At 72.6% G+C, this 53,695-nt stretch carries 59 protein-coding genes and 1 riboswitch (1 of these 60 cut by a window edge); of the genes, 33 read left to right on the forward strand and 26 right to left on the reverse strand.

Translation table 11 applies throughout. From position 1 onward, the window contains the following. Window positions 1-18 precede the first annotated feature (18 nt). The gene (locus tag Asi02nite_RS23085; RefSeq protein WP_203715980.1) at window positions 19-546 is read left to right on the forward strand and encodes a hypothetical protein; all 528 of its coding nucleotides are present in this window, start codon (window positions 19-21) and stop codon (window positions 544-546) included. Here Asi02nite_RS23085 and Asi02nite_RS23090 read toward each other — a convergent pair. Together Asi02nite_RS23090 and Asi02nite_RS23095 are read right to left on the reverse strand one after the other, a co-directional pair. After that, on the reverse strand, window positions 523-804 hold the full coding sequence (locus Asi02nite_RS23090; protein WP_203715981.1) for a transcriptional regulator: 282 nt from the start codon (window positions 802-804) through the stop codon (window positions 523-525). The genes Asi02nite_RS23085 and Asi02nite_RS23090 overlap by 24 nt on opposite strands. Further along, on the reverse strand, window positions 801-1,232 hold the full coding sequence (locus Asi02nite_RS23095; RefSeq protein ID WP_203715982.1) for a hypothetical protein: 432 nt from the start codon (window positions 1,230-1,232) through the stop codon (window positions 801-803). The genes Asi02nite_RS23090 and Asi02nite_RS23095 overlap by 4 nt, the downstream gene beginning before the upstream one ends. Window positions 1,233-1,317: 85 nt before the next feature. On the opposite strand from Asi02nite_RS23095, the gene Asi02nite_RS23100 reads away from it, so the two are divergent. Further along, window positions 1,318-1,971 carry an alpha/beta hydrolase-fold protein gene (locus tag Asi02nite_RS23100; protein WP_203715983.1) on the forward strand — a complete coding sequence of 218 codons (654 nt, stop codon included), beginning with the start codon at window positions 1,318-1,320 and terminating at the stop codon, window positions 1,969-1,971. Here the strand turns inward: Asi02nite_RS23100 and Asi02nite_RS23105 are convergent. Together Asi02nite_RS23105 and Asi02nite_RS23110 are read right to left on the reverse strand one after the other, a co-directional pair. Beyond that, window positions 1,943-2,683: a copper homeostasis protein CutC gene (locus Asi02nite_RS23105; protein WP_203715984.1), complete on the reverse strand. Its 741-nt coding sequence runs from the start codon at window positions 2,681-2,683 to the stop codon at window positions 1,943-1,945. The two genes, Asi02nite_RS23100 and Asi02nite_RS23105, sit on opposite strands and share 29 nt — an antisense overlap. Window positions 2,684-2,714: 31 nt before the next feature. Continuing rightward, window positions 2,715-3,449: a phosphotransferase enzyme family protein gene (locus tag Asi02nite_RS23110; protein ID WP_203715985.1), complete on the reverse strand. Its 735-nt coding sequence runs from the start codon at window positions 3,447-3,449 to the stop codon at window positions 2,715-2,717. Window positions 3,450-3,530: 81 nt separating this feature from the next. On the opposite strand from Asi02nite_RS23110, the gene Asi02nite_RS23115 reads away from it, so the two are divergent. Further along, window positions 3,531-3,962, forward strand: a complete 432-nt coding sequence (locus Asi02nite_RS23115; RefSeq protein WP_203715986.1) for a nucleoside deaminase — start codon at window positions 3,531-3,533, stop codon at window positions 3,960-3,962. A 69-nt stretch (window positions 3,963-4,031) separates the two neighbouring features. Continuing rightward, on the forward strand, window positions 4,032-4,361 hold the full coding sequence (locus Asi02nite_RS23120; protein ID WP_203715987.1) for an HPF/RaiA family ribosome-associated protein: 330 nt from the start codon (window positions 4,032-4,034) through the stop codon (window positions 4,359-4,361). A gap of 54 nt (window positions 4,362-4,415) precedes the next feature. Here Asi02nite_RS23120 and Asi02nite_RS23125 read toward each other — a convergent pair whose 3' ends face one another. The 3 genes from Asi02nite_RS23125 to Asi02nite_RS23135 all read right to left on the reverse strand — a co-directional run bounded on the left by Asi02nite_RS23125 (window position 4,416) and on the right by Asi02nite_RS23135 (window position 8,669). Continuing rightward, a complete protein-coding gene (locus tag Asi02nite_RS23125) occupies window positions 4,416-6,860 on the reverse strand; it encodes a M14 family metallopeptidase (RefSeq protein WP_203715988.1) in 2,445 nt (814 codons plus the stop codon). 139 nt (window positions 6,861-6,999) lie between these two features. Further along, a complete protein-coding gene (locus Asi02nite_RS23130) occupies window positions 7,000-8,160 on the reverse strand; it encodes a CehA/McbA family metallohydrolase domain-containing protein (RefSeq protein WP_203715989.1) in 1,161 nt (386 codons plus the stop codon). 107 nt (window positions 8,161-8,267) lie between these two features. Beyond that, a complete protein-coding gene (locus tag Asi02nite_RS23135) occupies window positions 8,268-8,669 on the reverse strand; it encodes a RidA family protein (protein ID WP_239126971.1) in 402 nt (133 codons plus the stop codon). An 88-nt stretch (window positions 8,670-8,757) separates the two neighbouring features. On the opposite strand from Asi02nite_RS23135, the gene Asi02nite_RS23140 reads away from it, so the two are divergent. From Asi02nite_RS23140 to Asi02nite_RS23150, 3 genes are read left to right on the forward strand one after another with little or no spacing between them, the layout of a single operon-like run. Then, the gene (locus tag Asi02nite_RS23140; RefSeq protein WP_203715990.1) at window positions 8,758-9,729 is read left to right on the forward strand and encodes a helix-turn-helix transcriptional regulator; all 972 of its coding nucleotides are present in this window, start codon (window positions 8,758-8,760) and stop codon (window positions 9,727-9,729) included. Further along, entirely contained in the window at window positions 9,726-10,568 is an 843-nt protein-coding gene (locus Asi02nite_RS23145) for an EamA family transporter (protein ID WP_203715991.1), read from the forward strand. Before Asi02nite_RS23140 ends, Asi02nite_RS23145 begins: the two co-directional genes overlap by 4 nt. After that, the gene (locus Asi02nite_RS23150; protein WP_203715992.1) at window positions 10,565-11,449 is read left to right on the forward strand and encodes a fructosamine kinase family protein; all 885 of its coding nucleotides are present in this window, start codon (window positions 10,565-10,567) and stop codon (window positions 11,447-11,449) included. Before Asi02nite_RS23145 ends, Asi02nite_RS23150 begins: the two co-directional genes overlap by 4 nt. On the opposite strand, the gene Asi02nite_RS23155 is transcribed toward Asi02nite_RS23150, so the two are convergent. Then, on the reverse strand, window positions 11,450-13,051 hold the full coding sequence (locus tag Asi02nite_RS23155; RefSeq protein WP_203715993.1) for an MFS transporter: 1,602 nt from the start codon (window positions 13,049-13,051) through the stop codon (window positions 11,450-11,452). Window positions 13,052-13,147: 96 nt separating this feature from the next. Here Asi02nite_RS23155 and Asi02nite_RS23160 point away from each other — a divergent pair, with 96 nt between their 5' ends. Both Asi02nite_RS23160 and Asi02nite_RS23165 read left to right on the forward strand, forming a co-directional pair. Then, window positions 13,148-13,483, forward strand: a complete 336-nt coding sequence (locus Asi02nite_RS23160; RefSeq protein WP_373312318.1) for an ArsR/SmtB family transcription factor — start codon at window positions 13,148-13,150, stop codon at window positions 13,481-13,483. Then, a complete protein-coding gene (locus Asi02nite_RS23165) occupies window positions 13,480-13,758 on the forward strand; it encodes a hypothetical protein (RefSeq protein WP_203715995.1) in 279 nt (92 codons plus the stop codon). Before Asi02nite_RS23160 ends, Asi02nite_RS23165 begins: the two co-directional genes overlap by 4 nt. Before the next feature lie 7 nt (window positions 13,759-13,765). Here Asi02nite_RS23165 and Asi02nite_RS23170 read toward each other — a convergent pair whose 3' ends face one another. After that, window positions 13,766-14,194: a Rid family hydrolase gene (locus tag Asi02nite_RS23170; protein WP_203715996.1), complete on the reverse strand. Its 429-nt coding sequence runs from the start codon at window positions 14,192-14,194 to the stop codon at window positions 13,766-13,768. A gap of 94 nt (window positions 14,195-14,288) precedes the next feature. Between Asi02nite_RS23170 and Asi02nite_RS23175 the strand changes: the two genes are divergently transcribed. Beyond that, window positions 14,289-15,272 (forward strand): ArsR/SmtB family transcription factor, encoded by a 984-nt coding sequence (locus Asi02nite_RS23175; protein ID WP_203715997.1) that lies wholly within the window; start codon window positions 14,289-14,291, stop codon window positions 15,270-15,272. Here the strand turns inward: Asi02nite_RS23175 and Asi02nite_RS23180 are convergent. Together Asi02nite_RS23180 and Asi02nite_RS23185 are read right to left on the reverse strand one after the other, a co-directional pair. Then, the gene (locus Asi02nite_RS23180) at window positions 15,269-15,658 is read right to left on the reverse strand and encodes a RidA family protein (RefSeq protein ID WP_203715998.1); all 390 of its coding nucleotides are present in this window, start codon (window positions 15,656-15,658) and stop codon (window positions 15,269-15,271) included. The genes Asi02nite_RS23175 and Asi02nite_RS23180 overlap by 4 nt on opposite strands. Window positions 15,659-15,709: 51 nt before the next feature. Continuing rightward, window positions 15,710-16,660, reverse strand: a complete 951-nt coding sequence (locus Asi02nite_RS23185) for a nucleoside hydrolase (protein WP_239126974.1) — start codon at window positions 16,658-16,660, stop codon at window positions 15,710-15,712. Between the two features lie 152 nt (window positions 16,661-16,812). Here Asi02nite_RS23185 and Asi02nite_RS23190 point away from each other — a divergent pair, with 152 nt between their 5' ends. Further along, the gene (locus Asi02nite_RS23190; RefSeq protein WP_203715999.1) at window positions 16,813-17,715 is read left to right on the forward strand and encodes a serine hydrolase; all 903 of its coding nucleotides are present in this window, start codon (window positions 16,813-16,815) and stop codon (window positions 17,713-17,715) included. Here the strand turns inward: Asi02nite_RS23190 and Asi02nite_RS23195 are convergent. Further along, window positions 17,712-18,272: a DUF305 domain-containing protein gene (locus Asi02nite_RS23195; RefSeq protein ID WP_203716000.1), complete on the reverse strand. Its 561-nt coding sequence runs from the start codon at window positions 18,270-18,272 to the stop codon at window positions 17,712-17,714. The genes Asi02nite_RS23190 and Asi02nite_RS23195 overlap by 4 nt on opposite strands. Window positions 18,273-18,285: 13 nt before the next feature. Beyond that, window positions 18,286-19,509 (reverse strand): DUF1996 domain-containing protein, encoded by a 1,224-nt coding sequence (locus tag Asi02nite_RS23200; protein WP_203716001.1) that lies wholly within the window; start codon window positions 19,507-19,509, stop codon window positions 18,286-18,288. A 267-nt stretch (window positions 19,510-19,776) separates the two neighbouring features. Here Asi02nite_RS23200 and Asi02nite_RS23205 point away from each other — a divergent pair, with 267 nt between their 5' ends. The 4 genes from Asi02nite_RS23205 (at window position 19,777) to Asi02nite_RS23220 (ending at window position 23,942) form a co-directional block, all read left to right on the forward strand. Continuing rightward, entirely contained in the window at window positions 19,777-21,342 is a 1,566-nt protein-coding gene (locus tag Asi02nite_RS23205) for a DUF1996 domain-containing protein (RefSeq protein ID WP_203716002.1), read from the forward strand. A gap of 103 nt (window positions 21,343-21,445) precedes the next feature. After that, the gene (locus Asi02nite_RS23210) at window positions 21,446-22,045 is read left to right on the forward strand and encodes a carbohydrate-binding protein (protein ID WP_203716003.1); all 600 of its coding nucleotides are present in this window, start codon (window positions 21,446-21,448) and stop codon (window positions 22,043-22,045) included. A 74-nt stretch (window positions 22,046-22,119) separates the two neighbouring features. Beyond that, window positions 22,120-23,301, forward strand: coding sequence for a sensor histidine kinase (locus Asi02nite_RS23215; protein ID WP_203716004.1), 1,182 nt, complete (start codon window positions 22,120-22,122; stop codon window positions 23,299-23,301). After that, window positions 23,301-23,942, forward strand: coding sequence for a LuxR C-terminal-related transcriptional regulator (locus tag Asi02nite_RS23220; RefSeq protein WP_203716005.1), 642 nt, complete (start codon window positions 23,301-23,303; stop codon window positions 23,940-23,942). Before Asi02nite_RS23215 ends, Asi02nite_RS23220 begins: the two co-directional genes overlap by 1 nt. Here Asi02nite_RS23220 and Asi02nite_RS23225 read toward each other — a convergent pair. Beyond that, window positions 23,939-24,769: a helix-turn-helix transcriptional regulator gene (locus tag Asi02nite_RS23225; protein ID WP_203716006.1), complete on the reverse strand. Its 831-nt coding sequence runs from the start codon at window positions 24,767-24,769 to the stop codon at window positions 23,939-23,941. The genes Asi02nite_RS23220 and Asi02nite_RS23225 overlap by 4 nt on opposite strands. A 116-nt stretch (window positions 24,770-24,885) precedes the next feature. Between Asi02nite_RS23225 and Asi02nite_RS23230 the strand changes: the two genes are divergently transcribed. Next, window positions 24,886-25,701 (forward strand): SDR family NAD(P)-dependent oxidoreductase, encoded by an 816-nt coding sequence (locus Asi02nite_RS23230; RefSeq protein ID WP_203716007.1) that lies wholly within the window; start codon window positions 24,886-24,888, stop codon window positions 25,699-25,701. Window position 25,702: 1 nt separating this feature from the next. Here Asi02nite_RS23230 and Asi02nite_RS23235 read toward each other — a convergent pair whose 3' ends face one another. Next, window positions 25,703-26,557 carry a dihydrodipicolinate synthase family protein gene (locus Asi02nite_RS23235; protein ID WP_203716008.1) on the reverse strand — a complete coding sequence of 285 codons (855 nt, stop codon included), beginning with the start codon at window positions 26,555-26,557 and terminating at the stop codon, window positions 25,703-25,705. A gap of 72 nt (window positions 26,558-26,629) precedes the next feature. Here Asi02nite_RS23235 and Asi02nite_RS23240 point away from each other — a divergent pair, with 72 nt between their 5' ends. From Asi02nite_RS23240 to Asi02nite_RS23250, 3 genes are all read left to right on the forward strand, one after another. Continuing rightward, window positions 26,630-27,523, forward strand: coding sequence for a LysR family transcriptional regulator (locus Asi02nite_RS23240; protein ID WP_203716009.1), 894 nt, complete (start codon window positions 26,630-26,632; stop codon window positions 27,521-27,523). Window positions 27,524-27,632: 109 nt separating this feature from the next. Then, window positions 27,633-27,968, forward strand: a complete 336-nt coding sequence (locus tag Asi02nite_RS23245; RefSeq protein WP_203716010.1) for a hypothetical protein — start codon at window positions 27,633-27,635, stop codon at window positions 27,966-27,968. Between the two features lie 25 nt (window positions 27,969-27,993). Further along, window positions 27,994-28,710 carry a hypothetical protein gene (locus Asi02nite_RS23250; RefSeq protein ID WP_203716011.1) on the forward strand — a complete coding sequence of 239 codons (717 nt, stop codon included), beginning with the start codon at window positions 27,994-27,996 and terminating at the stop codon, window positions 28,708-28,710. Window positions 28,711-29,345: 635 nt separating this feature from the next. On the opposite strand, the gene Asi02nite_RS23255 is transcribed toward Asi02nite_RS23250, so the two are convergent. Together Asi02nite_RS23255 and Asi02nite_RS23260 are read right to left on the reverse strand one after the other, a co-directional pair. Then, window positions 29,346-31,712: an ATP-binding cassette domain-containing protein gene (locus Asi02nite_RS23255; protein ID WP_203716012.1), complete on the reverse strand. Its 2,367-nt coding sequence runs from the start codon at window positions 31,710-31,712 to the stop codon at window positions 29,346-29,348. 82 nt (window positions 31,713-31,794) lie between these two features. Beyond that, a complete protein-coding gene (locus tag Asi02nite_RS23260) occupies window positions 31,795-32,205 on the reverse strand; it encodes a VOC family protein (RefSeq protein WP_203716013.1) in 411 nt (136 codons plus the stop codon). An 87-nt stretch (window positions 32,206-32,292) separates the two neighbouring features. On the opposite strand from Asi02nite_RS23260, the gene Asi02nite_RS23265 reads away from it, so the two are divergent. After that, window positions 32,293-33,063 (forward strand): SAM-dependent methyltransferase, encoded by a 771-nt coding sequence (locus Asi02nite_RS23265; RefSeq protein WP_203716014.1) that lies wholly within the window; start codon window positions 32,293-32,295, stop codon window positions 33,061-33,063. Beyond that, complete coding sequence (locus Asi02nite_RS23270; protein ID WP_203716015.1) at window positions 33,060-33,578, forward strand: HIT family protein; 519 nt, start codon at window positions 33,060-33,062, stop codon at window positions 33,576-33,578. The genes Asi02nite_RS23265 and Asi02nite_RS23270 overlap by 4 nt, the downstream gene beginning before the upstream one ends. Before the next feature lie 87 nt (window positions 33,579-33,665). Here the strand turns inward: Asi02nite_RS23270 and Asi02nite_RS23275 are convergent, their stop codons facing one another. Further along, complete coding sequence (locus tag Asi02nite_RS23275; RefSeq protein ID WP_203716016.1) at window positions 33,666-34,220, reverse strand: DUF6529 family protein; 555 nt, start codon at window positions 34,218-34,220, stop codon at window positions 33,666-33,668. Window positions 34,221-34,289: 69 nt separating this feature from the next. Here Asi02nite_RS23275 and Asi02nite_RS23280 point away from each other — a divergent pair, with 69 nt between their 5' ends. The 3 genes from Asi02nite_RS23280 to Asi02nite_RS23290 all read left to right on the forward strand — a co-directional run bounded on the left by Asi02nite_RS23280 (window position 34,290) and on the right by Asi02nite_RS23290 (window position 35,890). Further along, window positions 34,290-34,676: a VOC family protein gene (locus Asi02nite_RS23280; RefSeq protein WP_203716017.1), complete on the forward strand. Its 387-nt coding sequence runs from the start codon at window positions 34,290-34,292 to the stop codon at window positions 34,674-34,676. Window positions 34,677-34,725: 49 nt separating this feature from the next. Continuing rightward, window positions 34,726-35,535 carry an NAD(P)H-binding protein gene (locus tag Asi02nite_RS23285; RefSeq protein ID WP_203716018.1) on the forward strand — a complete coding sequence of 270 codons (810 nt, stop codon included), beginning with the start codon at window positions 34,726-34,728 and terminating at the stop codon, window positions 35,533-35,535. A 76-nt stretch (window positions 35,536-35,611) separates the two neighbouring features. Beyond that, a complete protein-coding gene (locus Asi02nite_RS23290; RefSeq protein WP_203716019.1) occupies window positions 35,612-35,890 on the forward strand; it encodes a hypothetical protein in 279 nt (92 codons plus the stop codon). Between the two features lie 3 nt (window positions 35,891-35,893). Here Asi02nite_RS23290 and Asi02nite_RS23295 read toward each other — a convergent pair whose 3' ends face one another. Both Asi02nite_RS23295 and Asi02nite_RS23300 read right to left on the reverse strand, forming a co-directional pair. Further along, complete coding sequence (locus Asi02nite_RS23295) at window positions 35,894-36,895, reverse strand: AraC family transcriptional regulator (RefSeq protein WP_203716020.1); 1,002 nt, start codon at window positions 36,893-36,895, stop codon at window positions 35,894-35,896. Window positions 36,896-36,988: 93 nt separating this feature from the next. After that, window positions 36,989-37,432, reverse strand: a complete 444-nt coding sequence (locus Asi02nite_RS23300; protein ID WP_203716021.1) for a hypothetical protein — start codon at window positions 37,430-37,432, stop codon at window positions 36,989-36,991. Between the two features lie 410 nt (window positions 37,433-37,842). Here Asi02nite_RS23300 and Asi02nite_RS23305 point away from each other — a divergent pair, with 410 nt between their 5' ends. From Asi02nite_RS23305 to Asi02nite_RS23315, 3 genes are all read left to right on the forward strand, one after another. After that, window positions 37,843-38,196, forward strand: coding sequence for an STAS domain-containing protein (locus Asi02nite_RS23305; RefSeq protein ID WP_203716022.1), 354 nt, complete (start codon window positions 37,843-37,845; stop codon window positions 38,194-38,196). Window positions 38,197-38,303: 107 nt separating this feature from the next. Then, window positions 38,304-39,056 carry a serine/threonine-protein kinase gene (locus tag Asi02nite_RS23310; protein WP_203716023.1) on the forward strand — a complete coding sequence of 251 codons (753 nt, stop codon included), beginning with the start codon at window positions 38,304-38,306 and terminating at the stop codon, window positions 39,054-39,056. Window positions 39,057-39,066: 10 nt separating this feature from the next. After that, window positions 39,067-39,579: an SRPBCC family protein gene (locus Asi02nite_RS23315; RefSeq protein WP_203716024.1), complete on the forward strand. Its 513-nt coding sequence runs from the start codon at window positions 39,067-39,069 to the stop codon at window positions 39,577-39,579. On the opposite strand, the gene Asi02nite_RS23320 is transcribed toward Asi02nite_RS23315, so the two are convergent. Together Asi02nite_RS23320 and Asi02nite_RS23325 are read right to left on the reverse strand one after the other, a co-directional pair. Continuing rightward, a complete protein-coding gene (locus tag Asi02nite_RS23320; RefSeq protein WP_203716025.1) occupies window positions 39,573-40,643 on the reverse strand; it encodes a coiled-coil domain-containing protein in 1,071 nt (356 codons plus the stop codon). The two genes, Asi02nite_RS23315 and Asi02nite_RS23320, sit on opposite strands and share 7 nt — an antisense overlap. Before the next feature lie 8 nt (window positions 40,644-40,651). Beyond that, window positions 40,652-40,782: riboswitch (cyclic di-AMP (ydaO/yuaA leader) on the reverse strand. Between the two features lie 166 nt (window positions 40,783-40,948). Continuing rightward, complete coding sequence (locus tag Asi02nite_RS23325) at window positions 40,949-41,857, reverse strand: cation diffusion facilitator family transporter (RefSeq protein WP_203716026.1); 909 nt, start codon at window positions 41,855-41,857, stop codon at window positions 40,949-40,951. Window positions 41,858-42,028: 171 nt separating this feature from the next. Here Asi02nite_RS23325 and Asi02nite_RS23330 point away from each other — a divergent pair, with 171 nt between their 5' ends. Together Asi02nite_RS23330 and Asi02nite_RS23335 are read left to right on the forward strand one after the other, a co-directional pair. Continuing rightward, window positions 42,029-44,566: an ABC transporter permease gene (locus Asi02nite_RS23330; RefSeq protein ID WP_203716027.1), complete on the forward strand. Its 2,538-nt coding sequence runs from the start codon at window positions 42,029-42,031 to the stop codon at window positions 44,564-44,566. Window positions 44,567-44,658: 92 nt separating this feature from the next. Then, window positions 44,659-45,024 carry a YciI family protein gene (locus tag Asi02nite_RS23335; RefSeq protein ID WP_203716028.1) on the forward strand — a complete coding sequence of 122 codons (366 nt, stop codon included), beginning with the start codon at window positions 44,659-44,661 and terminating at the stop codon, window positions 45,022-45,024. 51 nt (window positions 45,025-45,075) lie between these two features. Here Asi02nite_RS23335 and Asi02nite_RS23340 read toward each other — a convergent pair whose 3' ends face one another. Together Asi02nite_RS23340 and Asi02nite_RS23345 are read right to left on the reverse strand one after the other, a co-directional pair. After that, complete coding sequence (locus Asi02nite_RS23340) at window positions 45,076-45,378, reverse strand: metal-sensitive transcriptional regulator (protein ID WP_203716029.1); 303 nt, start codon at window positions 45,376-45,378, stop codon at window positions 45,076-45,078. 14 nt (window positions 45,379-45,392) lie between these two features. Continuing rightward, entirely contained in the window at window positions 45,393-47,492 is a 2,100-nt protein-coding gene (locus Asi02nite_RS23345; RefSeq protein WP_203716030.1) for a copper-translocating P-type ATPase, read from the reverse strand. Between the two features lie 67 nt (window positions 47,493-47,559). On the opposite strand from Asi02nite_RS23345, the gene Asi02nite_RS23350 reads away from it, so the two are divergent. Together Asi02nite_RS23350 and Asi02nite_RS23355 are read left to right on the forward strand one after the other, a co-directional pair. Next, a complete protein-coding gene (locus tag Asi02nite_RS23350) occupies window positions 47,560-48,135 on the forward strand; it encodes a YdeI/OmpD-associated family protein (RefSeq protein WP_203716031.1) in 576 nt (191 codons plus the stop codon). A 66-nt stretch (window positions 48,136-48,201) separates the two neighbouring features. Beyond that, on the forward strand, window positions 48,202-49,140 hold the full coding sequence (locus Asi02nite_RS23355) for an SMP-30/gluconolactonase/LRE family protein (RefSeq protein WP_203716032.1): 939 nt from the start codon (window positions 48,202-48,204) through the stop codon (window positions 49,138-49,140). Here Asi02nite_RS23355 and Asi02nite_RS23360 read toward each other — a convergent pair. Beyond that, window positions 49,130-51,238: a HelD family protein gene (locus Asi02nite_RS23360; protein WP_203716033.1), complete on the reverse strand. Its 2,109-nt coding sequence runs from the start codon at window positions 51,236-51,238 to the stop codon at window positions 49,130-49,132. The two genes, Asi02nite_RS23355 and Asi02nite_RS23360, sit on opposite strands and share 11 nt — an antisense overlap. A gap of 153 nt (window positions 51,239-51,391) precedes the next feature. Between Asi02nite_RS23360 and Asi02nite_RS23365 the strand changes: the two genes are divergently transcribed. Next, window positions 51,392-52,444, forward strand: a complete 1,053-nt coding sequence (locus tag Asi02nite_RS23365) for a saccharopine dehydrogenase family protein (RefSeq protein ID WP_239126976.1) — start codon at window positions 51,392-51,394, stop codon at window positions 52,442-52,444. On the opposite strand, the gene Asi02nite_RS23370 is transcribed toward Asi02nite_RS23365, so the two are convergent. Beyond that, entirely contained in the window at window positions 52,434-53,408 is a 975-nt protein-coding gene (locus tag Asi02nite_RS23370) for an NAD(P)-dependent alcohol dehydrogenase (RefSeq protein WP_203716034.1), read from the reverse strand. The two genes, Asi02nite_RS23365 and Asi02nite_RS23370, sit on opposite strands and share 11 nt — an antisense overlap. An 82-nt stretch (window positions 53,409-53,490) precedes the next feature. Here Asi02nite_RS23370 and Asi02nite_RS23375 point away from each other — a divergent pair, with 82 nt between their 5' ends. After that, window positions 53,491-53,695 carry the beginning of a TetR/AcrR family transcriptional regulator gene (locus tag Asi02nite_RS23375; protein ID WP_203716035.1) on the forward strand. 506 nt of this gene lie beyond the right edge of the window, so 205 of the gene's 711 nt are visible here — the first part of the coding sequence; it begins with the start codon at window positions 53,491-53,493; its stop codon lies beyond the right edge, outside the window.

A 53,695-nucleotide genomic window follows, 5' to 3' on the forward strand; every position in this document is an offset into this window, starting at 1 on the left:
GAGATGTCTCATCGACAGGTGCGGGACGGCGGCGACTTTCTCGTTACCCGGTGGGGCCGGGCCGCGTTCGTCGTGGTCCTGCTTGCCTTTCTGACTGTCCTCGAGGCGGTCGTCGCGGGGCTGGCGGCTCTGGTCATGCTCGGCGCACTCGAGGTGGCGGCACCGGATCTGCTCCACGGACCCGGGCCGGCCACTGCGGCTTGGTGGATCGCGGCGGTCCTGGCGATCCTCGAGGTGGCCAACATCGCCGTCCTTGCCCCAGGCGTCTGGCGGCGAGGGCTCGGTGAGACGGTCATGGAAGGTCGCCTCGTGCCCTCCACCCCGCCGATGTCGACCGCCCTGACCGCCGTCTGGGCAGTCGTCGAACGGGCGGTCGCGGTGGGGATCGTCTTCGTCTGGCAGTTTCGGGGATCCGCGGTCGCCCTCGTGCTGGTGGTCGCCGGCACAACCGCCGCTCTCGTTGCGGCGAGAGCGTTGAGCCGTCGTTGGCTCCGGCTGCGCGAGCGACGACGCCAGGTTCGGTCACGTGCCGACGATTGCTCGTAGAGCCTCGACGTGACCGCGGTATGCCCGCTTTCCTTCTTTCGTCAGCGTCAGCCAGATGCGTCGACTGTCGACACTGGAGCGTTCCTGTGCGACGTAGCCCGCGTCGACGAGTGCGGCCACCTGCTTGCTCAGTGCGGAGGCGCTCAGGTCGACGGCGTCCTTGATGACGGACATCTCCACCGGGGTCCCGGCATCCAACATCGCGCAGATCTTCAGCCGGTGGGTGGGGTGGATGACCTGATCCAGTCGCGCCGTCATCGACGCGTGCTCCGGACGTGCACAGCCGCGCCCGCGGTGTAGCTGATCACCGCCCCGGCGGCACCCGCGAGGATGAGCCACCGCGGGCCGTCCGCTGGCACGAGCACCGAGACGATCACGAAGGCCGCGGACAGGGCGGCGAGCACGCGGAAGCCTCGACTCGACGGAATCGCGTACGGCGTGCCGATCGCCCGGCCCACCCGGTAGTTGACCGCCGCCAGCGAGCAGGCCAGGGCGAGCGCGACCAGCGCGGCCAACGCGGAGGACTCGATGAGTCCCGTCAGCGCCAGACCGCCCAGCAGCAGCGCATTGGCCGGATAAAGCCAGATCGGCCAGGGGCGGTTGCGGACTGCACGCTGGACATGGGCGATGGCGGCAAGGTCGTTCGCCGCCTCGTACCGGCTCGGACCCGGACCGTTAGTTTCCATGGCGGAAACTATAGTGGATAGTTTCCAATGCGGCAACTACCGGCGAGTTCGCACGCACCCCACCAGCGATGGGAGCCCATGCTCGATGCCGTTCATCACCGAGACATTGGCGTACGACGGCGGACGGCAGGTCACCGCGTACGTCCCGGCGGGTCCGGCAACGGCAGTCGTCTTCACCGGCGACGGGCAGTCGGTCGCCACGTGGGCAGAGGCTCTGGAGGCCGCCGCACTGCCGCCCACGATGATCATTGGCGCGCACCGCGTCGAGGATGAGACGGTGCGGCTGCACGAGTACTCCCCGGGCCCGAGCACAGCCCCATTCGATCCGCCGCGGTTCGCGGCCCACGAGACGTTCTTCGTCGAGGACGTCCGTCGGTGGGCGGCGACCCGCCTGGGTGTCAGCCTGCCAACCAGCCGCACCGCGGTGTTCGGTGTCTCGGCCGGCGGGGAACTCGCGCTGGCCATGGGGATGCGCCATCCCGACATCTACGGCGCGGTCTTCTGCGCCTCGCCCGGGGCCGGCTACCAGCCGCCCACCGTGCTCCCCGTCCGGCTTCCCCGGACCTACCTCGTCGCCGGCACCGAGGAACCGTTCTTCCTCGCCAACGCCACCCGGTGGGCCGACGCTCTCCGCGCGGCGGATGCGGACGTCGTCATGGCCGAACGGGCCGGCGCCCACGGCGGCGCCTTCTGGAAGCACGAGTTTCCGCTCATGGTCGCGTGGGCGTTCGGCCACTGACCGCGCGACCCTCCGCGCAGAGCGCGGCCACCTCGTCGGGGTCCGTCTCCAAGCGGTCGTAGCCGGGCGGGACGCCGACGCCGGCGTAGGACAGGTCGCCGGCTCGGGCGGTGCCCACGGGCCTGCGGGGCGCCGCGTGCAGGTCCTCGACGCCGGTCGCGGCGACGACCAGCGCGGCGTTGGCGGCCCGCACCCCGCCGCACGCCATCACGGTCACTCCCGTCCGGGTGGCCAGTTCCTTGATCAAAGGCGCACCATCGAGTACGGACCGGCGCCGGCCCGAGGTCAGTACCCGCGTGAAACCCAGGTCCGCCAACCGGTCCAGGGCCTGACGGGAGTCCGCGCTGACGTCGATGGCGCGGTGGAAGGTCGTCTCCAGCCCTTCGGCCGCGTCGACGAACCGGGCACACTCGGCCGCGACCGTGCCGTCCCCGGCCAGCGCGCCGACGACCACGCCCGCCGCGCCGTGCCGCCGTGCGACGGCGATGTCCCGGACGACGAGATCCACCTCGTCGCGCGAGTAGTGGAAGTCGCCGGGGCGCGGCCGCACGAGGACGTGCACCTCGGCCAGCTCGGCGGCGGCCTCGATGAGCGCCACGCTCGGGGTGAGCCCGCCGTCGGACAGGCCGGCGCACAGCTCGACGCGCGCGGCCCCGGCCCGGGCGGCGATCCGCACGCCGTCGAGCGACTCGACACTGATCTCGACGCGCACGACGTCCGTCCTTCCAGGAGAGTCCGCGCGCTCAGACCGCGCGGACCTCGGCGAGGCGCCGCACCGAGTAGTCGTCGTCCCAGCAGACCGCCGCTTCCCAGGCCGCGGACGCCTGCGACGCGACGTCGTACGCCGCGTCGTCGAGGTCCGCGGCGTTGTCCGGCAGCACCAGGTCCAGATCCGGTACGTCGACGTGCGACTCGTCCCAGTCGATCAGCCCGACGCGATCCGCCGTCATGCGGACGTTGCCCAGGTTGTCGGGGTCGCCGTGCACCACGCAGGTCCGGCGGCCGGCCAGCCGCGCCCAGGCCGCCCGGCAGCGGGCCACGCCTTCCGCGGGCATCGCGCCCAGGTCGACCTTCGTCCCGGTCTCGACGTGCAGGAGGTCGGTCGACGATCGCCAGCCCGGGCGTTGCGGCCAGCCCCGCGTCAACCGGTGCACCTCGCGGAGCGTCTCGGCCACGCGACCCCAGTCGGCCCGCGTCTCGGGCGGGACGCCCGCCACGTAGGTCATCACCACGAGACCGTCGGCGAACAGGCGGCCGTCGTCGGTCGGGATCGGCACCGGCACGGTCAGGCCCGCGCGGTCGAGATGGGCGAGGAGCGACGTCTCCCAGGCGAGATCGGCGTCGCTTCTGGTGCCGAGACGGCCGACCGCGCGGCGTCCGCGGACGCGTACGCTCCACACGTCGTTGGCCACCCCGCCTGACAGCGGTGCGACCGCCGCGGCGTCGTCACCCCACCGCGCGAGCACGTCCCACCCCATCGGTCACAGCGTAACGGCTGCTGCCGGCGAGACCCGACGACGGATGGACTGCGGCTGATGGGGCAGGGGAGGATCGGGATCGTGGATCAACGAGATGAGCAGTATCTGCGCCGGGCTGTCGCGCTGGCGGCCGCGGCGCCGGCGGTCGGTGGCCGGCCTTTCGGGTCGCTGCTGGTGGGGCCGGACGGCGCGGTCCTCGCCGAGGACCACAACACCGTGCCCGGTGACGGCGACATCACCGCCCATCCCGAGCTCAAGCTCGCCCGATGGGCGGCCCGTGAGCTCGACGCGGCGACGGCCGCCGGGACCACCATGTACACCAGCTGCGAACCCTGCGACATGTGTGCGTACGCCATCGACCGCTCCGGGTTGGGTCGGGTGGTCTTCGCCCTGTCGAGCGCGCAGTTCCAGGAGCTGTCGGGGGTCGCCGCGCCGAAACGGGTCGAGCGTGCCGGTCCGGCACTGTTCGACGAGGCACGCGTACCGATCGACGACTTCTTCGGTCAACCCTGACCTGTTTTACGGCCGCCCCCTCCCGGGTACACGATCTTCAGTCGTCTGTTGCCGATCCGAGGAGATCAGATGAGTGGCGTCGCCAACCCGGCCACGGTCGAGCAGTGCCTGCGCATGGGGGCCGGCTTCACCGAGGGTGACCGGACCTGGATCGCCGAGCAGTTCGGCCCGCTCGACACGCGCCTCGCGTCCTTCGACGCCGACGCGACCGAGCTGGAGATCTCGGTCAAGGACCGGCAGTCGCCGGGCCAGAAGGTCACTCTGGAGTGCTGGACCCGCGACCTCGACAAGATCGTCACGACCTCGACGGAGGACGACCTGCACGCCGCGGTCATGGACGTCCGCGACGACCTGCGCCGCCGCCTGACCGACGCCAAGGGCCGCCGCAGCCCGAGATGACGCACGGAAAAGACCGCCGCCGGGACCAGAAACTGGTCCCGGCGGCGGAGTGCGTTACGGGCGGATCGTGATCGTCGCCGTGCGGTAGTTCTTGCGGTTCTTCTCGGGGTCGTAGTTGTTCTCGACGTTGCCGGCGGCGTCCACCGAGAACCAGTTGAACGTCGTCGTCCGCGTCACGTGGAAGACCTGGCCCGGCTCGCGGAACTCCGTCGCCTCGTAGCGGGGCGAGTCGAGCGTCGGCCGGCTGCCGTCGGTCGTGTAGTAGATCGTCGCCGGCTCGTTCGTCTCGAACCGCACGTCGACCGGACGCGTGAACCTGCCGCTGCCGGGGACGAGGTCGGACTTCGGGTCCTTCTTGTCCTTGCCCCACTCCGCGGCGATCCGGAACATCTCCATGATGCCGTTGGCGTACTCCATCGTCTCGGAGTGGCCGCTGACCAGGTCCGGCACGCCCTCCCACGGAGGCTGGAACGAGCCGCCCTGCCAGTTGCCGGTGGCCGGGTTGTAGACCGAGCCGCCGACCTCCCAACCGAAGGCGTAGATGCCGTAGGTGTGGTAGAGGTCCTCACGCACGTTGCCGGCCGACGAGTAGAGCACGTCCGACGAGCCGCCGACGTTCTCCGGCGTCACGACCGTCTCCCGGTAGTTCTTGACCTGCGAGAGGATCCGACCGGCCGACTGCCAGTAGAACGCCTCGTCGCCGAGCGGCGGGCGCGGCGTGGTGATCCGGCCGTCCGCGATGTAGGCGCCGGGCTGCCAGAACAGCTGGCCGCCGTTGGAGTGCACCGACATCATGAACTTGATGTTCTGGTACTTCTCGACCAGCCAGATGATGTTCTTCGACTCCGGCTCCGACAGTTCCGCCGGACCCTGGTAGTTGCCGCTGGTGCAACTGGTCGACGCGCCGTCGTACCCGTCGAAGCCGGAACCCACCCGGTAGTTGCGGTTCAGGTCGACGCCCCAGGAGTCGCGGCGGCCCGGGTCGGCGTTGGCGTCCTCGCAGTGGTTGGTCATGTTCTTCCGCTGCGAGGCGAAGTTGTAGAAGCTGTAGTTCGCCCCGTCGGGGTTGTTGGAGAGGATGAAGAAGACGTCGGTGTCGTTGACGATCTTCTTCGTCTCCTTGTCGGTCCTGTAGTTGTGCACCAGCCGCTCGGCCGCTTCCAGCGAGGTCGTCGCCGGCACCCACTCGCGGGCGTGGTCCTGCGCCTGGATCAGGACGCCGGGCTTGCTCATGTCGCGGTGCTTGCCGATCCGCAGCACCGGGATCGTCTTCGGCCCGCGGGGCACCTCACCCTCGGGCGCGCCGACGCGCTTCTGGTCGAGGGAGTCGGTCAGCGCGACCGGTGCGGTCGTCGCGGCGACGACGCCGGTGCCCGTGTTGGTCCGGTACGGGTGGGCCCGGTCGACCAGCCCCTGCGACTGGGTCTCCAGCGCCGCCGACACCTGCGCGGCGGTGCTGGCCAGCGCGCCGCCGGCGTCCTTGGCGAGCAGGACGCGGATGGCCTTGCCGGTCACCTCGACGCCGAGCGGCAGGTCGGCGCCCGGCCGGTCGACGAACTCGACGGTGATGTCGTTGCCGCCCTGGTGGCCCCACGCCGCCGAGCTGACGACGACCGCGGACTCACCGGTGCCGCCGATCGTGGCCTGCGCCTTGCGCTGGTAGCCGTTCGTCCGGTTGGGCAGGTAGATGATCTCGGCGATGTCCGGGTACTGGGCGGCGATCTGCTCCGCCCGCGTGTACAGCTGCTGCGGGTGCTTGTAGCCGTCGATGAAGTTGGACTTGTAGCCCGGGTTCTCCGTCAGCGGCGGGGGAGCGTCCTCGAGCCAGTCGGAGACCGTGCCGATCGCGACGCCGCCGGTCGAGCTGGTGACCCTGATCTCGTGCGGGCGGGCGTCCAGCTTGAACAGGTTCCGGTGGAACATGTACTCCCCGGAGTCGACGAAGCGGCTCATCGAGCGGGCGAAGCCCCACGGGGTGCCCCGGCCCGAGTCGTTCTCGAGCTGCATGCCGACGATCGGGTCGGCCTGGGCGCCTTCGGTGGTCCGGGCCTCGACGTAGAGGAAGCCCTGGCCCTTGGTGGTGAACCAGTCCGCGCGGACGACCCGCACGGTCTCCTCGTGGGTGAGCGGCACGGCGGACCGCGCGGCGGTGCCGGCGAGGCCGCCGTCCGCCACCTCGGGCCACGCGAAGCCCGCGCCGTCGGCGAGGATCTTGACGCCCAGCGCCTTCAGCTCGGCGATCTCCGCGTCGGTCGCCACCGCCTCGCCCTCGATGCCGTTCGGCACCCGCGTGAGGCCGTGCTCGATGTCGAAGCCGGCGTCGTTCACCTTCTCGAGCATCGCGGCGCCGCTCAGCTCGATCCGGACGGAGCGCGCTCCCTCCGGGGTGGACGGCGCGGCCGCGGGGTCCGCGCCCGCGGACGGAGTTGCCATCAGGACGCTGCTGGCCACCACGGCTGGCAGCGCCAGAAGTGCGATCCGCAGTCGTCTGCGTCGCATGCTTCCTCCTAGGTCTCAAGCGCTTCGGGTACGACGAGTCGCCGGGCCACAAAGGACCGCGCTGGCCGCGAGCGAACTGGGTGCGGTCAGCGTATTTGCATCTGTCGTTCCCGCAGCCGGAAGCAGCGGATCTTGAGTATTACTTGAGCTGCTGGAACCGGCGCGCCTTCGGCACCTCGACCGCCGCGTCGTCCGGCAGCAACCACAGCGGGTTGCCGAAGCCGAGCGGCCCACCGTCGGCGCCGGACACCTCGACCCGCAGATAGCGCCCGCCGGCCCGGTCGAGCCGGAACGGCAGCGGCCCGGCGGCGAAGGCGGTGGCGGGGAAGGTGTGCCGGGCGATGCTCGGGGTGGTCGCCCCCGTGCGGTCGCAGACGCCGACCACGACGTCGACGGACGCGCCGCCGGGCAGGTCCGAAGCCACGATCCCGACCGACGCGTACGCCTGGTCGGTCCTGATGACCTGGCCCATCGCCGGTCGTCCGTCGACGGTCAGGTCGAGCGTGCCGGTCGGCCACAGCCGCTGGTGGTTGAGGAAGACCTGGCCGGCCGCCAGACCGGCGAGCAGGTCCTTCGCCCGGCGCGACCGGGACCAGACCGAGGTGTGGAAGAGGTGCTGCTGGGGCCAGTCCCGGCCGCCGTGGTCGTCGTTCTGGCTGGTCGCGGTCAGGAAGATCGCGTTGCGGGCGGCGACGTCGAACAGCGCGAACCGCTGGTCGGTGACGGTGAAGTCGCCCTCCGAGTCGACGGTCTCCATCAGGTCGCAGTCGAGCGCCCGGGCGGCGACCAGCTCCGCCGGGTCGATCGGCGGGTGGTTGTACTGCACGAGCGCGCCGCGCCGGTGGTACCAACGCACCATCTCCCGTGCCGCCGCCACGCTGTTGTCCTTCACCGGCGCCGTGCCACGGTCCGGGTACGGGAACAGCGCGAAGTGCTCCATGAAGACGTTCATGTGCCGCACCATCGACACCTCGGGGCCGAGCAACTGGGTGATGTCCGGGTACTGCCGGCCGAGCCGCCGCATCAGGTCCCGCTGCTCCCGGACGGCCCAGCGGACCTGGTCGCGGGTCCGCCTGATCCGCAGGTGGTCGAACACGCCCTGCCCGGTGGCGCCGTTGCGGGCCCGCACGCCGAACCGCAGGCGGGCCAGGGCCGAATCCTCGGCGACCAGGTCCGCCCAGAACCGCCTGATGTCCCGCAGCGGCCGGATCCGCAGGGTCTGCCGGTCGCCGGCACGGTGACGACACCGGTCAACCCGCCCTCCACCGTCCGGGACGCCGGGCCGCCGAGCACGTAGCAACCCGCGGGCCGGCCGGCCAGGGCGGGCCGGTACGACGTCTCGATCTGGAACACGACCTGAGCATGCGTCGTCCCCTTTCCGCCCGGTGAGTAACGAGCGCGCCGCGGTCACGCGACGGCGGTGCCCTCGAGTTCGACCGCGAGGTCGGGGAGGGCCAGCCGGGTCACGCCGAGCACCGTGGTGGCCGGCGCCACCCCGGCCGCGCCCAACCGCGCCGCCAGGACGCCGTAGTGCCGGAACAGCGCGTCGACGTCGGTCGTGTAGACGATGAGCCGCACCAGGTGCGCGAGCGTCATGTCGGCCTCGTCGAGCACCGCCGACAGGTTGTCGAGGCTCAGCGCCACCTGCGCCGCGAGATCGCCGGCGTGCCGCGGCCGGCCTTCGCCGTCGACCGCCGTCTGGCCCGCGCAGTAGAGGGTCCGGGTGTGCCCGGAGACGAGCTCACCCTGGTGGTATCCGAGCGTCGCCGACCACGCCCACGGGTTGACCGCCGTTCGCCGCATCGCCATCTCAGGTCCCTTCGTCGAGAGTGTGGGCCCGAGCCTCGCAGCCGATACACGACAACCTCTGTCGTATATCCCTGGCAGAATCCCGCGGATGCGGGCCGACCGGTTGGTCTCCCTGGTGCTGCTGCTGCGCCAGCGCGGTCGGCTGTCCGCGGCCACCCTCGCCCGCGAGCTCGAGGTGTCCACCCGCACCGTGCTGCGCGACGTCGAGGCGCTGTCCGCCGCCGGTGTCCCCGTCTACGCGGAACGCGGCCGGCACGGCGGTTTCGGGCTGCTGCCCGGCTTCCGGACCGAGCTCACCGGCCTCACCGAGGACGAGGCGCTGGCCCTGCTGGTCGCCGGTTCGCGGCGCGGGGCGCAGGCCTTCGGTCTCGGCTCGGCGCTGGCGTCGGCCATGCTCAAGGTGGTCGACGCGCTGCCCGACAGCCAGCGGGACGCCGCGACCGGTGTCGCGCAGCGGCTGCTCGTCGATCCGGACACCGACCTGCTCGCGCGCCGCGTGGCCGCCGCGGAGGAGATTCCCGAGACGATCCTGACCGAGGTACGGCGCGCGGTGCTCGCCGGACACAAGCTGCGCATCCGGTACGCGGCCGTGGGCGGGAGCCCGGAATGGCGCACGGTGGACCCGGTCGGGCTGGTCACCGTGCGCGAGCAGGGCTACCTGCTGGCCACGCGGTCCGGCGCGGACCGCACGTACCGGCTCTCCCGGATCCTGGCCGCCGAGGAGCTCACCGAGCCCGCGCACCGACCGGACACGGTGGACCTGGACCGGGCCTGGCGCGAGCGCGGCACCCGGTTCCGGGCCGGCGGCGACCTGGTCACCGTGCTGCTACGGGTGGCACCGCGGCGCCGCGACGACGTGGTGGGCACCGCGCTGGCCGTCCACACCGAACAGTCCGACCCGGACGGCCGGCTGCGACTGGAAGTCACCTTCCAGGACGCCCGGCACGCGCAGTGGGCGCTCTGGCAACTCGCCGCGGACGCGGAAGCCCTGACACCGCAGTGGTTGCGCGACTCCCTGCACGAGCGGGCCGCCACGATCGCCGCCGCGTACGCGCCATGAACGCGACACCGACGCTGCTCGTGCTGCTGTCGGTCTGCTGCGCGCAGGCCGGCGGGGCCGTCGCGCGTACCCTGTTCGACGATCTCGGACCGCCCGGTGTGCTGCTGCTCCGCCTGTCCATCGCGGCCGTGGTCTTCGCCGTCGCCACCCGCCCGCGGCTGCGATCCTGGTCGGCGGAGGCGTGGCGGTCCGTGGCCCTGCTGGGCGTCTTCTCGGCGGGCCTCAACCTGCTGACCTACCTCGCGCTGAACGTCGCGCCGCAGGGCGTGGTCATCACCGCCTCGTTCGTGGGCCCGCTGATGCTCTCGCTGGTGCAGACGCGGCGCCCGGCGGACCTGCTCTGGGCGCTGCTGGCCGGCACCGGCGTCGTGCTGCTCGGCCTCCGCACGGGGGTCGAGATCCCGTTGTCCGGGCTGCTGCTCGCCCTCGCGGCCGGAGCGTGCGGGGCCGGCTACATCGTGTCCAGCGCCCGCGTCGGCAGTGCCGTGCCCGGCCTGGGCGGCCTGGCGGTCTCGTTCGCCGTCGGCGCGCTGCTGGTCCTGCCGTTCGGCTGGGGCGACGCCGGCGCGGTGGTCGCCCGGCCGTCGCTGGTTCCCGCGGTGCTGGCGGTGGCCGTACTCTCCTCGGTCGTGCCCTACGCCCTCGAACTGATCACCCTGCGCCGCCTCTCGACCCGGGTCTTCGGCGTCCTGATGAGCCTGCAGCCGGCCGCCGCGGCGATCGCCGGCCTGCTCGTCCTCGACCAGCACCTCGGCCCGGCCGCGATCGCCGCGCTGGTGCTGGTCTCCGCGGCCAGCGTCGGCGTCACCCGGCGCCGTCCCGAACCGGCGACGACGTGAGCGCCCCGTTCCTGCTGGACCACCTGCACCGGGCCGGGCTGGACGACGCCGTCGCGGTGGAGCCGGCGACGGGCGGGCTCGCGGCACTGGCGGGCATCGCCACCCGCCGCGACGGGCCGCCGGTGTTCGTCAAGGCGTTCGCCGCGCCGCCGGCCGACGACGTCTTCGCCGCGGAGGCCGAGGGCCTCGCCGCGCTGCGGGACCTCGGCGGCGTGCCCGTACCCGAGGTGATCCTGACCGGACGCGACGTGCTCGTGCTGTCGATGCTGCGGCCGCGGCCGGCTAGCGAGGCGTTCTGGGAGCGGTTCGCGCACGTGCTCGCCCGCCTGCACCTGGGCACCACGCACCCGCGCTTCGGCTGGCACCAAGACAACTGGCTGGGCCGCCGGCGGCAGAGCAACGCCTGGACCGACGACGGTTTCGCGTTCTTCGCGCAGCACCGGCTGCTCCGGTGGCTGGGGGAGCCCCGCGTCGACGCGGCACTCGACCAGGCCGACCGCGCGGCCCTGGAGCGCCTCTGTGACCGGCTGCCCGACCTGCTGCCGGCCCGGCCGGCCTGCCTGACCCACGGCGACCTGTGGGCGCAGAACGTGCTGGCCACGTCGGACGGTGAGCCGGCCCTGATCGACCCGGCGGTCTCCTACACCTGGGGCGAGGTCGACGTGGCCCATATGTGGTCGACCGCGCCGCCGCCCGAGGCGGCACGATTCTTCGAGGTGTACGCGGACCTGACGGCGCTCGACGCGGACTGGCGCACCCGCATGCCGATCATCCAGTTGCGCCAACACCTGGCCGTCCTGGCCCAGTTCGACGACGACTGGGGCGCGGCCGCCCAGATCCGGACCACGCTGGCCCCGTTCCGTACCCGGCCAGGCCCCTGATCAGGAAGCGACCGGGGCCTTCCTCGGCAGTCGGCGCGTCGCCAGGAAGCCCAGTGCGGCGAAGGCGGCGGTGAGCAGCAGCGCGATCCGCAGGCTGCGCAGTTGCGCCGCGGCGTAGCCGTCGACGATGGCGGCCGCCTCCGCCGGCGGCACGGATGTCCGGGACAGCGCCGTGCTGAGCTCGGCGGTCGACACGAAGCTGATGCCGGCGCTGATCCGTACGGTGGCCTGCTCCTGCACGGTGGGGGAGATCCGCGGGTCCGCGCTGATCCGGTCGGTGAACGTCCCGGTCAGCGCGGCGATGAGCACCGCGCCGACGAGCGCCGTGCCGAGCGACGAACCCAGGTTCTGCGCCGTGTACTGCAGGCCGCCCACCTCGCCGCGGGCCGACTCGCCGACGCTGCTCTGGACCACGTAGCCGAGCTGCGAGGCGAGCAGGCCGGTGCCGAGACCGAGCAGCGCCATCGCGAGCGCGAACGAGGCGTCGTCGAGAGTCGGCCGTATGGTGGTCGCCAGCCAGAGGATCGACGCCACCAGGAGCACGACGGCCGTACGCACGATGAGCCGCGGCCCGGCGAACCGCACGAGCGCGGCTCCGCCCAGCGACGCGACGAGCATGGCGACGGACGCGGGCAGCAGCCGCAGCCCCGTGCGGAACGCGTCGAGCCCGAGCACCACCTGCAGGTAGAGCGGGATCGCGAAGAAGATGCCGAGCAGGACGAGGTTCTGCACCAGCAGCATCGACAGCGCCGCGCGCACCGGTGGCGCGGCCGCGAGGCCGGGCCGGACCAGCGGCTCCCGTCCGCCCTCGGCGAGGTGCCGTTCCCAGGCGCGGAAGCAGAGCAGCAGGGCCACGCCGCCGGCGATGACGAACAGCGTCGGGGCGATGCCGAAGAACTCGACCGGCGTGTCGCGCGGCACCAGCCAACCCCAGGTGCTGCTCTGCAGGATGCCGAGCACGACCAGCGCCATCCCGGACGCCGACAGCGCCGCGCCCACGAGGTCCAGCCTGGCCCGGGTGGGTTCACGGGCGACGTCGCGGATCCAGGGAACGAGCAGCACGATCAGCACGACCAGCACGGCCTCGCCGGCGAAGACGAGACGCCAGGTGAGGTACGTGGTGACCCAGCCGCCGAGCAACGGGCCCACCGCGATGCCGGCACCGGCCAGACCGCCGACCACGCCGTACGCGGTGGCCCGGCCCCGTCCCGTGTAGTTGGCGCCGACCAGCGCCGCCAACGACGGCAGCACCAGCACGGCGCCGAGGCCCTCGATGACCGACCAGCCGACGACGAGGACCCAGAGCGTGGGCGCGACCGCCGTCAGGGTGGAGCCGACACAGTAGACGAGCAGCCCGAGCCGGAACGTGCGGCGGCGCCCCCACCCGTCGCCGAGCTTGCCACCAGTGATCATGAAGGCGGCCATCACCAGCGTGTACAGCGTGATGGTCGCCTGGATCGCGGTCACGTCGGTGTCGAAATCGTCGACGAGCTGGCTGATCGACACGTTCATCACCGACGTGTCGAGGACCATCAGGAACTGGGCGAGGCCCAGCACCACCAGCGGCCGCCAACGGGACTTCTCCGGCGCGTCAACCGTCACAGCCCATGAAAGCACCCGTTTCGCCGTATTGGTCTGGTGGACAGCCGCTGTTGTGGTGCGTAATAATTTGTTTACGCACGACACTGGGAGTTGACGGTGGTGGAGGGTGACGAGTTGGTCCGGGTGTTGACCGCCCTGGCCAGCCCGCAGCGGCTGCGGATGCTGGCGGTGCTGGCCGGCGGGCGGCGGTACGTGAGCGATCTGGCCCGCCAGGTCGGGTTGAGTCGGCCGCTCGTGCACGCGCACCTCAGCAAGCTCGCGGCCGCCGGCCTCGTGACCAGCGAGACGGAGCTGTCCGAGGAGGGTCACGCCATGCGCTACGTGACGGTGACCCCGTTCTCGCTGTCCCTGACCCCCGAGGTCGTCGCGGCGGCCGTCGCGACCCTGCCCGGCCCCGATCCGCGTGACGCGAACGAGGAGAACAAGCGATGACCTGGCAGGAAGCAGTGATGGGCGCGACCGGCGTGCTGTTCGCGGGCGCGATCGTCGTCGTGGTGATCGTCCAGGCGGCCGCCACCTGGCGAGCGCGGATGTCGGTCACCCGGGAAGAGGCCTACCGCACGCTCGTCGAGCAGGCCACCGCCGCCCAGGAGGAGACGGCCCGTCAGCTCGCCGCGGTCCACGCGGAGCTGGCGACCGTCCGCGACCGCACGACCGCGCTCGAGCGCATGCTCAAGGAGGTCGGCGAGCCGTGGGAGGCGCGCTGAAGCGCGCTCAGACGCGGGCGACCATCTTGATCTCGACGAGCTGGCCCGGGATGGCCAGCCGCGTGACACCGACCAGGGTGCTGGCGACCTGCGGGTCGTCGCGGCCGTACGCGGCCTTGCGGATCGGGCCCGCGGCCTCGAACGCCGCGTCGATGTCGAGCGCGTAGACGGTCTCCTCGACCACGTCGTCCAGCGAGGCGCCGAAGCGGTGCAGCAGGACGTCCGCGTTCTCGTACGCCTTGCGCATCTGCTCGCCCGTGTTGGCGGCGTCCATGATCTGGCCGTCCTGGTCCAGCGGCGCCAGGCCGATGATCTTCGGGCCGTCGTTGGCGAGCTGGCCGGACAGATAGATCGAGTCGCCGCGCTTGATCGCCTGGACGTACCCGTACGACTCCTCCCACGGCACGCCGAAGTTCTCGACCCGGTCTGCGGACATGGCGGTCCCTCCTCGACTCGATCTCGTTGGTATTGACGCCGGACCCGGGTTCAAACCTCCGACCCGGCATCGGCGGCAGCGCTATCGTGACGCGATGCCGCGCCTCGTGCTGTCCGGGCCGGACCTCGGCCGGATCCGGTTCGCCGTGTTGCCCTTCCAGGAGACGCTCAAGGCCGCGCGGGGGCTAGGCGTGCGCCAGGCGCCACCGGGTCTCGCGGCCTGGCGGCACTCCGCGCGCCGCGTCCTGCCGGCCGCCGCCCTGCCCGCGGTCGCGCTCTGCTCCGCGCACGCCCGCCACATGCCCGACTTCCTGACGCCGGAGCCGCCCACGGTGGCGCGCACGTTCGCGGAGGAGATCGCCGCCGCGCTCGACGATCCGGCCGCGCGGGTCGCCGCGGACACGGCCGCGTTCGGCGCCGTCCTGCGTACTCCCATGAAAGTGGTCGACGACCTGGTGGCCCACCCGGACCGCGGGCGGCGCGCGCTCGCCCGGTCGTTCGTAGCCCTGCACCGGGCGGTGCTGGCCGACGACTGGCCGCGGCTGCACGCCCAGCTCGCCGCCGACGTCGCGCATCGCGCGCGGCTGGCCGCCCGGCACGGCGTCGAGGCGATGCTGGCGACGCTGAGCCCCGATCTGGTGCGCTGGCACTACCCGTTCCTGGAGTACGCGGGCCCGCCGGAACCGGACTACCCACTGCACGGGCGCGGGCTGGTGCTCGTGCCGAGCATGTTCCTCACCGACGGCGTGCACCGGCAGCTCAACGACCGGCAGCAGCCGATGCTCTTCTACCCCGCCCGCACGGCCGCCGCGTTCTGGCGCGACCCCCGCGCGGACGGCGGGCGCCTGGCCGACCCGATCGGCCGCCACCGGGCCGCGGTGCTGCGCGTCCTCGCGACCCGGCCCGGCTGCGGCACGGGCGAGGTGGCGGCGGCGCTGGGGATCGCGCCCTCCACCGCCTCGGCCCACGTCGCCCACCTGCGCCGCGCGGGCCTGGTGACGACGACCCGCGCGGCCCGCCGGGCCCGGCACGAGCCCACGCCACTCGGCTGGCAGCTCCTCGACACCTTCATCGGTTAGTCGACCGCGACCGCCTCGATCTCCAGGAGCCACTCCGGTGCGTAGATCTCGGTGATGATGATGGTGATCGCGGGCCGGTGCTCGCCGAGCACCTCGTGGCGGATGCGGCCGTTCTCCTCGCGGTAGGCCCGGTCCGACAGGTAGGTCGTCACCTTGGCCAGGTTCGCCACGCCCATGCCCGCCTCGGCCAGCACCGCCAGCACGTTGCGCCAGGTGAGCCGGCACTGGTCGGCGAAGTCCGGCGGCACGACACCGCGCTCCGCCCACGGCACCTGCCCGCTGACGAAGACGGTCCGGCGCGCCCCGGTGACCACCGTGCCGTGGGTGTAGGCGCCGCTGCGCTCGGGAAGGATCGCCGGATTCAACTGCTCGATCGCGTACGTCATGGTGGGCGACGCTAGGCGCGGGCGGCGCCTACCCGCGAACGTTTCGCCGGATCACCGAATCGGCGCCCCGCCCACGCGCCGGACCGCGGCCATCAGCAGGCCCCAGAACGCGTCCACGTCGATGCCCACCGCCACGTCGACGTTGGGCTCGCGGCCCGTCGTGCCGTGCAGGTCGACGACCGTCGCGCCGCGGGTGTGCGCGCCCGCGAGCTCGACGGCGACCGGGGCCGCGACCGTGCGGACGATCGCCGCGTCGATGACCGTGGCGATCGCGATCGGGTCGTGCACCGGGGGATGGGGGAGACCGAAGACCCGCTCGTACGCGCTCGCGAAGAACGTCATCAGCTCCGCGCAGACCGTGCCCACCCGCGTGCCCATGCCGCGGAACTCGGCGATGACCTCCGCGGTCGCGAGCGCCTGGTGCGTGACGTTCAGCCCGATCATCGTGGTCGGCAGGCCCGACCGCAGCACGATGTCGGCCGCCTCGGGGTCGGTCACGATGTTGAACTCGCCGTACGGCGTCGTGTTGCCCCGCCCGGTCGAGCCACCCATGAAGACCACCCGGCGTACGCGCGGCGTCACCTTGGGATGCCGGCGCAGCAGCAGCGCGACGTTGGTCAACGGCCCGAGCGCCACCAGCGTGACCGGTTCGGCGGAGTCCAGGAGCAACCGCCGGGTGAGCTCGACCGCGTGCACGTCGGCCACCTCCGCGGTCGGCCCGTCGAGGTCGGGCCCGTCGAGCCCGGACGCACCGTGGATCTGCTCGGCGACGGACAGCGTGCCGACCAGCGGCCGGTCGCAGCCCGCGGCGACCGGGACGTCGGTGACGCCGGCCAGCGCGAGCATCCGCAGCGCGTTGCGTGTCGTCTTGTCGAGGGTCTGGTTGCCCGCGACGGTCGTCACACCGCGCACGCGCAGCCGCGGGTCGCCCACGGCGAGCAACAGAGCCAGCGCGTCGTCGTGGCCGGGGTCGCAGTCGATGATCACGGAGTGTGCGCTCACGTGGACGACGATAGATCCCCCGGCCCAGTCGCATAAATCATTCGCGTTCGGTGCAACGCACGGGCCCTCCGCCACCGTCTTTGCCGCGAGTCCGTGGCGTCAGGTGATGGGAAAGCGATGAAAACTGCACAAACCCGACCAGGGCTGGCCGCATGACCAAGCGCGGAGTCTCGCGCCGGGGAGTGTTGGCCGGGGCGCTGCTGGCCCTCGCCGGCGGCGGTGTGGCCGAGGCGACCGTCATCTGGCGGCACACCCGCGGTGACGGCGGGCCCACGCTGGCCGCCTCCGCACCCACGGCTTCGCCCACCCCCAGCCCGACGCCGGACTACCTGGCCCTGGCTCGGGAGAAGATCGAGGCTCAGGTCCAGAAGATCGGCAAGGGGCACCTCACGCTCGCGGTGCACGACCGGCTGTCCGACATCGCGCTCACCGTCGGCACCACCAGGTTCCCGACCGCCAGCATCATCAAGGTCGACATCCTGGCGGCCCTGCTGCTGCGGGCCCAGCAGAAGAACCAGAAGATCACCGAGAACGACAAGCGCCGCGCCAAGCTGTCGATCACGTTGAGCGACAACGACGCGACGACCGCGCTGTTCGGCCGGATCGGCGGCACCTCGGGGCTGAACGCGGCCAACAAGACGTTCGGCATGAAGCAGACCTCGCCGAAGTCGGCGTGGGGCACGTCGACGACCACGGCGGCCGACCAGATCCGGCTGCTGACCACGCTCACCGACGAGGCCGGTCCGCTGGCGGCGGCGGGCCGCGACTACCTGTTCGGCCTCATGAGCCAGGTCGACAAGGAGCAGGACTGGGGCGTGCCGGCCGCCGCCACCGCCGACACCACCGAGGTCTACGTCAAGAACGGCTGGGTCCCGGTCAGCGAGGACGACGGCCTGTGGCAGGTCAACTCGATCGGCCGCCTCGTCGAGCCGGGCCACGACTGGCTCGTGGCGGTGCTCTCCAACCACCACAAGAGCCAGCCGAACGGCGTCAAGATGGTCGAGACCATCGCGAAGTACGCGTTGACCGAGCTCCGGAAGATCCCGGCGGTCTAGCCCAGTTGCCGCAGGGCGGTGTCGCGCGCCGTCGCGGTGCGGGTCGCCAGGTCGCGGGTCTCCGGGTCCGTGCCGGACTCCTGCTCGCCCTCGGCCAGGCGGGCGCTCTGCTCGAGGTAGGACCGCAGGTGCTCCCGGACCGCCTCGTCGAACGGCGCGCCGGAGAGGGCCGCCGCCTCGGTCACCGCGTCGGTGGGCACCAGGCCGGGCATCAGCATGCCCTCGTGCGGGTTCTCCGCCGGCAGCCCGGCCTGCTCGTGCAGCCGCCGCAGCGTCGTCAACTCGGCCGTGGCGGAGGCCTGGACCTCCGCGCTCAGCTTCGTCAGCGCCGCCTCGTCGCTGCGGGTCGGCACCAGTGCCAGCAGCGGCAGCACCTGCTCGTTCATCGCGATGCTGATCTCGATCCAGGCGCGGTCGGTGCCGCCGAAGGCGTTGACCACGGGCACCGCGGCCGGCACGGCGGGTGCCGGGTCCGCGCATCCGGCGGCGAGCAGCAGGAGCGCCGCCGCGACGAGCGGCGCGACGAATCGGGACAGGAGTTCACGCGACCGTTTCACTGCGTTTTCTTCTCTAGTTCTGGTAACCGTCGTTGTCGCACTGGCGACGCTGCAGCACACAGTTCTTGGTGCGCTTGTTCATCGCGTCCTGGTCCCACATCAGGAACGCGTCGCCGTGCATCGAGGAAGCCGTCCGACCGGTCGGGTCCGACGACAGGTAATAACCCTGCGAGGTCCCCTTCACGCCGTACGTGATATCGAAGGTGAGCGACGGGATCCGCACCGGATGGGAGGCGGGACAGCCCTTGTCGGTCCCGTACGCGACGTGTTTCTTGTGGTCCGGGCTGTCGAGGTTCTTCCCGTCCCAGCAGTCCGGGTACTGCAGCATGTAGTGCAGCGTGGCGTAGCTCTTCGGGTCGCAGATCGGCCAGTTCCCGTTGCCGCTGCGGGCCACGCCGTCGAGGTCGCCGGGGCCGTAGAAGGCGCAGTAGAACTGGCCGTGCGCGCCGCGCGGCGTCGGCACCCGCTTCTTCGCGTCGCCCGCGATCATCCGCAGCCCGGCCGGGATCGGCATCATCCCGGTCGAGTTGGTCCGGATCGAGCGGTAGTAGACCCGGAAACCCGTCGGCTCGACCGGCTTCTTCGTGGCGGCGTCGTAGAGCGTCGGCACCCAGTACGACGAGCGGTCTTGCACCGGCTTGCAGGTCGTGGCGGTGAACCGGGTCAGGTCACCGGCCGTGGTGCCGGCGTCGACGGCCTTGTTGCCGAAGAACGAGTGCATGTGGGAGGCGCCGGCCAGTCCGGGGAAGACGATCGGGTCGTCGGCGAGCCGGTGGCTGTAGGTGCAGTCGGCCCGGAACTCCGGGATGGTGGCCACGCCGCCCGGCACCGGGTCGACCTTGCGGGCCTGGTAGGCCGCTACCTGCCGCTGCCAGGCCGCCTTGTCGACCGGGATCCAGCCACCCTTCGGTGTGGCCTGCTGCGGCGGTGCCGCCGGCGGCTTGGCCGCAGCCGAGGCCGAGGCCGAGGCGCCGGGCTGACTCCCCGGGCTCGGCGACGTGCCCGGCGTGCCGCCGACACCCGCGGTCTCTCCCGTGCCCGCCACGGAACCAGGCAGCGCCTGGGCCGCGTTCGTCGTCTCCGTCGGACCGACGGCCAGGGCGCCGGTCAGGAGGACCGCGGTCGCCGCGACCACCACCGCCGTGACGGCGAGGCCGCCCCAGAGGACGGCACGACCGCGCTTGCGCCGCGCGGGCGGCGGGCCGGGGTCGGGACTGGGCACCGCGGCGTACGACACGGATCGCTCCTACGAGAAGAATGCAACGGGACGGCATCGCAGGGTAGGCACGTTCTCGCGGACCCGCCTATGCTCTTAAGAATCTCCTAAAGACTTGTTGCCCGTACGGCGGCGATAACAGTTTTCGCCTGCGATTTTCGCCGCTTTTCGGCTTCTCCCGACGGGATCTCATTCGAGCTTTGGGCCTTTGGGCTCAGGACCCCCGCTGCGCGCGTGGCTAACGTTGCGCGGCGTACTCGATCGACCTGCCCACAATGGAGAGATCCGATGAGATCCCGTTCCCCCTCCGTCCATTCGTCGCGGAAGCGGCTCTTCGCCAAGACCGGCATCGCCGTCGCCCTCGCCGGATTGGTGGGGTGGTTCGCGGTCGGCCAGCTCCACCTGGCCGGCGCCGACGAGACGTCCCTGTCCCAGGGCAAGCCGGCGACCGCGTCCTCCAGCGAGGGACGCGCCTTCCCCGCCACGGCGGCGGTCGACGGTGACGACACGACGCGCTGGTCGAGCGCCTTCGCCGACCCGCAGTGGCTCCAGGTCGACCTCGGCGCCCCGGCGGCGATCGAGCGCGTCGTGCTGAAATGGGAGCGGGCGTCGGCCCGGGCGTACGAGATCCAGGTCTCGGACGACGCGCGGAACTGGACGTCGATCTACCAGACCGCCACGGGTCCGGGCGGCAACGAGACCCACACCGTGACCGGCGCCGGCCGGTACGTCCGGATGTACGGCACGGCCCGTTCCGGGCAGTACGGGTACTCGCTGTTCGAGTTCCAGGTGTTCGGCAAGCTGGGCAGCAGCGGGTCCGGCTCGGCCCCGAGCACCGCGCCCAGCGCGCCGGCGAGCCCCTCGTCGAGCGCGTCGCCCGGCACCGGGCCGTCCGCCTCGGCGAGCCCGTCGTCCGGCGCGACGACCCCGGCCGGCGGTGGCTCGGGCGGCGGCTGGATCGACGCGCCCAACCCGGTGCTCAACGTCAAGCCGTCCCGCGCGATCCCGCCGAACAAGGGCGGTTTCCACGAGTTCCAGGCGAACTGCTCGGTGAGCCGGACCAACATCGGCGACGACCCGATCGTCTTCCCGAACCTGCCGGGCGCGTCACACCTGCACACGTTCATGGGCAACACCACCACCAACGCGAACAGCACGGTCGAGTCGCTCTCCAAGGGCCAGACCACCTGCAAGGCCAAGGGCGACCTGTCGGCCTACTGGATGCCGACGCTGCTCAACGGCGACAAGGCGGTCAACCCGGAGGGCCTGCAGACCATCTACTACAAGAGCGGCGTGTACGACTACCGCAGCGTGCGGCCGTTCCCCAAGGGCCTGCGCTTCGTCGTCGGCAACGCGAAGAACGCCGACGCCGACACATTCCTCGCCGCCACCGAGGAGGGCTTCGAGTGCGGTGACAGCTACAAGAACAAGAACATCCCGTTGACCTGCTCGACCGAGCGCAGCGTCAAGCTCAACATCCGCTACCAGGCCCCCAGTTGCTGGGACGGCAAGCACCTGGACTCGCCGGACCACCAGAGCCACATGGCGTACCCGGTCGACACCCACACCGCGTCGGGCGTGGTCTGCCCCGACAGCCACCCGGTGGCGGTGCCGAAGCTCGAGTTCAAGATGGCCTGGCCGGTCAACGGCGACATGTCGAAGGTGAAGTTCACCAGCGGGGCCGGCCCGACGTTCCACTACGACTTCGTCAACGCGTGGGACGACCGTACGCTCGCCGCGATGGTCAACGGCTGCATCGTGGCCGCCCGCCAGTGCGACGCCCAGGGCCACGACGGTCGGGACGACCAGCAGCCCGCGCCGTACGTGCTGAACAAGGACTACCTGCTGCCGTAGGTGTCGCCGGGCACGAGGGGTGGGGCGGCGTCCGACGCCGCTTCGCCCCTCGTCGTATTGTCAACGCTCCCGGCGGATCGGCCAGCCCTGACGAGGAGTGCCCGTGGCGAACGGCATCGCGCCGGACACCCTGCCCGGCCGTCACCGCCCCGGCCGCCGACAGTGGCTGGGTCTCGCGGTGGTGGCCGCCGTCGTCGGGGTCGCCACCGTCGCCGTGCCACCCCTGATCGCCCCGCGGCACGACCCGCCGGCCGCGGCTTCGTCGCCCGCCCCGACCGTCGTGTCGTCAGCACCGGCCACCTCTCCCTCGGCCAGCCCTTCCGCCCGGTTCGTACCCGTCACGATCGAGGCGGAGGACCCGGGGAACGTCCTGACCGGCGGCGCGGCACCGACCGAGTGCGCCACCTGCCGCGGCGGCGCCCGGGTGCGGTACCTCTGCCTCTCCTGCGTGGTGACGCTGCACGGGACGGTGCCGGTCTCCGGGCGGCGCACGGTGACCGTCGTGTACGAGACCGACGGCTACCGGTCGCTGAAGGTGAGCGTCAACGGCGCCGCGCCGCGCACCTGGCAGGTGAGCGGCCCCGACTGGACGACGCCGCGGTCCTTCCGGTTCACCGCGGACCTGCCCGCCGGCCCCCTGCGCGTGTCCCTGTTCAACGACGAGTCGCCGGCGCCCGACGTCGACCAGGTCGTCATCTCCTGAAATCCTGGTTAAGCCGCTAACCAGGCCAGATCCGGTTCCTATAGCCTGCGGCTGCAAGCGAGGGGGAGCGGCAAGTGGTGGGTGTCGGCCGTGAGGTCGCTGCGGCGGCACTGGCCCGGGCGGTGCTGATCGGCCGGGCGGCGGCCACCATGACCGCGGCGGCGGCCGGCCTGCTGCTGGTCCACGACCGCGTGCCGGTCATCTCGGTGATCGCCCTGGTCACGGTGGCGACGGCCGCCCAGCTGGCCGCCCTCGGCCGTTGGCCCGGCCTGGTCACCCGGCCGGTCGCCGTGCTCGCGGTCGACTCGGCGCTGGTCCTCGCCGTGCTCGCCGTCAGCCACGGCAGCGTCGCCTACTTCTGCTACGCCGCCGGCGCGGGCGCCGTGGCCGGGGTGCTGCTCGGCCTGCGCGCCCTGCCGGTCTGGGTGGTCCACGCCGCGGTGGGTTACGCGGTCATCGCGGCCATGCTGCGGCGCACCGAGGCGCCGCTCGACATCGTGGCGTTCGTGGTCGCGTTCCCGATGGCCTCGGCGCTCGCGGGCACGGGCGCGGCGATCGCCACCACGGTCCTGACCCACCATCTCGTGCTCTCGACCCAGCTCGTCGCGTCGGCCCAGCGCTCGGCGGTCGCCTCCGAGCGGGCGCGGCTCGCGCGGGAGCTGCACGACTCGGTGACCAAGACGCTGCGCGGCGTCTCCCTCGCCGCGCTCGCCCTGCCGTCCCTGCTGCGGCGCCAGCCCGCGCTGGCCGAGCACCTGGCCGGCACGGTCGTCGCCGGCACCAACACGGCCGCCCAGCAGGCCCGGGAGCTGCTGGAGGAGATGCGCTTCGACGTCCGCGACCTCGCGGCGAGCGTCGACGCGCTGAGCCAGGCCTGGAGCGCGTCGAGCGGCATTCCGGTCCAGGTCTCGGTGACGCCGGTCGACGCGCCCGACGCGGTGTCGTACGAGCTGACCCGGATCCTGCGGGAGGCCCTGGCCAACGTAGCCCGGCACGGCCGCGCCCGTCGGGTCGTCGTCCAGCTCTCGGCGCAGTCGCCCGGCCTGCTGCTCGCGATCTCGGACGACGGGGTGGGTTTCACCGTGCCGACGGACCTCTCCGGCCTGCAGACCGCCGGCCACTTCGGCATCGTGGGCATGACCGAGCGGGCCCGGACGGCCGGCGGTGTCCTGCGGATCGCCTCCGAGCCGGGCTCCGGCACCACGATCACCGTCTACGTGCCGCTGGACGCGCACCGCCCGGTCGGAGCGCGCTGATGCGGGCCGTGGCGTCGACGATCGACGTGCTCGTGGTCGACGACAACCCGATCATGCGGGCGGCGCTGCAGGGGATCCTGGCCGCCGACGAGACGATCCGGGTCGTGGGGGAGGCCGGCAACGGCCGCGAGGCGCTGGCCCTGGCGGAGCGGCTGCGCCCGGCCATCACGTTGCTGGACCACCGGATGCCGATCGCCGACGGGCTGTCGGTCGTCGACGCCCTCGGGCGGCTCACCGCCGTGCTCGTGCTGACCAGCACCGAGGAACCGCGGATCATCGCCGACATGCTGCAACGGGGCGCCCGCGGCTACCTGGTGCACGGCGAGTTCAAGCCGGGCGACCTGGTGCGTGCCGTCCACGAGGTGGTCGGGGGCCGCGGCTGGCTCTCGCCGATCGCCGCGTCCGTGGCAGTGTCGATGGCCCGCGCGCGGAGCACCCCCCAGCGCACCGACCCCGCGTACGGCAGCCTGACCGAGCGCGAGCTCGAGGTGATGAACCTGCTGTGCGAGGGCCTGTCCAACGCCGCGATCGCGCAACAGCTCTGGCTGACCGAGAAGACGGTGAAGAACCACCTGAACCACATCTTCGCCAAGCTCGGCGTCCGCAGCCGCACGGAGGCCGTCGTCCGCTGGACCCGCTAGCCGACGGCGTCGTGCGCGAGCGCCAGCAGCGTGAGGCGTTCGGCGGTGGGCGTTCCCGGCAGCGGCGAGAAGATGGCGAGGAGTTGCGCCCGCTCCTCGTCGAGAAGGAACTGGCAGTCGAACTCGAGCAGGCCGACCTCGGGATGCCGGATCCGCTTGTAGCGGTGGCGCAGCACGGCGACGTCGTGCAGCTTCCAGAGCGCGGCGAACTCGGCGCTCTCGGCCAGGAGGCGGGCGACCAGCGCCTCGGCCGGAGCGTCACGGCGGCGGGTCGCGGCGGCACGCAGGTCGGCGACCAGGGCACGGGACTGCGCGGCGTGGTCCTCGACCGGATAGCCGTCGCGCGCGGCGGGGTCGCGGAACCAGCGGTAGACGAAGCTCGCCTCCGGGCCGTCGCCGGTCGGCGGACCGAAGACGGCGCGCGCCAGGGCGTTCTGGACGAGCGTCGCGCCGAGATCGGTCATCACCTGCGCCGGGATGTCGGTCAGCGCGTCGAGGGCGCTGAGCAGTGCCGGAGCGACGTGCCGGTCGTCGGTGTGGCGTTCGGGAACACGGTGACCGGTGAGCCGGTAGAGGTGGTCGCGCTCGTCCCGGCTCAGCCGCAACGCCCGGGTCAGGGCGCGGAGAACGGCCTCGGACGGTACGGCGGTGGCCCGCTGCTGCTCCAGCCGGGTGTAGTAGTCGGTCGACATTCCGGCCAGCGCGGCGACTTCCTCGCGGCGCAGGCCCGGGGTCCGGCGCCGGCCGGCCCCCGGCAGGCCGACCTCGCCGGGGGTCAGCGCGTCGCGGCGGACCTTCAGGAACTCTGCCAGCAGTCGGGCCTCCACCCCTTCAGTCTCCGCGCCGCGTACGCGTTCGACAGGGTGAAGCTCACTCTGCCAAGACTGTCGGGACCACCGCAGGCTCGATCACGACCGATCCGACCGATCCTGGGAGAATCACCATGGACACCTGGTTCCTCACGGGCGCGTCCCGTGGCCTCGGCGCCCACTGGGCCGAGGCCATCCTCGAACGCGGCGACAACCTCGCCGCCGCGGCCCGCGATGTCGCGGCACTGAAGCCACTGACCGACCGCTACGGCGACCGGGTGCTCGCGCTCGAGCTGGACGTCACCGACCGCGCCGCGGTCGACGTCGCCGTGACCACCGCCGAGCAACGCTTCGGCGGGATCGACCTGCTGGTCAACAACGCCGGCCACATGCTGGTCGGTGCGGTGGAGGAGGTCAGCGCCGAGCAGGCCCGCGCGCAGATGGACGTCAACTACTTCGGCGCCTTGTGGACCACCCGCGCCGTGCTGCACGGCATGCGCAGCCGGCGCCGTGGCCGGATCATGCAGGTCTCCTCCCTCGGTGGCCTGATCGCCCACCCGTCTCTGGGCATCTACCAGGCGTCGAAGTGGGCCCTCGAAGCGATGAGCCAATCGTTGGCCGCCGAGGTCGCCGCGTACGACATCCACGTCACGCTGATCGAACCGATCATGTTCCCCACCGGGCTGGCCGAATCGTCGCCCCAGGCCGCCGCGCACCCCGCGTACGCCCATGCCCGTGAAGCCCTCTACGCGGACGCGGCCCGCTCCGGGTTCGTCCCCGGCGACCCCGCCGCCACCGCCCAGGCGATCCTCGCCCTCGCCGACACGCCGAACCCGCCGCTGCGTGTGCTGTTCGGCACCCACGGACTCGAGGCGCTGCGGACCGAGTACGCGGGCCGGCTCGCGGGACTCGAGCAGTGGGACCACCTGTCCCGCCTGGCCCAGGGATGACCTAGGCCCGGGCCAGGTGGGCCAGCGCGCTGCTGATCGAATTCGGGGTGGCGGGGAGCAGCGGTGGGCGTACCGCCGGGGTGGGGATCCGGCCCTGCGCGTGCAGGACGGCCTTGACCACCGCCGGGTTGGGTTCCGCGAACAGGGCCGCGGACAGCGCGGCGAGCCGGTGGCCCAGCGGGCGGGCCCGGGGCGCGTCCCCGGCCCGCCAGGCCGCGACCAGCGCGGCGTACGAGGCCGTCGCCAGGTGGGCCGACGCGAGGATGCCGCCGTGTGCGCCCATCGCCAGCAGCGGTGAGACGAACACGTCGTCGCCGCCGAGGACGGCGAAGTCGGGGGGCACGTCGGCGAGCAGGTCCACGGTGTCGGCGTCGATGCCCGCGGCGTGCTTGATCCCCACCACGCCAGGCAGCGCGGCCAGGCGCCGCAGCGTGGCCGCGGACAACGGCTGCCCGGTGCGGTACGGCACGTGGTAGACGACCAGCGGCACCGGCGACGCGGCCGCCAGGCGGGCGAAGTGCGCCACCACCGCCTCCTCGCCCGGGCGCAGGAACGGTGGCACGAGGCTGAGCGCCGCGGTGACCCCGGCCAGCGGCCGCACCTCCGCCTCGCTGTCGGCGCCGACCAGCAGGCCCGTGCCCGGGTGCTCCGCGTGGATCCCGGCGATCGTGTCGAGGACCTTCGCGCGCTCGTCCGGCGCCAGCGCCTGCGGCTCGCCGGTGGTGCCCAGGGCGACGAGGCCCGCCGCCCCGGCCGCCAGCACCTCGCGCGCCAGCGTGGCCAGCGCGTCGAACGCGACTCCGCCGGCCGCGTCGAACGGGGTCACCAGCGGCACGTACAAACCTGTCGGTGTCATGGTTTCGAGCCTGACGGCCGTTGACCGTGAAGCACCAGTTCCGGTTCCTCAACGGTTACGTAAGCTGAGCTGATGCTTGACGTCCGCCGCCTGCGGCTGTTGCGTGACCTCGCCCGGCTCGGCACGATCGCGGCCGTCTCGGAGGCGCACACCTACACGCCGTCCGCGGTGTCGCAGCAACTCGCGGCGTTGCAGCGGGAGGCCGGCGTGCGGTTGCTGGAGCGGGCCGGCCGCCGGGTCGCGCTCACCCCGACCGGAGAGGCCCTCGTCCGGCACGCCGAGGTGGTGCTCGCCGCGCTCGAGGCCGCCGACGCCACGCTCGCCGCCGCCCGGGGCGGGCTGTCCGGGACCGTACGCATCGGCGCGTACCCGAGTGCCGTGCGCACGTTGCTGCCGACCGCGCTCGTCGCCCTCGCCCGCTCGCATCCGGGGCTCCATCTGATGGTCACCGAGCTCGACCCGGTCGATGTGCCCGACGCGCTGCGCGGCCGCCGCCTCGACGTGGCTTTGCTGCACGACTACGACATCGTGCCGGTCGAGCCGGACCCGGCGCTCGACTCGACGCCGCTGCTCGACGAGACGGTCTATCTGGCGCTGCCGGCGACCCACGCGTACGACGGCGCCGACCCGCTGCGGTCGGCGCGCACCGCCGCCTGGATCGTCGGCACTCCTGGCACGCTCTGCCACACGGTCGCCCTGCACGCGTGCGAGCTGGCCGGTTTCCGGCCTGAGGTGCACCACCACGCCGACGACTTCGCCGCCGTGCTCGCCCTCGTCGCCGCGGGCCACGGTGTCGGCCTGGTGCCGCAGCTCGCGGTCGGCCAGCCACCGCCGGGTGTCGAGCTGGTGCCGTTGACCGTCCGGCGGCGCACGAGGGTCGCCTTCCGGCGCGGCTCGGGTGACCACCCCGCGGTCGCGGCCTGCGTCAGGGCGCTGGGGGCCGCGGCCGCGGCGGTGTTCGCCTGACTGACGCTTGCCGTCGATCTCTACGATGCGGCCATGTCGACGTGGATCCGGCCGTACGGCGGCGATTCGCACCTCGCCGCCGGACGGGTGGCCCTTCGTCGTCGCCTTCGTGCTGACCTTCGAGGTCGTCCTCTGGCGGACGGTGCTCGTCGGCGTCTACGTCAGCGAGCGCGGCGTCAAGATCCGTCATGTCACGCGTACCCGCGTCGTGCCCTGGAACCGGGTGACGCGGGTCTGGGCGGGCCAGGCGGCCGGCTTCGACGCCTGGCAGATCTGGGTGTCCACAAGCGACCCCGACCGCGACGTCGAGACGCCGATCTGGCGCCGGCAGGCCTGGACGTGGCGCCGCCACTGGACCCTGCACCGCAACCGGGTCTACCTGTCGCCCGACGAGTTCGCCGCCACGCTGGCCGCGCTCCGCTCTGGACAGGCGGTGTCACCATGACGGTCCACTGTGCGGGGAGCGCGACATGCAGATCATCGAAGTCACGGATCTCGCCGTACGCTCGGCCGTCATCCGACTGCGGCGCCAGGGATCGGCGCTCCAGTTCGTGCTCTACCCGATGATCCACATGGCCAAGCCGACGTTCTACGCGGCGGTGGCCAAGCGGCTGCGGACGGCCGACATCGTCGTGGCGGAGGGCGTCGGCGGCGCGGGCGGCGGGAAGCATTCGGTGCTGGTCGGCGCGTTGACGCTCAGCTACACGGTGCTGCGCTTCAACCGCCGGGCGCAGTTGGTGCGGCAGGACATCGACTACCAGGCACTCGGGGTGCCGGTGGTCCGGCCGGACGTGACCGCGGACGAGTTCGCGGCGGGGTGGCGCCGGATTCCGCTGGCCTTCAGGCTGACGATGTGGGCGGTGCTCCCGCTGGTGCTGATCACCCGGCTGTTCGGCGGCACGCGGGCGATCTGGTCGCATTCGATGGAGACCAACGACCTGCCCCTGACCCACCAGGAGGAGGAGGACAACGACCTGCCGGAGGCGCTGGAGGCGGCGTTCCTCGGCTCACGCGACGAACGCTTGGTGGCGGCACTCTGCCGCCTGCACGAGCAACGCGGCGACGACCCGATCGAGGTAGCGGTCGTCTACGGCGCGGGCCACACACCGGCGATCGTCCACGGCCTGATCCAGAGGTACGGCTACCGCCCACGAGCCGCCGACTGGCTGACGATCGCGGACCTGTGAACCGCCGGGACCCGATCAGAATCGTCGCATACGATCCACAGTGGCCGGTCATCTGCGCGGTCGTGCGATCCCGAATCGAGGCGGCCATCGGCCCCGCCCAGCGGGCCCGATCGACCACATCGGCATTGCGGACCGGGAGCTGGCGCGGGCCCGTTGCCGTGACCGTAACCCGGCGGCGGGCTCGTCTGGCGCGCGCACGTCAGCACGCCTTGCGGCCTGGGAGCCGGCGGGCTCACTCGGCAGGTCCGCGCGGACCCGCCGCCGTGACCGCAACCGGCGGCGGGCTCGTCTAGCGCGCGCACGTCAGCACGGCTTGCGGACCGGGAGTCGACGGGCCCATTCTCCGCAGATCTGCGCCAGCCCGTCGCCGCGTCCGCAGCCGGCGGCGGGTGCGTCTGGTGGGCCCGCGCCAGCAGGTCTTGCCGACACGGAGCCGGCAGGTCGTTGGGCGCAGGTCCGCGCGAGCCCGCCACCGCGACCGCGATAGCCGGCGGGCTCGTCCGGCGCGCCCACACCAGCAGGTCTTGCGCACCGGGAGCCGGCGCGCTCGTCCGGCACAGGTCCGCGCGACCCGCCGCCCCGACCGCGCAGCCGCCGGCGCGGAGTCGTCCAGTGCGAGCCCGCCGCCCGCGCGGCTAGCCCACGTATTCCGCCAGATGCTTGCCCGTCAACGTCGACTTCGCCGCCACCAGGTCGGCCGGAGTGCCCTCGAAGACGATCTGGCCGCCGTCGTGGCCGGCGCCCGGGCCCAGGTCGATGATCCAGTCCGCGTGGGCCATGACGGCCTGGTGGTGTTCGATGACGATGACCGACTTGCCCGTGTCGACCAGGCGGTCGAGGAGGCCCAGCAACTGTTCCACGTCGGCCAGGTGCAGGCCCGTCGTCGGCTCGTCGAGGATGTAGACCCCGCCCTTCTCGCCCATGCGGGTCGCCAGCTTCAGGCGCTGCCTTTCACCGCCCGAGAGGGTCGTCAGCGGCTGGCCCAGCGTCAGGTAGCCGAGACCCACGTCGGCCAGGCGTGACAGGATCTGGTGCGCCGCCGGGGTTTTCGCGTCGCCCGACCCGAAGAACTCCTCGGCCTCCGTCACCGACATCGCCAGCACCTCGCTGATGTCGCGGCCGCCCAGGTGGTAGTCGAGCACCGACGCGTCGAAGCGCTTGCCCTCGCAGTCTTCGCACGTTGTCGCGACGCCCGCCATCATGCCCAGGTCGGTGTAGATGACGCCCGCGCCGTTGCAGGTGGGGCAGGCGCCCTCCGAGTTGGCGCTGAACAGCGCCGGCTTCACCCCGTTGGCCTTCGCGAAAGCCTTGCGGATCGGCTCCAGCAGGCCCGTGTAGGTCGCCGGGTTGCTCCGCCGCGAACCGCGGATCGCACCCTGGTCGACCGTCACCACGCCCTCGCGGTCGGCGACCGAGCCGTGCACCAGGGAGCTCTTGCCCGAACCCGCCACGCCGGTCAGGACGACGAGCACGCCGAGCGGGATGTCGACGTCGACGTCCCGCAGGTTGTGCAGGTTGGCACCGCGCACCTCTAGCGCGCCCGACGGCTTGCGTACCGACGGCTTCAGGGATGCCCGGTCGTCGAGGTGGCGGCCGGTCAGCGTGCCGCTCGCGCGCAGGCCGTCGACCGTGCCCTCGAAGACGACCTCGCCGCCCGCGGTGCCGGCGCCCGGCCCCAGGTCGACGACGTGGTCGGCGATCGCGATCGCCTCGGGCTTGTGCTCGACGACGAGCACCGTGTTGCCCTTGTCGCGCAGCTGCACCAGCAGGCCGTTCATCCGGGCGATGTCGTGCGGGTGCAGGCCGATCGTGGGCTCGTCGAAGACGTAGGTCACGTCGGTCAGCGACGAACCCAGGTGCCGGATCATCTTGGTGCGCTGCGCCTCGCCGCCCGAGAGCGTGCCCGACGGCCGGTCGAGCGACAGGTAGCCCAGCCCGATCTCGGCGAACGAGTCGAGCAGGTGCTGCAACCCGCTCAGCAGCGGGGCCACGGAGGGGTCGTCGATGCCGCGTACCCAGGAGGCCAGGTCGCTGATCTGCATCGACGAGATGTCGGCGATGTTCTTGCCCTTGATCTTCGACGACCGCGCCTCGGCGGCCAGCCGGGTGCCCGCGCAGTCGGGGCAGATCGTGAACGTGACGGCCCGCTCGACGAACGCGCGGATGTGCGGCTGCAGCGCGTCGACGTCCTTGGAGAGCATCGACTTCTGGATCTTGGGGATCAGGCCTTCGTACGTCAGGTTGATGCCCTCGACCTTGATCTTGGTCGGTTCCTTGTGCAGCAGGTCGTGCAGCTCCCGCTTGTTGTATTTGGAGATCGGCTTGTCGGCGTCGAAGAAGCCGCTGCCGCGGAAGATCCGGCCGTACCACCCGTCCATGCTGTAGCCGGGCACCGTCAGCGCGCCCTCGTTGAGCGACTTGCTGGCGTCATAGAGCTGGGTCAGGTCCATGTCGTTGACCGAGCCCATGCCCTCGCACCGCGGGCACATGCCGCCCAACCGGTTGAAGGTCGCCTTCTCGGCCTTGGTCTTGCCGCCGCGCTCGACCGTGATCGCGCCGCTGGCCCGCACCGACGGCACGTTGAACGAGAACGCGTTGGGTGGCCCGATGTGCGGCTGGCCCAGCCGGCTGAACAGGATGCGCAGCATGGCGTTGGCGTCGGTGGCGGTGCCGACCGTGGAGCGGGGGTTCGCGCCCATCCGCTCCTGGTCGACGATGATCGCCGTGGTCAGGCCGTCGAGGAGGTCGACCTCCGGCCGCGCGAGCGTCGGCATGAAACCCTGCACGAACGCGCTGTAGGTCTCGTTGATCATCCGCTGCGACTCGGCGGCGATCGTGTCGAAGACCAGCGAGCTCTTGCCCGAGCCGGACACGCCGGTGAAGACCGTCAGGCGGCGCTTCGGGATCTCGACGCTGACGTCCTTGAGGTTGTTCTCGCGGGCGCCTTGCACACGAATCAGGTCGTGGCTGTCGGCGAGGTGCGTCGAGGCGGTCTTGCTCATCGGTGCTCCATCCGTTTCGGCGGGAATTCGCTGCGTACGGGCAGGGTTTGGCCATGCTACGCGGCCGGTACGACGTTTCCGCTCAGCGGACCTCGTTGATCCGCACCTGGTTGCCGGCGGGGTCACGGAAGGCGCAGTCGCGTACGCCCCATGGCTGGTCGGTCGGCTCCTGGGCCACCTCGGCGCCCGCGTCGCGGATCTTCGCGAAGGTGGCGTCGAGGTCGGCGGTCGCCAGCACGATGCTGGCGTAGCTGCCCTTGGCCATCATCTCGCCGATGATCCGGCGCTCGTCGTCGGTCGTGCTCGGGTCCACGGCGGGCGGCGTCAGCACGATCGCGGTGCCGGCCGGGTCGGTCGGGCCCACGGTGATCCACCGCATGGTGCCCTGCCCGACGTCGTTGTGCACCGTGAAGCCGAGGGCGTCGCGGTAGAAGGCCAGAGACTTTTCGGGATCGGTGTGCGGGAGAAATGTCCAGCGAATGGTGAGTTCCATGGGTACGACGCTAGGTCCGCGCCCACCCGCCGTGCTTCTCGATTCCTGACCGGTCCGCGCGCCCCTATGCTGACCCCGGGAGGCGATATGACGGGCGTCGATGAGAACCTCTTGAATACGAGCGTCCCGCACTCGGCGCGGCTGTGGAACTACCTGCTGGGCGGCACCGACAACTTCCCGGCCGACCGGGCGGCGGCCGAGCAGGTGCTCGCCTTCCTGCCCGAACTCGTCCAATCGGCGCGGTTCAACCGGCAGTTCCTCGGCCGGGCGGTCCGGCACCTGGCCGGCCCGGCGGGCGTCCGCCAGTTCCTCGATCTCGGCGCCGGGCTGCCGACGGCCGACAACACCCACCAGGTGGCGCCGGACGCGCGGGTCGTCTACGTCGACAACGACCCGCTGGTGCTCGTCCACGCGCGGGCGCTGCTGACCGGCTCGACCGCCTACGTGGAGGCGGACGTCCGGGACCCGTCGGCCGTCCTCGCTGCCGCCGCCCGCACCCTCGACCTCGACCGCCCGGTGGCGATCATGCTGCTCGGCATCCTCAACTTCGTCACCGACGACGACCAGGCCCGCGACATCGTCGCGACGTTGACGGCGGCGGTGCCGGCGGGCAGCTACCTGGTGATCTCGCACCCGACGCGCGAGGTCAACCCGGAGGCGGTCGACCGCGCGGTCGCGATGTGGAACGACGGCGGCGCGGCCCCGATGACGGTCCGCGACCCGGCGACGATCGCCCGCTTCTTCGACGGCTGGGACCTGCTCGAGCCGGGCCTGGTCACCTGCTCGCGGTGGCGCCCGGACGGCAACGACACGACCCCGACCTCCGAGTACGCGGCCGTCGCGCGCAAGCCCTCGTGACGGTGGTCGGCTGCCTCGGCTGCGACCTGATCGCGGGCCGGCGCCCGCTGCCGGGCGGCATCCTCCACCGGACCGCGTCCTGGGTGGTCAGCCACGTGGTCGGGCCCCTCAACGTGGGCACCCTGGTGCTCAGCCCGCTCGCACACGTCACCGCGATCGCCGACCTGCCCGACGCTGCGACGGCGGAGTTCGGCCCACTGCTGCGCCGGACGACCCGCGTCGTCGAGGAGTTGGGGACGCCGGAGCAGCCCTACGTCTGCCTCTGGGCGCACGGGCCGGGCCACCGCCGCCACCTGCACTTCGTGGTGCAACCGGTCACCGCGGACCTGGTCGCGGCGCACGGCGGCCTCCGCTCCGAACGCCTCCAGGCCGCGATGCTGGCGGCGGGCGTCGAGCCGGACCCGACGGAGGTGGAACGCTTCTGCGCCGCCGCCCGGGCGCGGTTCGCCGACGAGGACCTGCCGGCCCGGGGCCTTGCCGCGCCGGGGGAGGCGCTCCGTGAGCGTGGCGCGTAGGTCGTCGGGGCCGGCACCGCGAGGTTGACCGAGAGAATCGCCCCACGCCCGGCAACCTAACCGCCGACGGCCCGCGTACGCCGGGATTTATCTCGGCAGTCCGAACGTCGCGATCCACCAGAGGGCGCTGCTGGCGGTCACGCCCACCACGGTGGCCAGGAGCAGTCCACCGACCGCCGGGATCGCCCAACCGGGCAGCCGCCGGCTGTGCACGACGATGACCTTGGCCACGAACGCGCCGTAGACCATGGTGCCGAGGATGCTGTGCGTGAGGACCCGGGCGTCGTAGGACTGGAAGCCCATCGCCCACAGGCACGCGGCGGCCACCGGCAGGCTGACCACGAACGCGAGGTAGCCGCTGGCGCGGTGCACCGGGCCGAGCCACGGCCGGGCGCGCAGGCCGAGCCTGCCGTACATCCAGAGCGCGGTGCAGAGCTGGAGGGCGGCGAGCAGGAGAACGCCGAGGCTGAACCACACCTTCATCGCGTAGATCGACGGGAACGGCCGCTGCCAGGGCACCTCGCCGGTGGGTTCGTGCACGCTGCCGAACACGCCGAGCGCGACCGCGACCGCCGCGCCGATCAACAGCGGCACCACCAGGAGCCACGGCCTGGGGTACGGGGGACCTGTGCGCTCGGACACCTGGCGATTATCCGCCGTAATCCCCTTGGTTCGGGATCAATCGGACCGAACGGGGCGCATGGTGGAGCGATGGAGGTCCTCAGCAGCCGCGTCCTGCTCCGCCCCGCCGACCGGGCGCGCAGCCAACGGTTCTACCGCGACGTCCTCCGGCTCGCGGTCTACCGCGAGTTCGGCCCGCCGGACGAGCCGGGGCTGGTCTTCTTCCTCGGCCAGGGACTGCTCGAGGTGTCCGGCACCGCGCCCGACGGACCGGCGGGACCGCTGCGGATCTGGCTGCAGGTCCGCGACGTCCGGGCCGAGCACGCTCGCCTCGTGGCCGCGGGGGTGACCGTCACCCGCGAACCGCGTACGGAACCGTGGGGGCTGATCGAGATGGGGATCGAGGACCCGGACGGCGTGCCCATCGTGATCGTCCAGGTGCCCGCGGACCACCCGCTGCGGCGCGATCCGCGCTGACGTCGAAACTCGGTGGCGGCCGCGCGCCGGACCGTGTTGCCTTGGCCTCATGATCGTTATCTGCGCGGCGTCCGGCGCGCTCGGACGGCTCGTCGTCGAGGAACTGCGCGGACGGGCCCGGGTCGTCGCCGTCGTGCGCGACCCGGCCAAGCTCGCCGACGCCGGCGTCGAGGTGCGGCACGGCGACTACGACGACCCGGCCAGCCTCGGGCCGGCGTTGCGAGGTGCCGAGCGGGTCCTGCTCATCTCCTCGCCCGACCTCGACACCGAGCGCCGGGTCCGGCAGCACCGGGCGGTGCTCGACGCCGCGGTCGCGAACGGCGTGGGCGGGATCGCCTACACCAGCTTTCTCGGCGCCGACCGCGACGGTGCGGGCATGAACGCCGCCCACCATCGGACCGAGCGCGCGATCGCCGACAGCGGCCTGCCGCACACGATCCTGCGGCATCCCTTCTACACCGACGCGTTCGTCGAGGCCGGCCTGCGCGCCGCGGTCGCCGACGGCCTGTTGCGGTCGGACACGGGCGGGCGCGGGCTCAACACCGCGACGCGCGCCGACCTCGCCGCGGCGGCCGCCGCCGTGCTGACCGACGACGCGCACCTCGGCCGCGCCTACGACCTGACCGGGCCGCTCTGGACCTATCCGCGACTCGCGGAGGTGCTCACCGAGGTGACGGGACGGCCGACGAAGCACCTCGACGAGCCGGTGGCGGGCCCCATGGGCTTCCTGATGGGCCTGGCGCGGGCCGGCGCCCTGGAACGCCAGACCGACGACCTGCGCACGGTGCTCGGCCGTGACCCGGAACCCCTGCGCCGGACCGTCGAACGCGCTCTCCAGCCGCCCGCGCGATCCGGATAGCTCCGGCGCCAAGTGGATCGACGGCGCGCGGGCACCGGCCTACAGTCCGTCCGATCCGCACGGGAGGGACGTGTCCATGCCGGACCTTGAAGGTGACATGTTGCGGGCGGTCGCGGCCCTCACCGGCGCGGTCGACTTCCTGCACCGCTACGACCGGCTCCAGGCCACGCTGCGGGCCGACGGTGGCAACGGCCACTGCTCGGCGCTCACCGCCGCCACCGAGGACGGCCTCGCCGCCGCCCATCGGGTGCTCGCCGGGCTGCGCGCGCCCGACGGGCACGCGAAGACCCGCACGGGGCCGTTCATCCCGGCCCAGCGGACGCCGCCCGACCGCCGGGGCGACCCGGGCGAATAGCCCTCAGCGCCCGCGCAGCGTCGCCGACGGCGACTCTCCGAACCTCTCCCGGTAGGCCGCCGCGAAGCGCCCGAGGTGGCCGAATCCCCACGCGTGCGCGATCGCCGCCACGGTGTCGCGCCCGGGCACCGGATGCCGCAACTCCTCCCGCGCGTACCCCATCCGCACGTGCTGGAGGTAGGCCATGGGGGAGAGGCCGACGTGCCGGCGGAAACCCTCCTGCAACGCGCGCGCCGAGACGCCGGCGAGCCGGGCCAGCTCCGCGGTGGTGAACGGGTGGGTCGGGTCGGCCTCCATCACCTGGACAGCCCGCCGGACGGTCCGCGGCCGGGCGGGCGGCACGTGCGCGGTCAGGGCCTCCGCGTACTGGTGGTCGGTCGCGAACAGCAGCCCGCTCAGCATGCCCTGCGCGTAGCGCTCCGCGACCAGCGGCTGCAGCAGCGCGCTGTGCGGGTTCTCCAGCTCCGACCGCAGCAGGTTGGCCATCCGCGACCAGGTCAGCCCCGCGCCCATGGTGGTGTCGAAGCTGGGGCCGAACCGGATCGGCCCGCGGATCGGCCGGCCGACCAGCGCCTCCAGCTCCGCCTCCAGGCTCGCCCGGTCGACCCGGATGCCGAGGCTGCGGCAGTCGGCGGACCACCGCCCGGCGTGCGCGCCCGCGCCGGGCCGGTAGACGGCGGCGCGCCGCGGGCTCGCGACCGTGATCGCGCCGCGGTGCTCGCTGCCGATGGCGCCCGCGACGGGCAGGTTCACGTGGTACGCGTCGAGGATGTCGGCCCCGATCGCGACGTCGGCCCCGAACCGGATGTCGCCGACGGTGACGGGCCCGAGCCGGACGAGGTCGGCCGCGAACGCCAGCGGCCGGGACCGGTCGAGCAGGTCCAGGGCGACCTCGTAGTAGTACTCGGTGCAGATGGCCCGCGCTTCGTCGAGGTCACTGACCCGGAAGGACTGCGTCTCCGGCAGTGGCAGGTCGGCACGCTGCGTGTCGGGCCGGTGACGCATGACCACGAGCATCGCTCGCGTCCTGTCGGGCGTCAATGCACGCGCAAGGCGGGGTTGCCGACGTGGCTGTTCGGCAACCCCGCGCGCGCTGGGTCAGCTCTCCAGCGGTGACTTGGGCCGGTCGGCTTCGACGAACTCGATGTCGTCGACCCGCCCGTTCGCCTCGTCACCCATCCGGGCGAGCGCGGCCCGGGACGCCGAGCCGGCGGCCCAGCCGATCGCGGCACCGAGCGCCGCGACGGCGATCACCAGGGTCCACGGCGTGGGCATCCGGCGCCCGGCGAGAGCGTCGTACGCCAGGCTGGCCCGCCGCCGGGCCTCGTCGGCCGCGCCGCCCATCGCGTTGGCCGCACCGCCGACCACGCTGGCGGCCCCGCCGACGGCACTCGTCACCGTGCTGCCCGCGTCGCCGGCCAGACCGGCCGTGTGCCGCCCCGCGGACCGCGCCGAGTCGACGAACGACCGCAGGTGGTCCCAGGCGTCGTCGCTGATCCGCTCGGTCCTGCTCCGGCGGTCCATGAGGTTGGTTCCGAACATCGCTGCAGTCCTCCTCGGTCGCCGACCTGCCACTTCGGACGCTGCGCGTCCGGCCTCTGCTCAGTGCCCGGCCGCCCGCCGGCGCAAACCACGGATCGTCACGACGACGCGACCCGCGTCACACGCCGGCCGATGTGGACGGTCCGCGTCGCCTCACCCAGTGTGACCGCCGACACGTGCGCTAGGCTGGGGCCGGCCGGAATTCGACACGTGTGTTCCGTTCACGCGAGTCGAAGGTCACATATTCAGGTTTTTGCCGGCTATGCCGGTTTCGGAATACGAGAAAGGGGAACGTACGCGGCCGTAAGGCTGGCGACCATGTGATGGATGCGAATACCCTCGGTCGCGGTCCGCGTACTGTCGAAAGGTCCCCTGGATGCGGACCGAGGTTCGAGCTCGGAGGTAGTTGCGTGAGTCTGTCGATCGTGACAACTCGGCGTGCCAACGGAGTCCTCGAGATCGCCCCCCGCGGTGAGATCGACGTCGACTCCGCCCACGAGGTGAAAGAGGCCATCGCTGCGGCGCTGACCGACGACCGCCCCAACCGGATCGAGCTCAACCTCCGGTTGGTCAGCTTCATCGACTCGGTCGGCATCAGTGCCATGGTGGCCGGGTTCCAGACGGCCGAGGTGAGCGGGATCAAGCTCGTCGTCACCGAGCCCAGCCGGTTCGTGCACCGTCAGCTCTGGGTCACCGGCCTGCTCGGCCTGTTCGGTGCGCCGGAGCCCTATCTCGGCGATCTCAACACGCCGGCGGGCGCCTGAGAGGCGAAAGGCACCACAAGCTTATCGATGGCTAAAGCCTGCCGCTGATCCCTTGTCCGGGACGGGTTGATCCGGAAGAGTCCCGGTTCGTGGCGGCGTGGTTGCGGATGGGTACGACCATCCTCCGGCGGTACGTCCTGCTGGGTCCGATCGCCCGCGGCGGCGTCTCGACGGTCTACCACGGCTTCGACAGCCACTCCGCCCGCCCGCTGGCCGTGAAGGTCATCGGGCCGGCGCACGCCGAGTCGGCCCGCCACGAGGCGGCGATCACCGAGCGGCTCCGGCACCCGAGCGTCCCGCGCGTCTACGACCACGGCGCCGCCACGCTGCCGGACGGCTCCGTCGCCCCGTACGTCGTGCTCGAACTGCTCGACGGCGTCCCGCTGGCCGGCCGGCTGGCAGGTGGCCCGCTGCCCTGGCCCGAGGCCGTACGGATCGCGGCCACCGTGGCCGACGTGCTCGCCGTGGCCCACCGCCGCGGCGTGGTGCACCGCGACGTGTCGGCCCGCAACGTCATGCTCACCCGGGCCGGCGCGAAGATGATCGACTTCGGCCTGGCCGGCCCCGCGGGCGCGGCCGGGTTGCCCGCCGACGACGTCTTCGCCCTCGGCGCGCTGCTGCTGCACATGCTGACGGGCCGGTCCGACCAGCGGGGCCCGCGCGCGGTGCAGGCACCGGTGCTGGCCGTGCCGGGGCTACCGCGCGCGATCGCCGACCTGTGCCGGGCGACGATGAGCCGCCTGCCCGCGGACAGACCGGTCAGCGCCGCCGTCGCGATAGGTCTATGGTCATCGATCATGCCGGCCACCGCGCCCGTGCCCCACGCTCTCCCCGCGCCGGCCCTGCACCGCCTCAACTAGGAGCGCCGCGTTGGCCAGGTCGGGCACGTTCTCCTACTCCCTGCGCGCGGCGTGCGAGGTGGCCGACGCGGCGGCGCTGCTGTCCGACTTCAGCCGCCACACCGAGCTCCACCCGTTCATCGTCAAGGTCACCGAGGTGGCACCGGTCGACGGCGCGGTGCGCAGCTTCGTGATCAACGACCGCCTGACGTTCGGCCCGGTCCGGTTCACGACGACCTACACGGCCGACGTGCTGGCGATCAACGCGCTCGGGCCGGGGGTCACCGAGATCGTCACTCTCGCGCGCCAACGCCCGGGGACGACGCTGCGCAACCGGACCCGGATCTACCCGGTGTCCGACGGCGGCTGCCGCGTCGACGTGCGGATCACGCTGACCGCGCCGACCCCGCTCTTCGCGTACGCGTCGAAGCAGGCGCGGCAGGCCCACCACGCGCTGGCGGAGCGGCTGGAGCAGGTGCTGGGCGACGCATCAGGGGGCACGCCGGAAGGCGCGCCCCCTGATGCTTCTTCGGGACCTCAGTAGACGCTCAGGTGCACGTGGTTGGTGTGGTCGCTGGAGGGGTCGCCGCCCGCTCCGCTGTAGGCCTTCCAACCACTGCTGGGCAACCAGATCTGCCGGTACCAGATCACGTAGAGGACGGCCAGCTCGTCGGAGTTGCGGATGAAGTAGTTCGCGAGGTTGTTGCCGTAGGTCCGGTCCCCGCCGGTCGCGTCGCCTTCGAAGCCGTTCTTCGCGGCCGCGTAGTCGCACGCCCGTCCCTTGGGATGCTCACCGGACCCGCCGCTGCGGTAGCAGGAGACGTAGCGGGTGAACCCGGCCGCCTTGGCCTGTTGCAGCGCGTGCAGGTTGCGCGGCGTGATGCAGCCGTTGGCCGGCGTCGGGTCGTTGACGCTGCACGACTCGGTCGGGTAGCTGCCGTCGCTGTTGCGCTTGGTCGGGCTGGCGCTCTTCCCACCGGACCCGCCGGTGTTGCTGCCCGACCCACCGCTGCGCGCGGCGTTCGCCGAGGCCGCCTTCTGCTGCCGGGCCGCCACGTCCAGCGCGCGCTCCGCCTGGTCCTTGCGCGCCTTCATCTGCGCGACCTGGCGCTCCTGCTCGCGTACCTCCGTCCTGATCGCGGCGTTCGTCTCCTGCGCCTGTGCCTTGGTCTGCTCCAGGCCCTGGATCGTGCGCTGCTGGTTGGCCGCGACCATGCCGAGCGCGTTGGCGCGCTCGAGGAAGCGGTCCGGTGAGTCGCTGTTGATCAGCGCGGCCATCGGGCCGAGCCGGCCGGTGCGGTAGGCCGAGCGGCCGATCTCGGCGACCGCCTCGACGTGCGTCACCAGGTCCTGCTCGATCGTCTCGAGCTTCGTCTCCTGCTCCTGCTGCTTGCCCTTGGAGCGCTTGAGCGCGGCCTGGGCATCCAGGTAGCCCCGGCTCGCCTTGTCGAGCTGGTCCCGCAGCTCGGCGGTGCCGCCCTCGTCGTCGGGGTCGGCGCTGGCGGGCGCCATCGGGCCGACGAGCCCGAAGACGAGACCGAACAGCACGACCGTCGTGACCCGGATCCATCGTCGCCGGCGGTGCGGATGACTGGGGGGATCGATCATCTGGGGGCATGTCCTTCCGTCAGCCGCCGACCGGGTTAGCTGACGGGTTCGGGACGGAAGTTGATCCCTACCGCTCGCGCGGATTCACCCCACTCGCGTGGTTCCCCGGCTCGCCGTGGCGATTAGGCGACGACCTCCGCAGGCACCGGTGGGTGCCGGCTTGCGAAGATCGATCTGGAGACTACCGAGGCCTGCCTACTCTGCGGGAGGTCCGTTAAAGAGGCATCAGCGGCTCTTGCCCGGATTTATCCGGGCAAATTTCCCGTGAAGGTCACGAAAGTTAAGGCCGCGCTAAACACCGAGTGTCACCAGTGGGCGCTGTGGCACTCGCCGGTGGCGGCAACGGGCTCCACCTGCAGGGTCGCGTGGTCGATGCCGTAGCCGTCCTGCAGGGTCGACCGGGCGGCCGCCAGCACCACGGCCACCTGAGCGTCGCCCTCGATGCCGAGATGCGCCGAGGCGACGTCCATGCCGGAGGTCAGTGTCCAGACGTGCAGATCGTGCACGTCGCAGACGCCCGGGACCGCGCCCAGCGAGGTCCGCATCGCGGCCACGTCGAGGTGCTGCGGCGCGGCCTGCACCAGGATCCGCACCGCCTCCCGGCCGAGGCGCCAGGTGCGGGGCAGGATGAACAGGCCGACCGCGACCGCGATCAGCGGGTCGACCACGAACCAGCCCGTGCTCGCGATCACCGCGGCGCCGACCAGCACGCCGACCGAGCCGACCAGGTCACCGAGGACCTCGAGGTAAGCCCCGCGCACGTTGATGCTCTCCTTGGCGCCCTGGCGCAGCAGTCCGAAGGCGACGATGTTGGCGATCAGGCCGAGGCCGGCCACCACCAGCATCGGCGTCGTGCTCACTTCGGGCGCGGCACCGAACCGCCGCACCGCCTCGACCAGCACGTAGAGCGCGACGCCGAACAGCAGCACGGCGTTGGCCAGCGCGGCCAGCACCTCGAGGCGGTAGAGGCCGAAGGTCCGCTGCGGGTCGCGCGCCGCCCGTCGGGCCGCCGTGATCGCGGCCAGGGCCATGCCGATCCCGAGCACGTCGGTGAACATGTGGCCGGCGTCCGAGAGCAGGGCGAGCGAGCCCGTGGCGAACGCGGTGACCGCCTCGACGACCATGAAGACGGCGAGGAGCCCGAAGGCGGCCCAGAGCCGCCCGCGGTGCCGGGCGCCCGCGTCGCGTACGCCGTGGTCGTGTCCCGCGCCCACCGGTCCTCCCGCTTCCTCGTATCGGCTGCTCGCTCCAGTCTTATGCAAACATCGCTATGTATGCAAAGGTGACACCGGGAACCATTCCCATTGTCCGCCGCGGGGGCCTGTCGCGATCGCGACAGGCGGGGCGTGGCGAGACCCGTGTGGTCGTTGTTCAGACTGGTCGACGTGAAACGGCCTCTGCTCCGCCTCGCCGTGACGGGTTTCCGGGCGCACGCCGTCCGGCTCGTGCTGACCGGTTTCGCGGTGATGGTCGGGGTCGGCTTCCTCGCCGGCACCCTGGTCTACGGCGACACCGCCCGGGCCGCCTTCTACGACGACCTGGCCCGCTCGGCCCGCAACGTGGACGTGGCGGTGGAGCCCGCGGCGCTGCTCGCCGAGCGCGACACGGTGGAGACGATCGCGCGGCTGGACGGCGTGGCGGCGGTCGACGGCCGGATGGCGGCCTGGCTCAGCATGCTCGACCGCGACGGCAGGCTGATGATGGACCACGGCCACGTCGGGTACGGCCTGTCCGTCCCCTCCGTGCCCGCCCTCGCCGCGTACGACCTGTTGTCGGGGCGGCTGCCGGCCGGGCCGGGCGAGGTGGCCGTGGAGAAGAACACCGTCGCGCGGGCCGGGTTCGCCGTCGGCGGCCCGGTCACGGTGCTCGACGCGGCCGGCGAGCCGCGGACCCTCACCCTGGTCGGGGTGCTCGATCTCGGGGTCAACCGGTTGTACGGAGGCTCCACCGTCGCCGCGCTCACCGACGCGGAGCTCACCGCGCTGACCGGCACCGAGCGGTTCGCCGAGGTGGTCGTCGCGGCCCGCCCGGGTGTCTCCGAGACGGTCCTGCGTGACCGCGTCTCGGCCGCGCTCGGCGACGCGTACCCGGTGCTGACGGGTGCCCAGGTGCGCGACCGGCTGGCCGTCGAGGCCGGCAAGTACGTGACCGGCTTCGTCGCGGTGCTGCTCGGCTTCGGCCTGGTCGCGGTGACCGTGTCGGCGTTCGTCATCTACAACACGTTCGCGATCCTGGCCGCCCAGCGCACGCGCGAGCTGGCCCTGCTCCGGGCCGTGGGCGCGTCCCGCCGCCAGGTCAGCGGCACCGTGCTGATCGAGGCGCTGCTGCTCGGCGCCGTCGCCTCGGTGGGCGGGCTGGTGATGAGCGTGCTCATCGGGTACGGCCTGATCTGGGGCCGGGAGCTCGTCGCCACGGACATCCCGCTGCACACGCCGGTGGTGCGCTGGCCCACGTTCCTGGTGGCGGTCGGCTTCGGCACGTTCGTCGCGGTGGCGTCCGCGCTGGTGCCGGCCGTCTCCGCCGGCCGGGTCGCGCCGCTGGCCGCCCTGCGCGACGCCGCCCTCGCCGAGCCGCGCGCCGTGAGCGGGGGCCGCCGTACCGCCCGGGTGGTGTGGGCGGTCCTGCTCGCCGTGGCCGGCCTGGTCGCCATCGGCGGCGGCGTCCCGCTCGGGTTCCCTGGCCTGCCGCTGGTGCTCGGCGGCGGCATGCTGGTCTTCGTCGCCGCGGTCGTGGCCGGTCCGCTGCTCGTGCCCCGGGCGGTGGCGGTGGTCGGCTGGCTGCCGGCCCGGTTGTTCGGCACCGTGCCGGCGCTCGCGGTGGCCAACGCCCGCCGCAACCCGCGCCGGGCCGCCGCGACGACGCTGGCCCTGGTCATCGGCGTGGCGCTGATGTCGCTGTTCGCCGTGCTGCTGGCCACCGCGCGGGACCAGAGCGGCCGCGAGCTGACCGAGAACTTCCCGGTGGAGTTCACGCTCAACCGGGCCCGCACCGACGGCACGTTCGAGTCGATGCGGGCCGGGATGCCGGCGGGGCTGGCTTCGGCACTGCGCCGTCATCCGGAGTTCGCCACGGTCGCGGAGGTGCGGTCGGAGACGCCGCTGTTCGGGGAGCGCACCCGGGTCGCCGCGGTGCCGCCCGCGCAGCTGCGGGGCGCGATCCGCCCGGAGGTGACCGCGGGCTCGTTGGCCGGGCTCGGTCCGGGGACGGTCGCGCTGAGCCGGTCCTTCGCCCTGGACCGGGACGTGTCGGTGGGGTCGTCCCTGCCGTTCGGCGCGCTCGGGACGCTGCGGGTGGTGGCGTTGTTCGACGACTCCCCGCTGGACGGCGCGGCCCTGGTGTCCTATCCGGCGTTCGTCGCCGCGTACGGCGAACGCCCGGCGGTGGAGATCCTCGTCGACGTGGCGCCCGGGGTGTCCACACCGGACGCCCGCCGAGTGCTCGACGCCGAGCTGCGCGCGTACCCGGTGGTCCAGGTGACCAGCCGCGCCGCGCAGGCCGACGAGCTGGCGGCGTCGCTGGACGAGCTGCTCGGCATCTTTACCGCCCTGCTCGGCATGTCGGTGCTGATCTCGCTGTTCGGCATCGGCAACACGCTGTCGCTGTCGGTGGTGGAACGCCGCCGCGAGTCGGCGACGATGCGGGCGCTGGGCCTGTCGCGGCGCCAGCTGCGGGGCATGCTGCTGCTGGAGTCGGGCCTGATCGCGGTGGTGGGCGCGATCGGGGGTGTCGCGTTGGGTGCCGGCCTCGGCTGGGTGGCGGCGGCGGCCCTGATCGACACCTACGGCCACGGTGTCCCGGTCGTCCCGGTGGGCCAACTCGCCCTCGTCGTCACCGCGGCCGCGGCGGCGGCGCTGCTGGCGGCGGTGCTGCCGGCCCGCCGGGCCGCCCGGCTGCCGGTAGTCGCGGCGCTGGCGGACGACTGACCTGGTTGGGGGCTCGTGTCGATCCGCGGGCCGGTCATTCGACCTGTGGAAGTGCGGGCCGAGGAGCGGCCCGGCCGGACGAGGAGAGCGCGATGGCGAAGTACCTGCTGATCATGCGAGGCACCGACGAGTCGAACGCGGCCATGATGGCCGACATCGAGCGGATGATGACCAGGACCCAGGAGTTCATCGGGGCGGCGGTCAAGGCCGGCGTGCTACTCGCGGCGGAGGGGCTCGACGACCCGGCCACGGGGGTCGTGGTCGACTTCAGCGGTCCGGCGCCGGTGGTGACCGACGGACCGTACGGGGAGACCAGGGAGCTGTTCGGCGGCTTCTTCCTGCTCGACGTCGCGTCACGGGAGGAGGCGGTCGAGTGGGCGAAGCGGGTGCCGGCGGCACCCGGCTCCAAGATCGAGGTGCGCCGGGTGCCGGGGGACGACGAGGTGCCGCGGATCTGATCGGCCGAGGCCGCGCCGGGGGCGGCGGACGACGCCGCCCCTCGCCGTGCGTCAGCCGCGCTTCATGAGGCGGCCGACCGCCGCCATCATCTCGCCGGCCATCTCGTCGGCGCGCCCCTCCTCGGCGCCCTCTTTCATGCAGTGGCGGGCGTGGCCGTCGAGCAGTCCGAGGGCGACCTTGTCGAGTGCCGCCTGGATCGCGGAGATCTGGGTCAGCACGTCGATGCAGTAGCGGTCGTCGTCGACCATCCGCTCGATCCCGCGTACCTGCCCCTCGATCCGGCGCAGCCGCGCGGCGAGCTGGTCCTTGCTGGCCGTGTAGCCGCGCGTCGGGCCCGTTGCCGGTGCTGTCATACCGTCAACCATAGCTAACCCCCCGTGGGTATGCGGTCGGCCGGCGCGAGCCGGACCCGGCGCAGCAACTGGGCGTTGAGCGCCACCACGATCGTCGAAGCGGACATCAGCACCGCGCCGACCGCGGGGCTCAGGGTGAGCCCGGCCCAGGCGAGGACGCCCGCCGCCAACGGGATCGCCACCACGTTGTAGCCGGCGGCCCAGGCCAGGTTCTGGATCATCTTCCGGTACGCGGCGCGGGAGAGCCGGATGACCCCCGTCACGCCGCGCGGATCCGACGAGGCGAGCACCACACCCGCGGACTCGATGGCCACGTCGGTGCCGGCACCGATCGCGATGCCGACATCGGCCCGGGCCAGGGCCGGCGCGTCGTTGACCCCGTCGCCGACCATCGCGACCCGCAGGCCGCGGGCCTGGAGATCGGCGACCGCCCGATCCTTGTCGGCGGGCAGCACCTCGGCGAACACCTCGTCGACGCCGTCCCGGAACCCGAGATCAGCCGCGACGGCCTCGGCCACGGCCCGCGAGTCACCGGTGATCATGGCGATCTTCCGGATGCCCTGCTCCCGCAGCGCGGCGATGGCCTGCCGCGCCTCGGGCCGCACCTCGTCCTCCAACGCGAACGCCCCGACAACCCGCACGCCACCGCTCTCCGCGTTCAGGCGGACCAGGTGCAGGACGGCCGCGCCGCGGGCGGACCAGGCGGCCGTGGCGGTGGTGAGGTCCGCAGGGGCCTCGACCGCGAGTTCGCGGAGCAGGGCGGGGCCGCCCACCGCGTACGCGGTGCCGTCGATCGTGGCGCGGACCCCGCGGCCCGTGAGCGCGCGGAAGTCCGTGGCCCGCGCCGGTGTCCCCGCGGCCGTCACGATCGCCTTGGCCAGTGGGTGCTCGCTGTCGGCCTCCACGCCGCCGCCCAGGTGGAGCACCTCCTGCTCGGTCAGGCCGTCGGTCGCCGCCACTCCCGTCACCTTGTGCGCGCCGCGGGTCAGGGTGCCGGTCTTGTCGAAGAGCACCGCGTCGACCGTACGCATCCGCTCCAGGGCCAGGCGGTCCTTGACCAGGATGCCGGCCCGTGCCGAGAGGGCCGTCGACAGCGCGATGACCAGCGGGATCGCCAGCCCCAGGGCGTGCGGGCAGGCGATCACGAGAACGGTGATCGTCCTAACCACCGAGTCGTCCACGTTGCCCGCCGCCCACCAGGCCAGGAAGGTCACGACGGCCACGGCGGTCGCCACGTAGAACAGCGCCGCGGCGAAGCGGTCGGCCAGCACCTGGGCGCGGCCGCCGGAGGCCTGGGCCTGGGCGACCAGGCGCTGGATGCCGGCGAGGGCGGTGTCGGCGCCGACCGCGTCGATCCGTACCCGCAGCGCCGAGTCCGTGACCACCGTGCCGGCGACGACCCGGTCGCCCACCTGCCGCGGCACGGGCCGGGACTCGCCGGTGATCATCGACTCGTCGACCTCGGCGGCGCCGTCGACGACCCGGCCGTCGGCCGGGACCCGGCCACCGGGCCGGACCAGCACGACGTCGCCCAGCTCCAGCGCGGAGACCGGCACCGTCGCCACGCCGGCGTCGGTGACCCGCTCGGCGTCGTCGGGCAACAGCGCGGCGAGAGCCGCCAGCGCGCCCTGCGCCTGGCCGATCGCCTTCATCTCCTGCCAGTGGCCGAGCAGCATGATCGTGACGAGCGCGGCGAGCTCCCACCAGAAGTCCAGGTCGAACGCGCCGACGGCGGTGGCCAGCGACGCGCCGTAGGCAACGGTGATCGCCATCGAGATCAGCAGCATCATCCCGGGCGCCCGGTCGCGCACCTCCCGGACCGCGCCGACCAGGAACGGCCAGCCGCCGTAGAGGAAGACCACGGACCCGAGCACGGGGCCGATCCAGTCGATGCCGGGGAAGTCGAGCGAGTAGCCGAACCAGTCCATGACCATCTCGCTGGTCACGACGATCGGCACGGTCAGCGCCAGGGACAGCCAGAACTTGCGCCGGAACTGCTCCGGGTCGTGCCCGGCGTGCTTGTCGTGCCCCTGATGGCCACCGTGACCGCCGTGACCCGCGTGGTCCACGGCCGCGTGCGGCGATGCGTGTCCGGTTCCGCTGTCGTGTCGCATACCGACGACTATACCCCCAGGGGGTATATCCGCAAGCGTGTCGTACCCCCTCGGTAGCGTCTCTGGCATGGAGCCCCTGACCTTCAGCACCATCGCCGGCTGGGAGGCCTGGCTGGCCGAGAGCCACGACACGGCGCCCGACGCCTGGCTGAAGATCGCCAAGAAGGGCGCCGCCACGTCGACCATCTCCGCGGCCGAGGCGGGCGACGTCGCCATCTGCTTCGGCTGGATCGACAGCCAGCGCCGCGGTCTCGACACCGAGCACTTCCTCCAGCGCTACTCGCCCCGGCGCAAGGGCGCCCGCTGGTCACAGGTCAACGTGGACCGTGCCGAGGCGCTGATCGCCGCCGGCCGGATGCGCCCCGCCGGCTTCGCCCAGATCGAGGCGGCCAAGGTGGACGGTCGCTGGGCCGCCGCCTACCCGGCCCAGCGCGCCGCGACGACGCCGGACGACCTGGCCCGGGCCCTGACCGAGGACGACGCGGCCGCGGCCCGGTTCGCCGCCCTCGAAAAGACCAGCCGCTACGCCGTCATCCTCAAGCTGACCAGCGCCCCCAGCCCGGCCGCCCGGGCCAGGCGACTATCCGCGTTGACCAAGCTGCTGGCCGCCGGCGACCCGATCCCGCCACCCCAGGTCGGTTGAACGTTGAACCGATTCCCGCGCACGTGCGTGCCTCCCTGAACGGAGGTCGTCGAGAGGAGACGCATCGTGCGCCACCGTGTAGCCACCATCGCGCTGGGACTGACCGCGGCACTCGCCGCAACCCTGCTCGGACCGGCCGGCACAGCGACCGCACACGACAAGCACCACGACCTGTTCCCGAGCACCATCAACCTGCCCAACGGCTTCCAGCCCGAGGGCATCGCGATCGGCAAGCACCCGTACGCGTACTTCGGGTCCCGCGTGAACGGGGCCATCTACCGGGCCAGCCTGGCCACCGGGCGCGGCGAGATCATCAACCCCGGCTTCGGCACCGGCTCGCTCGGGCTCAAGCTGGACGACCGCGGCCGCCTGTTCATCAGCGGCCAGACCAGCGGCGACGGCCGGGTCATCGACGCCCGCACGGGCAAGACGTTGAAGATCTGGAACTTCACCGACGGCACGAGCTTCGTCAACGACGTGATCCTCACGCGTGACGCCGCCTGGTTCACCGACTCGCAGCAGCCCGTGCTCTACAAGGTGCCGTTCGGCAAGCACGGCAGGCTCGGCGACCGGTTCGTGACCGTCCCGCTCACCGGGGACTTCGTCTTCACACCGGGAGCCACCAACGCCAACGGCATCGCCCGTACGCCCGACGGTCGCGACCTGCTCGTCGTGCAGTCGAACACCGGCCTGCTGTTCCGGGTCGACGACGACGGCGAGGCGACCCAGGTCGACCTCGGCGGCGTGCCGATGACCAACGGCGACGGCCTCTGGCTCGAGGGACGCCGACTCTACGTCGTGCAGAACCGCCTCAACCAGATCGCCGTGGTCGACCTCAACCGGTCGGGCACCCGGGGCACGGTGGTCCGCACGATCACCAGCGCGTCGTTCGACGTGCCGACCACGATCGCCCGCTACGGCACGCGGCTCTACCTGCCCAACGCCCGGTTCACGACCCCGCCGACGCCCGACACGACCTACACGGCGGTCGCCGTCAGGCCGTGACGTCGACGGTCACCAACCGCTGGGTGGCGCGGGACAGGGCGACGTAGAGCGTGCGTACGCCCGCCGCGCCACCCGCGCGGATCTCGCCCGGCGCGACCAGCACGACACCGTCGTACTCCATGCCCTTGGCCTGCAGGCTGGTCACCACCTGCAGGCGCGGGTCGCCGACGGCGGCCAGCCACCCGGCGACCTCGGCCACCCGCTCCACCGCCGTGATCACGCCGACCGTGCCCTCGACCTGACCGAGCAGGTCGTCGACCGCGATGCGGACCGAGGAGGCCAGCTCCGCGGCCGGCACCGCCAGGGCCACCGGCGCCACACCGGTCGTCCGCACGGCGGTCGGCAGCGGCAGGTCCGGCGCGATCGTGCGGATCTCGGCCGCGGCGACCTCGAAGATCTCCGCCGAGTTCCGGTAGTTCGTGGTCAGCGTGTACGCGTTGCGCGCCCGCGTGCCCAGCGCCCGGTCACGGGACTGGTCGAGCTCCCGCGGGTCGCCCGTCCACGCGGTCTGCGCCGGGTCGCCGACCACCGTCCACGACGCCAGCCGGCCGCGCCGGCCCAGCATCCGCCACTGCATCGGCGAGACGTCCTGGGCCTCGTCGACGACGACGTGCGCGTACTCCCGGTAGTCGTCGGGCCGGGTGGTCGCGGCGGCCCGCGCGGCCCGGGCCCGGTCGGCGGCCGTGCTCAGCTCGTAGACGCCCTGCGCCACCTGGAACTGGCCCCGCTGCCGGCGGGCCGCCTGCATGGGGCGGCCGAGCAGCGCGTCGAGCTCATCGAGCAGCGCCACGTCGGCGATCGTCGGGTCCTCGGCGTCGAAGGCGCCGGTCAGCAGGTCCACTTCGGCCGGTGACAGCAGGTTCGCGGCATAGCGCCGCAGCCGGGCGGGGTCGGCCAGCCAGGCCAGCACGTGCCGCGGCCGGAGGCGGGGCCACCACTCCTTGACGAACGAGCGGAAGTCCTCGCGCTCGGCCAGCTGGTCCTCGAACTCGCGCTTGCTCGGCAGCCCGGGCACCTTCTGCTCCTGGGCCTGCGCCCAGAGCGCGTCGAACAGCCCGTCGAAGCCGGCCCGCCGCACCTCGTTGCGGCGTGCGCCGCGGGGCAGCGCGCGGGTGCGGACGCGGTCGAGGTGGTTGCGGTCGAGCTGGAGCAGCGTGCCCCGGTAGAGCAGGCGCAGCGTGGTCGGGCCGTCCGGCACGGCGTCGTGCGACGCGCGCTCCAGCACCCGGCGCATCCGCAGCGAGCCCTTCACGGCGGCCACCGGCCCCGGGTCGGTGCGGGTGGCGGACCAGCCCGGCACAAGCGTGCCGAGCGAGCGCAGCGTCGCCGACTCCTCGCCCAGCGACGGCAGCACGGACGCGATGTACTCCACGAACACGGTGGACGGTCCGACCACGAGGATGCCGCCGCCGGCGAACCGGCTGCGGTCCGAGTAGAGCAGGTACGCGGCCCGGTGCAGGGCGACGGCGGTCTTGCCGGTGCCGGGGCCGCCGGAGACGATCGTGACGCCGCCGCCGGGGGAGCGGATCGCCTGGTCCTGCTCGCGCTGGATGGTCGCGACGATGTCGCGCATGCCGTGCCCGGTGGCCTTCGACAGCGAGGCGAGCAGGGCGCCGTCACCGACGACCCGCATCTGCTCGGGCGCGGCGTCGGGGTCGAGCAGGTCGTCCTCGATGCCGGTGACCTTCTCGCCGGACGACTGGATCATGCGGCGCCGCACGACGCCCTGCGGCTCGGCCGCGGTGGCCTGGTAGAAGGCCGCCGCCGCGGGCGCCCGCCAGTCGACGACCAGCGGCTGCGCGTCCTCGCCGCGGACGCCGAGCCGGCCGACGTGGAAGCTGGCGCCGGTGCGCAGGTCGAGGCGGCCGAACACCAGGCCCTCGTGCTCGGCGTCCAGCAGGTAGCGCCGCCGGGCGGCGTGGAAGACGAACGCGTCCCGCTCGACCAGCGCGCCGAAGTTGCCGACCGAGGCCTGGCGGTAGCCGTCGCGCTCGGCGCGGGCGGCCTCCTGCCGCAGCTCCGCGACCCGGGCATAGACCCGGTCCACGTGCTTCTGCTCGGTGGCGATCTCCTGCTGGAGGGTGGTTACGTCGGTCAAGCGGATGGCTCCTCGTGCGATGGGTCGACCACGGGTCGCGCGGCCAACCTGAACGAGGGTAGTGGGCATCCGCCCGGGACGGATCGGCAACCGGGTCGATGTGCCGGTCCTCGCACCTCGATAGAATCGGGTCATACCCCTTACGGTGGTGCGGTGTCGCATCAACGTTGGATGATCTACGGCGCCAACGGCTACACCGGCGAGCTCGTCGCCCGGTTGGCCGCCGCCCGCGGTGCCCGCCCGCTCCTCGCGGGCCGCAACGCCGTCGCCGCCCTCGCCACCGAGCTGGGGCTCGACCACGTGGCCTTCGACCTGCGCGACCCCGACGAGACCCGGCGCCGGCTCGCCGACGTCGACGTGGTCGCCCACTGTGCCGGCCCGTTCGTCGCGACCTCCGGGCCGATGGTGGACGCCTGCCTGGCCACCGGCACCCACTACCTCGACGTGACGGGCGAGCATCCGGTCTTCGAGGCCGTGCTGGCCCGCTCGGCCGACGCCGAGGCCGCGGGCGTCGTGCTGCTCACGGGCGCGGGCTTCGACGTCGTCCCGACCGACTGCCTGGCCAACCTGCTGCACGCGGCGCTGCCCGACGCGACCGCGCTGGAACTCGCGTTCTCAGCGCCCGGCGGGATGAGCCGGGGCACGGCGACGACGGGCCTGGCGCTGAACGCCGGGGGCGGCCGGCGGCGCGTCGCGGGCGTCCTGGTGCCGACCCCGATGGGTACGCCGGCCCGCGAGGTGCCGTTCCCGTCGAAGGTCCGCCAGGTCGGCTGCGTGCCCTGGGGCGACCTGGTCACCGCGCACCACTCGACGGGGATCGGCGACATCGTCGTCTACACCCGCGTGCCGGCGCCCAGCCTGCTGTCCCGGCTGATCCGCTTCGCGCCGGTGCGCGCGCTCGCCGCGCGGGCGATCCGCCGCCGGCCACCCGGCCCGTCGGCGGCGACCCGGGCGGCGACGCGCATCGAGGTCTGGGGCGAGGTGCGCAACGCGGCGGGGGAGACCCGGACCGCCACGCTGACCGGCCCGAACGCCTACGACCTGACCGCCGACGCCGTCCACCGGGCCGCCGAGCACCTGCTCGCCGGCACCGGCGGCCGGCGCGGTGGCGCGGTAACGCCGGGCGCACACACCCCGGCAACCGCCTTCGGCCCCAACTTCCTCACCGGCCTCGAAGACGTGACGGTGCACGCGCCTAGACGGTGATGACCACCTTCGCGCGGGCGTGCTCGGTCTCCAGGTAGCGCATGGCCTCCGGCACGTCCTTCAACGGGTATGTGCGGTCGATGACCGGGGTCAGCCGCCCGGCCTCGGCGTGGGCGCGCAGGGCCTCGAGGTGCTGGCGGCCGGGCGCGGTGCTGAGGACGACGATGCGTTGCCGGAGGAACGGCGCGAGCAGCCGCCCGCGGGTGATGAGCCAGACGGGCCCGACGAGGCTGCCGCCGCGGTAGACGCCGCCGCCGGAGAGCATCAGCGTCCCGGTCGGCGTCAGCGCGCGCCGGAACGCCGCCAGCGAACGGTTGCCTACGAGGTCGAACACGAGGTCGTGGCGTTCGCCGGACCGGGTGAAATCGGCGCTGGTGTAGTCGACGACGTCGTCGGCCCCGAGGGAGCGGACCAGATCCACGTTGCGGGTGCTGCACACCGCGGTCACCCGCGCGCCGAGCGCTTTGGCCAGTTGGACGGCGAACGTGCCGACGCCCCCGGACGCACCGTTGATCAGCACGCGCTGGCCGGGTCCGACGTCGCGCAACCCCATCAGCGCGGTGAGGCCGGCCAGCGGCAGGGCGGCCGCCTGCTCGGCCGTCAGGTTCGCCGGCCTCGGCGCCACCAGGCCCTCGGGCACGCACACGTACTCGGCGAACGCCCCGCTGGCGTCGCCCAGGTCGCCGAAGACCGGATCGCCCGGTCGTACGTGCCGCACGTCGGCGCCGACGGCTTCCACCCGTCCGGCGAAGTCGCGACCGCGGATGCGGGCCCGGGGCGCCGGACGGCCCCAGCCCAGCCGGGCCAGCCGGGGGTCACCTCGCATGACGTGCCAGTCGTACGCGTTGAGCGCCGCGGCCTCCACCCGCACGAGCACCTCACCTGGACCCGGCACCGGGGTCTCGACGTCCGTGAGCGTGAGCGTCTCGGGTGGGCCGTACCTGTCCTGGACGATCGCCTTCATGATTCCCTCCGAGGTGTACGGTGTACACTCCACGGTAGGTGTACGGCGTACACCTGTCAAGACGGCTAAGGTCGGATCCGTGATGGCTGAGCAGGTCGACACACTGCGCCGGGCGCCGCTGAGTCGCGACCGGGTCCTCCGCGCCGCGGTCGCGCTCGCCGACGAGACCGGCATCGAGTCGCTGAGCATGCGCAACCTCGCCAACGAGCTCGGCGTCGTCCCGATGGCGCTCTACAAGCACGTGGCCAACAAGGACGAGCTGCTCGCCGGCATGATCGACGTGATCG

It is taken from the genome of Asanoa siamensis (assembly GCF_016862555.1).
Taxonomy (GTDB): domain Bacteria; phylum Actinomycetota; class Actinomycetes; order Mycobacteriales; family Micromonosporaceae; genus Asanoa; species Asanoa siamensis.

Coding starts and splice junctions, on each gene's coding strand:
- Asi02nite_RS23090 (WP_203715981.1), bottom strand. CDS start 804: ATGACGGCGCGACTGGATCAGGTCATCCACCCCACCCACCGGCTGAAG.
- Asi02nite_RS23095 (WP_203715982.1), bottom strand. CDS start 1,232: ATGGAAACTAACGGTCCGGGTCCGAGCCGGTACGAGGCGGCGAACGAC.
- Asi02nite_RS23100 (WP_203715983.1), top strand. CDS start 1,318: ATGCCGTTCATCACCGAGACATTGGCGTACGACGGCGGACGGCAGGTC.
- Asi02nite_RS23110 (WP_203715985.1), bottom strand. CDS start 3,449: ATGGGGTGGGACGTGCTCGCGCGGTGGGGTGACGACGCCGCGGCGGTC.
- Asi02nite_RS23120 (WP_203715987.1), top strand. CDS start 4,032: ATGAGTGGCGTCGCCAACCCGGCCACGGTCGAGCAGTGCCTGCGCATG.
- Asi02nite_RS23125 (WP_203715988.1), bottom strand. CDS start 6,860: ATGCGACGCAGACGACTGCGGATCGCACTTCTGGCGCTGCCAGCCGTG.
- Asi02nite_RS23135 (WP_239126971.1), bottom strand. CDS start 8,669: ATGGCGATGCGGCGAACGGCGGTCAACCCGTGGGCGTGGTCGGCGACG.
- Asi02nite_RS23140 (WP_203715990.1), top strand. CDS start 8,758: ATGCGGGCCGACCGGTTGGTCTCCCTGGTGCTGCTGCTGCGCCAGCGC.
- Asi02nite_RS23145 (WP_203715991.1), top strand. CDS start 9,726: ATGAACGCGACACCGACGCTGCTCGTGCTGCTGTCGGTCTGCTGCGCG.
- Asi02nite_RS23165 (WP_203715995.1), top strand. CDS start 13,480: ATGACCTGGCAGGAAGCAGTGATGGGCGCGACCGGCGTGCTGTTCGCG.
- Asi02nite_RS23170 (WP_203715996.1), bottom strand. CDS start 14,194: ATGTCCGCAGACCGGGTCGAGAACTTCGGCGTGCCGTGGGAGGAGTCG.
- Asi02nite_RS23175 (WP_203715997.1), top strand. CDS start 14,289: ATGCCGCGCCTCGTGCTGTCCGGGCCGGACCTCGGCCGGATCCGGTTC.
- Asi02nite_RS23180 (WP_203715998.1), bottom strand. CDS start 15,658: ATGACGTACGCGATCGAGCAGTTGAATCCGGCGATCCTTCCCGAGCGC.
- Asi02nite_RS23190 (WP_203715999.1), top strand. CDS start 16,813: ATGACCAAGCGCGGAGTCTCGCGCCGGGGAGTGTTGGCCGGGGCGCTG.
- Asi02nite_RS23205 (WP_203716002.1), top strand. CDS start 19,777: ATGAGATCCCGTTCCCCCTCCGTCCATTCGTCGCGGAAGCGGCTCTTC.
- Asi02nite_RS23220 (WP_203716005.1), top strand. CDS start 23,301: ATGCGGGCCGTGGCGTCGACGATCGACGTGCTCGTGGTCGACGACAAC.
- Asi02nite_RS23230 (WP_203716007.1), top strand. CDS start 24,886: ATGGACACCTGGTTCCTCACGGGCGCGTCCCGTGGCCTCGGCGCCCAC.
- Asi02nite_RS23235 (WP_203716008.1), bottom strand. CDS start 26,557: ATGACACCGACAGGTTTGTACGTGCCGCTGGTGACCCCGTTCGACGCG.
- Asi02nite_RS23240 (WP_203716009.1), top strand. CDS start 26,630: ATGCTTGACGTCCGCCGCCTGCGGCTGTTGCGTGACCTCGCCCGGCTC.
- Asi02nite_RS23250 (WP_203716011.1), top strand. CDS start 27,994: ATGCAGATCATCGAAGTCACGGATCTCGCCGTACGCTCGGCCGTCATC.
- Asi02nite_RS23255 (WP_203716012.1), bottom strand. CDS start 31,712: ATGAGCAAGACCGCCTCGACGCACCTCGCCGACAGCCACGACCTGATT.
- Asi02nite_RS23260 (WP_203716013.1), bottom strand. CDS start 32,205: ATGGAACTCACCATTCGCTGGACATTTCTCCCGCACACCGATCCCGAA.
- Asi02nite_RS23265 (WP_203716014.1), top strand. CDS start 32,293: ATGACGGGCGTCGATGAGAACCTCTTGAATACGAGCGTCCCGCACTCG.
- Asi02nite_RS23280 (WP_203716017.1), top strand. CDS start 34,290: ATGGAGGTCCTCAGCAGCCGCGTCCTGCTCCGCCCCGCCGACCGGGCG.
- Asi02nite_RS23285 (WP_203716018.1), top strand. CDS start 34,726: ATGATCGTTATCTGCGCGGCGTCCGGCGCGCTCGGACGGCTCGTCGTC.
- Asi02nite_RS23290 (WP_203716019.1), top strand. CDS start 35,612: ATGCCGGACCTTGAAGGTGACATGTTGCGGGCGGTCGCGGCCCTCACC.
- Asi02nite_RS23295 (WP_203716020.1), bottom strand. CDS start 36,895: ATGCGTCACCGGCCCGACACGCAGCGTGCCGACCTGCCACTGCCGGAG.
- Asi02nite_RS23300 (WP_203716021.1), bottom strand. CDS start 37,432: ATGTTCGGAACCAACCTCATGGACCGCCGGAGCAGGACCGAGCGGATC.
- Asi02nite_RS23310 (WP_203716023.1), top strand. CDS start 38,304: ATGGGTACGACCATCCTCCGGCGGTACGTCCTGCTGGGTCCGATCGCC.
- Asi02nite_RS23320 (WP_203716025.1), bottom strand. CDS start 40,643: ATGATCGATCCCCCCAGTCATCCGCACCGCCGGCGACGATGGATCCGG.
- Asi02nite_RS23335 (WP_203716028.1), top strand. CDS start 44,659: ATGGCGAAGTACCTGCTGATCATGCGAGGCACCGACGAGTCGAACGCG.
- Asi02nite_RS23340 (WP_203716029.1), bottom strand. CDS start 45,378: ATGACAGCACCGGCAACGGGCCCGACGCGCGGCTACACGGCCAGCAAG.
- Asi02nite_RS23345 (WP_203716030.1), bottom strand. CDS start 47,492: ATGCGACACGACAGCGGAACCGGACACGCATCGCCGCACGCGGCCGTG.
- Asi02nite_RS23350 (WP_203716031.1), top strand. CDS start 47,560: ATGGAGCCCCTGACCTTCAGCACCATCGCCGGCTGGGAGGCCTGGCTG.
- Asi02nite_RS23370 (WP_203716034.1), bottom strand. CDS start 53,408: ATGAAGGCGATCGTCCAGGACAGGTACGGCCCACCCGAGACGCTCACG.